We start from the raw sequence: 56,775 nt of genomic DNA on the forward strand, positions 1-56,775 counted from the left end.
TCTCGCCCGCGCACTCCCCGCCTCGCGTGTTCGGCGCCGGCCGATCCGACCGCCCGATCCGGAAGCCGGCTCCAAGGCGATCTCGCACGCCCCGCCGGAGGCGAGGCCAACAACACAGCGATCTCGCACGCCCCGCCGGAGGCGGGGCCAACAACACAGCGATCTCGCACGCCCCGCCGGAGGCGGGGCCAAAAACAGAGCGACACCACCCATCGGGGAACCCCGGATCACTCCCTTCCCACACCTTGACCTCTACCCTTGCCCGCATGGCCGCGACCCGACAGCACGGTGCCGGGCCGTCCCGGCGTGTCTCGTCCGGCGACGGCGGGCTGTTGCTGTTCCGGGTCGCCGGGGTGCCGGTGCTGCTGGCGCCGTCGTGGTGGATAGGGTCGCTGGTGGTCGTGGTGCTGTACGCGCCGCTGGTGGGGCGGCTGCTGCCGGAGGCGTCCACGCCGACGTCGTGGCTGCTGGCGGCCGCGTTCGCGGTGCTGCTGGGGCTGTCGGTGCTCGCGCACGAGCTGGGCCACTGCCTGGTCGCCCTACGGCTGGGGATTCCTGTCCGCCGGCTGCGGCTGTTCTTGCTGGGCGGGCTGTCGGAGGTCGCGCGGACGCCGCGGCGGCCAGGGCAGGAAGGGCTCGTCGCGGCGGCGGGGCCGGTGGTCTCGTTGCTGCTGGGCGGGTTCTGCGCCCTGCTGGTGCTCGCCGTGCCGCCGCACGGGGCGGTGTGGCTGCTCGTCGCCGAGTGCGCGGTCGCGAACCTCGCGGTGGGCGTGTTCAACCTGCTCCCCGGGCTGCCGCTCGACGGTGGGCGGCTCGTTCGCGCGGGCGTGTGGGCCGTGACGGGGCTACGGGCGAAGGGCACGAAAGCCGCGGTGGCCGGCGGCGCGGTCGTCGCGACCGGGCTGATCGTGTGGGCGCTGTGGGGTCTGGCGACGCAGAGCGAGGACCGCTGGTTGAGGCTCGGCGTCTGCGTGGTCACAGCGTGGTTCGTGATCCTGGGCGCCCGCGGCGAGCTCGCGGCCGAGGCCCGGCGCAGCTGGCCCGACGGGCTCGAGCTCACCGAGCTGGTGCGGCCCGTGTTGCAGCTGCCCGCCGAAAGCCCGGTGTCCGACGCGCTGGCGGCCTCCGCGGGTCGCGGAGTGGTGCTCGTGCGCGCCGACGGTGTCGCCGCCGGGCTGCTCGACGAGCAGGCGGCCGAGCAGCTCGCGGGGACGCACCCGCACGCTCCGGCGGAGCTCGCGGCCGAGCCGATCCGCGCGGAGACGGTTCTCCTGGCCTCGGAGCCGGGGGAGGAGATCGCCGAGCGCGTGCGCGAAACCCCGGCGTGGCAGTTCCTCGTGGTCGACGAAGAAGGGCGCCCCGCCGGGGTGCTGCGCCGCGAAGACCTCCGCGCCGCGCTCGTACGCGGCCGCCACGCTCACTGAGAGTGCACCCGACCGGCGGCCCGCGCGGACGACCTGCGAGGATCTGACGCCAGCGTTTCGCGGTTGAGGTGGAGGAAGAAGTTGTCGGTCAGCGGACCGTTTCGCGCAGGGGACCGGGTTCAGTTGACGGACTCGAAAGGCCGCCACTACACCCTCACGCTCGCCGAGGGCGGGGAGTACCACACCCACCGCGGCGCGCTGGCGCACGACGAGCTGATCGGGCTCCCCGAAGGGTCCGTGGTGACCTCGGCCGGCGGCAGCAACTACCTCGCGCTGCGGCCCCTGCTGCCCGACTACGTGCTCTCGATGCCCCGCGGCGCGCAGGTCATCTACCCCAAGGACGCCGCGCAGATCGTGATGTGGGGCGACATCTTCCCCGGCGCGCGCGTGCTGGAAGCCGGCGCCGGTTCGGGTGCGCTCACGTGCTCGCTGCTGCGTGCGGTCGGCTCCGAGGGCCACGTGTCGTCCTACGAGATCCGCGACGACCACGCGGAGCACGCCGAGCGCAACGTCGTGAAGTTCTTCGGCGAGAAGCCGGACAACTGGACGCTCACCGTCGCCGACCTCGCCACGCACTCCGGTGAGGTCGACCGCGTCGTGCTCGACATGCTCGCGCCGTGGGACCAGCTGCCGAACGTCGCCGCGCACCTCGTGCCCGGCGGTGTCCTCACGGTGTATGTGGCGACTGTCACACAGCTTTCTCGGGTGACGGAGTCGTTGCGGGAACAGCAGTGCTGGACCGAGCCGGAGTCGTGGGAGACGCTGATGCGCCCGTGGCACGTGGTCGGCCTCGCCGTGCGCCCCGACCACCGGATGGTGGCGCACACGGCGTTCCTGCTCACCGCCCGCCGCCTCGCCGACGGCACGGTGTCGCCGCGCGTGTCGCGCCGGCCCAGCAAGGGCAAGGGCTGAGACAGCTAGCCCGGCACGCACCACCGACCGTTTTCCCGGTGCATCGGGAACGGGGTGTCCCGGCGCCCGCCCGCGCCTTCCACGTGCACGGTGACCCCCGCCGAGTCCCCGGCGACGGTGGGCGGCCCGGCCAGGGAGACGGTGAGCGGTCCCGCCGCGTCCCACTTGGCCTGCAGGTCGGCCAGGGCCTGGGCAGTCTGCGGTCGGCACGTGAGCCGGCCGAACTCGGTGACGTCGGCCCGGCGGATCGCGTCGACGAGGGCGTTCGCGAGCACGTTCGTCGCCGCGACGTCCGCGTCGCTCGCGGACGAGGAGACCGTGGGGATGTTCGTCGGCGCCGCGGCCGCCGGCGCGGAAGGGGGAGCCGGCCCGGCCGGTGCCACCAGCACCAGCCCGAGCACCACGCCGGCCACCACCGCACCGAGCACGACGAGCCCGGCGGTGAGTCTGCCACTCACCGCCGGTGTCTCACTGCTTGTCCGCCTGGGCGTCGACGAGGCACCAGACGCCGGCCTCGCGCTTCGAGGTCATCGTCCCGTTCGCCGTTTTCGTGCCCTGCGTGGCCTTGTACCGCACGGAAGCAGTGTCGCCGGTCTCCTGTGCGGCGCCCGTGAGCTGGACGTCGGTCTTCGGGATGTCCACGGCGCCACCGTTGTAGAGGCTGCGGCACGCCAGCCCGGCCAGCGCCGTGCCGTCGCCGCTGCTGAAATCGGCAGCGGCGGCCTGGAACAGCTCCTGCGCGCTCTGCGTGCCACCCGGTGCCGGCGCGTCGGTGCCGCCGGCGGAGCCAGTCGAGGGGGTCGAGCCGCTGCTCGTGCGGGGCCGGCTCGGGACGCCGGTGTTCGGCGCGCCACCGGCCTTGCTGCTCACAGCCGGCGGCGCCGGGGGAGCGGCGGTGTCGTTTTTGTCCTTGTCGTCACCGGAAAGCCCGATCACGAGCCCGACCGCCGCACCCACCACGACCACGGCACCGACCGACACGCCGACGATCAGTCCCGTCTTCTTTTTCTTGGGAGGCTGCTCGCCGTAGCCGCCGAAGGACTGATATCCACCCGGTTGGCCGTACTGATCGCCGAAACCGCCCTGCCCGAAGGCGTCCGGCTGCCCGAGCTGCTGTGTGCCGCCCTGCTGGTACGGATCTTGCTGTGGGTACTGCTGTGTCCCGCCGCCCTGCTGATGGGGATCCTGCGGGCCGAACTGTGGGTACTGGCCAGACTGTCCGAACGGCGGGGGCTGCTGCGCCGGGTAGCCCGGCTGCTGCTGCGGACCGGACTGCGGGTACCCGCCCTGCGGCGGCCACGTGCCCGGCTGCTGCTGACCGCCGAACGGCTGCCCGCCGGGGTACCCGGGCTGCTGCTGCGGGCCGGAAGGGGGCTGACCCGGGCCCTGCTGGGGCTGTCCGTAGGGGTTCGGCTGCTGCCCGTAACCACCGCCCCCTCCGTAGCCTCCGCCCTGCTGGCCGTGACCACCGGGCTGCTGCGGCGGGTAGGTCATGTGTGGTGCCCCCTAGCGTTCCTGCGCGTGCGCCCCGGTGTCCGGGCGCGGTGAACCCCGGCGATGCTAGCCAGGCCTGCCGGGAACCGTGCGCTCAGGCCGGAACTGGACGCGGCACGGTTGGCGGTGTTGCCCTCCGGGTACCTGGAGCTTGCCCGTTTTCGCCTGGTGGAACACGGCGTGACGGCCTCCGGTGCCCGAGCACCGAATCGGCCGCTTGCGCTCCGTCGACGACCGTGCTGAGCGGGTGCAGAAATCGCGACGCGCCGATCTTGTGATGCGGAAAGGCCTTTTATTGTCGGTGATCGCCGGTACCGTGGAATGAAAAGCACTCCGAGGAGGTGCCCGATGCATCATGACCTTCCCGGAGGTCGGCGCGAGGAGGCCGACCCTTCAGAAGCAGGCGGAGCTGGGCAGACGGCGGAACAACAAGCCCGGCAGATCCGTTTTCTCGAAGAGGAAGTGGCGCTGTTGCGTCGCAAACTCACCGATTCGCCGCGGCAGAACCGAGTTCTCGAACAGCGCCTCGCCGAGGCGTCCGAACGGGTGAGCCAGCTCACCGAGCGCAACACGAAACTGGTCGAGACCCTGCGCGAGGCGCGTGGTCAGCTGCTCGCCCTCCGCGAAGAGGTCGACAGGCTGGCCCAGCCGCCGAGCGGCTACGGGGTCTTCGTCACCTCGTACGAGGACAACACGGTGGACGTCTTCACCGCGGGCCGCAAGATGCGGGTCTCGGTGTCGCCGGCCGTGGAGATCTCGTCGCTGCGCCGCGGTCAGGCGCTGCGGCTCAACGAGGCACTCACCGTCGTCGAAGGCGGCGAATTCGAGCGCACCGGTGAAGTGTGCGCACTGCGTGAGGTGCTCGCACCCGAGGCCGAGGGCGGCGTCCCCCGGGCTCTCGTGGTGGGGCACGCGGACGAAGAGCGGGTGGTCCTGCTCTCCGACCCGCTGGCCGAGCAGCCGCTCAAGCCGGGCGACTCGCTGCTCGTCGACTCGAAGGTCGGGTACGCGTACGAGCGCGTGCCGAAGGCCGAGGTCGAGGACCTGGTGCTGGAGGAGGTGCCCGACGTCCGCTACGAGGACATCGGTGGCCTGAGCAGGCAGATCGAGCAGATCCGCGACGCGGTGGAGCTGCCGTTCCTGCACGCCGATCTCTACCAGGAGTACCAGCTGCGGCCGCCGAAGGGTGTGCTGCTCTACGGCCCTCCGGGCTGCGGGAAGACGCTCATCGCCAAGGCGGTGGCCAACTCCCTGGCCAAGAAGGTCGCGCAGGCGCGGGGTGACACCGACGACGGGAAGTCCTACTTCCTGAACATCAAGGGTCCCGAGCTGCTCAACAAGTTCGTCGGTGAGACCGAGCGGTCCATCCGCCTGATCTTCCAGCGGGCTCGGGAGAAGGCCTCCGAGGGCACTCCCGTCATCGTGTTCTTCGACGAGATGGACTCCATCTTCCGCACCCGTGGCTCGGGCGTGTCCTCCGACGTGGAGACCACGATCGTGCCGCAGCTGCTGTCGGAGATCGACGGTGTGGAAGGGCTGGAGAACGTCATCGTCATCGGCGCCTCCAACCGCGAGGACATGATCGACCCGGCGATCCTGCGGCCGGGCCGGCTCGACGTGAAGATCAAGATCGAGCGTCCGGACGCCGAAGGCGCGAAGGACATCTTCTCCAAGTACCTGGCCGAAGGCCTCCCGATCCACGCCGACGACCTGGCGGAGTTCGGCGGGGACCAGAAGGCCACGTTCGACGCGATGATCCAGCACACGGTCGAGCGCATGTACGAGGAGAGCGACGACAACCGGTTCCTCGAGGTGACCTACGCCAACGGGGACAAGGAAGTCCTGTACTTCCGCGATTTCAACTCGGGCGCGATGATCCAGAACATCGTGGACCGGGCGAAGAAGTCGGCCATCAAGTCGGTGCTGGAGACCCAGCAGCCGGGCTTGCGCGTGCAGCACCTGCTCGACGCGATCGTCGACGAGTTCGCGGAGAACGAGGACCTCCCGAACACCACCAACCCGGACGACTGGGCCCGGATCTCCGGCAAGAAGGGCGAGCGGATCGTCTACATCCGCACGCTCGTCACCGGCAAGAACCAGGACTCCGGCCGGGCGATCGACACCGCCACGAACACGGGTCAGTACCTGTAAGGGTTCGTAGCGAAACGTGGGGCTACCGGTTCGCCGGTGGCCCCACGTTCTCGTCTGCGACCTTCACCCGGCGGCGGGCGAGTTTCCCGTGCGAGGCCAGAATTCCGAGCACGACGAGGAGCGCGCCGGCGGGTTCGTTCCAGTGCACCGGTTCGTTCAGCACCAGCACGCCGAGCACGACACCGACCACGGGTGTGAGGTAAGTCACCGAAGAAGCGTGGGCGGCGCCCCAGGCGGTCACCACGCGTGTGTTCCACACGTACGCGATCCCGGTTCCCAGCACACCGAGCGCGAGCATGCTGACCACCACTGCGGCAGTCAGGCGCATCGGTTGGGCCGCCGCCACGGGCGCCGCCAGGGCCAGGATCACCGTGGCGAACCCGACCTGTCCGAAGGCCACGACCACAGGATCAGCGCCCTTCGGTGACACGAACCGGCGCAGGTAGACGAAAGCCGCGCCGTAGCAGGTCGTTGCCCCCAGGCACGCCAGCTGGGCCGTGAGCTCGTGCGACAGGTCGATGCCCTGCCACACGCCGACGAGCGTCAGCACGCCCGCGAACCCGAGCAGCAGCCCGGTCACCCGCGGCGCGGTGAGGCGCTCAGCCGGTAGCGCCGCGGCGGCGAAGAGCATGGTGAGCAATGGCGTGGTGGCGTTGAAAATGCTGGCCAGTCCGGACGAGATGTACTGCTCCGCCCAGGAGAACAGCAGAAACGGCGCCGCGCAGAGCAACACCGACACCACCGCGAGGTGCCCCCACAGCGCGGGATCGCGGGGGAGGGGCCGGCGTCGTACGGCCAGCACCACCACCAGGGCGTGCGCTCCGAAGCCGACGCGCGCCAGCGCGACCTGAGCGGGGGAGAGGCCTTGCAGCCCCACCTTGATGAACAGGAAACTCGCGCCCCAGACGACCGCCAGCGCGACGAACCGCGCACCGACACCGAACCGCCCGCCCATGCTCCCCCTACTCACGATGTCGAAGCCGACCCACCAGCGAGGTCGCCGGCTCAAAGGCGATCTCGCACGCCCCGCCGGAGGCGGGGCCACCAACCCAGTCAACGGGGCAGCCACGCCGGGAGGCCAGCGGATTTCGGCCATCTCACTCGACGTTGGTGTATAACGCCCTATACTGCGCGGCGTGAGTATCGACGACACTTCGCGCCCGCGCGCGCCCATCACCGAAGCCGACGTCCTGACCTGGCTTGAGACGACGGCAGCCGCCGTCCAGGCGGGGGAGCTGAGCGCCGACGACCTCATCGACCTGCTGGGGGAGCTGCGCCGCGCCTCCGCCGCCTGCGCCGACGCCTCCGACTGGACCCTGCTCGCCGCCCGCGAACAAGGCGCCAGCCTCCGCCAGATCGCCCCGGTCTTCGGCAAGGGCTACGTCCGGGCGCCGGCCGCCCGCCTCGAAAAGCTCCACCGCCAAGCCCAGACCTCCGGGCAATGGCTCGCCATCCTCCGGCACAAACAAACTGTATAACGACCTATACGGCGGCCGATTGTCGAAAACACCATCATCGACATTCCACCGAGATAACCCCAAAAACCGCACAGACAAGGACACCCCATGGAGCGCATCGCGGTCGGGCTCGCCGCTCTCGGCCGGCCCGCGTACATCAACCTGGGCCGGGTGCTCCCGGGCACGCGCGGTGTTCCGGAGATGCGGGCCGCGACCCACGAGGTGCTCGACGCGGCTTACGCCGCCGGGGTGCGCTGGGTCGACGTCGCGCGCTCGTACGGGTTGGCCGAGGACTTCCTCGCGAGCTGGCTGGCGGAGTCCAGGCACACAGATGTGACGGTGTCGAGCAAGTGGGGCTACCGCTACGTCGGCGAATGGCGGCTCGACGCGCCGGTGCACGAGGTCAAGGAGCACTCGGCCGCGCGGTTCGCCGAGCAGTGGGCCGAGACGCGGGCGCTGCTGGGTGCGCACGTGGACCTGTACCAGGTGCATTCGCTCACTGTGGACAGTCCGCTGTTCGCCGACGGCGCGCTGATCGAGGCCCTGGCGGGGTTGTCCGATCAGGGTGTGGAAGTCGGGTTCTCCACGTCGGGGCCGAAGCAGGCCGATGCCGTGCGGCGGGCGTTCGAGCTGGAAGCGGCGGGGCGGCCGGTGTTCTCGTCGGTGCAGTCCACTTGGAACGTGCTGGAGCCGTCGGTCGGTGCGGCGCTCGCGGAAGCGCGGGCGGCGGGGAAACGGGTGCTGGTCAAGGAGACGCTGGCGAACGGGCGGCTCGTGGTGGAGGCGCCGGAGGTGCTGAACCGGATCGCGGTCGCGCACGGCGTGGGGCCGGACGCGGTCGCGGTGGCCGCGGTGCTGGCCAACGACTGGGTTTCGGCGGCGCTGGTGGGTCCGTCGAACCCGGCCCAGCTGGCGGCGAACCTGGCTGCCGCACGGGTTTCGCTGAGCGCGGCGGAGCTGGGTGAGCTGGCGGGGCTGGCGGAGGGACCGGAGGGGTACTGGCGGCACCGGTCCCACCTCGGGTGGGACTGAGGCGCTGCACTACCCTCGCTGCAGCGCGGGTCCGGAGGGTGGGCCGCGGATTTCCGGAGGGGCGGCCAGTGCGTCATCGGCAGGTGCTTGCGGTGGCTGCGGTCGCGCTGGTGGGGCTCACGACGGCGTGTGGCAACCGGCCGAACAACCTTGAGACGTACTACGACGATCCGGTGCCGGTGACCGACTCGACGTCGGCCGCGCCCGTGGTGCCCGCTGAGCATGTCGCGCCGCCGAGTTCTCCGGCGTCCGCTTCGCCCGATCCGCGGATTTCGGCTGCTGCGGAGGCAACGGCGGCGTTGCTGTCCGATGAGGACGTTGCCGAGGAAGGTGTGGCGCCCGGGCCGAAGAAGGCTTCGGGGTGCCTCGCGGGGTTGGCTCAGGGTGAGCGGCGGTCGGCGAGCTGGGTGTACCCGAGTGGTTCGGGGCTGACGCACGAGGTCACGGCGTATGTGGGCGGGTCGGGTGCGGACGTGGTGTCCGCGGCGGGCTGTGTGGGGCAGGTGCTCGCGATCGAACCGCAGCAAGGGGTTTCGGCGCAGCGGGCGTGGTGCGACGGGTCGACGTGCACGGTGTTGCTGGCGCGGGGTGAGCTGGTGTCGGCGTTGAGCGTGGTGGCGAGCACGCCGGCGCGGGCGGCGGACGCGGCGAAGCGGTTGCTGCCGAAGGTTGTGGCGAAGCTGGTGGCTCAGCCGTAGCGGCGGAACCACTCCTGGACGCCTTCGCGGCCGTCGGGGATGAAGGGGCTGTCGGGGTCGAAGGCCCAGGTGCGGAGGTCGTCGAGGGACATCCAGCGGCCTTCGGCGATTTCTTCGGGCTGGTGGCGGATGGGGCCGTCCCAGCGGACTTCGTAGGCGAAGTTGTGGCAGTGGACGGTGCCCTGGTCGTAGATCTTGGTGAACAGGGGTTCCGGTTCCACTCCGTGGACGCCGAGTTCTTCGGCGAGTTCGCGGCGGGCGCATTCGGCGGGGGTTTCGCCCGCGGCGACGACTCCTCCGGCCCAGCAGTCCCAGGTGGACGGGAAGATGTCCTTGCCGGGGGTGCGCAGGTGCACGTACACGGATCGGCCGTCGCCCGATCGGACGAGCACGACGCCGGCGGCGTGCCAGAGTCCTTCGGCGCGGACGCGGGAGCGGGGTGCCTGGCCCACGGCGTTTCCGGCTCGGTCATAGAGGGCAACGAGTTCGTCACTGCCTGGCATGGGGGCATCGTCGCACGGCCTTACCCCGTAGGGTGGAGGCATGCGTCGGATCATGGGAACCGAAGTCGAGTACGGCATCGCCGTGCCGGGGGACGCCACGGCGAACCCGGTGCTGACCTCGACTCAGGTCGTGCTCGCCTACGCGGCGGCTGCTGACATTCCGCGGGCTCGCCGGGCTCGGTGGGACTACGAGGTGGAGTCGCCGTTGCGCGACGCGCGGGGGTTCGACCTGACGGGTCCGGGCGGGCCGGGGCACGACCCGGACGTGGAGGACCTGGGAGCGGCGAACGTCATCCTGACCAACGGTGCGCGGTTGTACGTGGACCACGCGCACCCGGAGTACTCGGCGCCCGAGGTCACGAACGCGCGCGACGCGGTGATCTGGGACAAGGCCGGGGAGCGGGTGATGGAGGAGGCGGCGCTGAAGGCGGCGTCGGTGCCGGGTCAGCCGCCGTTGCAGTTGTACAAGAACAACGTGGACGGCAAGGGTGCGAGCTACGGCACGCACGAGAACTACCTGTGTTCGCGGTCGACGCCGTTCACGGCGATCATCGCGGGGCTGACGCCGTTTTTCGTGTCGCGTCAGGTGGTGACGGGTTCGGGCCGGGTCGGGGTCGGTCAGCAGAGTGAAGAGGCCGGGTTCCAGCTGTCGCAGCGGTCGGACTACATCGAGGTCGAGGTCGGCCTGGAGACGACGTTGAAGCGCGGGATCATCAACACGCGCGACGAGCCGCACGCGGACGCGGACAAGTACCGGCGGTTGCACGTGATCATCGGTGACGCGAACCTGTCGGAGTACTCGACGTATCTGAAGGTGGGTACGACGGCGCTGATCCTGGACTTGATCGAGTCGGGGATCCGGTTCGACGAGCTCAAGCTGGACGAGCCGGTGCGGGCGGTGCACAAGATCAGTCACGATCCGACGTTGAAGACGAAGGTCGAGCTGGCGAACGGGAAGAAGTTCTCGGGGCTGGACCTGCAGTTCGCCTACCACGAGATCGCGGCGGCGAACCTCGAGCGCACAGGCGCGGACGAGGCGTCGAAGGAGGTGCTGCGGGTCTGGGGCGAGGTCCTGGACGCGTTGGCGCGGGATCCTCAGGAGTGCGCGGACCGGTTGGACTGGCCGGCGAAGCTGCGGTTGCTCGAGGGGTACCGGGAGCGGGACCAGCTGGCGTGGGGTGCGCCGCGGTTGCGGCTGGTGGATCTGCAGTATTCGGATGTGCGGCTGGCGAAGGGCCTGTACAACCGGCTGGTCACGCGGGGTTCGATGAAGCGCCTGGTCACCGAAGAAGAGGTGCAGGCGGCGATCACGACTCCGCCGTCGGACACGCGGGCGTATTTCCGGGGGCGGGCGCTGGAGAAGTACGCGACGTCGATCGCGGCGGCTTCGTGGGATTCGGTGATCTTCGACGTGGGTAAGGAGTCGCTGGTGCGGATCCCGACGTTGGAGCCGTTGCGGGGCACGAAGGCGCACGTCGGGAAGCTGCTGGACGCGGCGGCGACGGCCGAGGAGCTGGTCGAGGCGATCACCGGTTCGGACTAGTCCGGGCGGGTTTTCGACCGGGGATCGGGACCGCGGCGTTGCCCCGAATGTCGGGGCCGCTGGGTAGGCTAGGAATCATCGGCCACACCGGGAGGCGATATGGCGCAGGAGAAGATCGAGAAGCACGGCGGTGGGGACTCCGACGAGGAGTTCGAGGCCACCGGAGCGGCGGGCCAGGAGCGGCGCGAGAAGCTCGGTGAGGACGTGGACACGATCCTCGACGAGATCGACGACGTGCTGGAGGAGAACGCCGAGGACTTCGTTCGCGCCTACGTGCAGAAGGGCGGCGAGTAGTCGTTCGCGGCCGGTGACCGTCGTCGGTGTTCCGGGGGCGGTCACCGGCTGGCGTGCCGTCGGGTGCGGCGGCGCGGGGGACGACATACTGCGCGGCAGGGCTTGCGAACGGCAGGCCTGCGGACTTCAGGGCTTGTGAAGGGCGGGCTTGTGAACGGCGGGCTTGTGAACGGCACAGTCGGCACGCGGCTCGCAGCGTTGTTTCTTCAGCCGATACAGATGGGAACCAAGAGCACGTATGGACAACACCTCCCCTCGGTCGGGTTTTTCGGGACCTGGCCTGCCTGCCTCGTACTTCTCGCCGGCTTCGTCGTCGTTCGCGGATTTCGTGCGGGCGCAGGCGCCTGAGCTGTTGCCGGCGCGGCGGGTGCCGTCGTCCGGGGCGGGTGAGCTGGCGGTGCCGCACGGGACGACGATCGTGGCGCTGACGTTCGCCGGGGGTGTGCTGATCGCGGGTGACCGGCGGGCGACGTCGGGGAACCTGATCGCGAGCCGGGACATCGAGAAGGTGCACGTCACGGACGAGTACTCGGCGGTGGGGATCGCGGGGACCGCGGGCCTGGCCGTGGAGATGGTCCGGTTGTACGCGGTGGAGCTGGCGCACTACGAGAAGATCGAAGGTGTGTCGCTGTCGCTGGACGGCAAGACGAACAAGCTGGCCGGGATGGTGAAGGCCAACTTGGACATGGCGATGGCGGGCTTGGCCGTCGTGCCACTGTTCGTGGGTTACGACCTGGAGGCCGAGGACGCGAAGCACGCCGGCCGGATCGTGTCGTACGACGCCGCGGGTGGGCGGTATGAGGAGAACGCCGGGTACGCGGGGGTCGGTTCGGGTTCGCTGTTCGCGAAGTCGGCGTTGAAGAAGCTGTACGACCCCGATGCGGATGTCGACGCCGCGGTGCGGGCGGCCGTGGAGGCGTTGTACGACGCCGCGGACGACGACACCGCGAGTGGTGGGCCGGACCTGGTGCGGCGTATTTTCCCGAGCGTGGTCACGATCACCGCCGAGACCGGTGCGGTGCAGTTGCCCGCCGAGCAGACGGCGGCGGTGGCGGAGGCCGTGGTGGCCGGCCGGGCCGAGCGCACGCACCACCGGCCGAGCTGATCGCCGGTGACTTTCCCGAACGCTGAACCTTCGACCGCCGGTACACCGGAGAACGTGGAGCCGACACCGTGACGATGCCGTTGTATGCCTCTCCCGAGCAGTTGATGCGGGAGCGGTCCGAGCTGGCGCGCAAGGGTATTGCGCGAGGCCGGAGCGTGGTGGTGCTGAAGTACTCCGGCGGGGTGCTGTTCGTGGCGGAGAACCCGTCGGCGACGTTGCACAAGGTGTCGGAGATCTATGACCGGATCGGGTTCGCCGCGGTGGGCCGGTACTCGGAGTTCGAGAACCTGCGGGTGGCGGGGATCCGGCACGCGGATCTGAAGGGCTACCAGTACGACCGCCGTGACGTGAGCGCGCGGGCGCTGGCGAACGCGTATGCGGCGACGTTGGGCAGCATTTTCACCGAGCAGTTGAAGCCGTTCGAGGTGGAGGTGTGTGTCGCCGAGGTCGGGGCGAGCCAGACGGAGGACCAGCTGTACCGGCTGACCTACGACGGGTCGATCTTCGACGAGTCGCCGTTCGTGGTGATGGGTGGGCAGACGGAGCCGATCAGCGCGAAGCTGAAGGACACGGTGGATCCGGAGCACGACCTGGCCACGGCGCTGGCGACGGCGATCGAGGGCCTGCGGGCCACGGTGTCGACGTCGAACGGCAACAACGGCGCGGCCGCGGAGCCGGACCCGATCAAGCTCGAGGTCGCGGTCTTGGACCGGGCGCGGCCGCGGCGCGCGTTCCGCCGGTTGACGGGTGCGGCGCTGGATGCGCTGTTGCCCGCGCCGCCGGCGAAGGACGATGCCGAGAAGCCGGCCGAGGGTGGCTCGGAGGGTGACTCCGCCCAGGAGTGAGTGGTTGCCGTGTGTCGTGTGGGCCGTCCGGGTTTCCGGGCGGCCCACACGGCGTTTCGGGCACTGGCGGGTCAGGACGCGGGTGAGGGGGTGCGGAAGTTCTGGTCGGCGAACGCCAGCAGGCAGGGCAGGGTCACGCGGGCGGTGTGCCAGGTGTGGTTGAAGCCGTGTTCGGTGTGGACGACGGCTTGCTGGCCGCGGAGCCGCAGGGCGTCGGCGATGCGGGGGGCGGTGGCCACGTCGGTGGGTGCGCCGGTGCCGGCGGCGAGGAGCACGGAGACGGGTGCGGTGAACGGCATCGCGGGCGCGTAGTGGCGCGGGGTGTCGCGGCGATGGAGGCGTGGCCGTAGAGGACGCCGATGGAGTCGTTGAGGTCGTCGTAGGGCAGGGCGATCACGAGGGTGGCGAACTCGTCGAGGTGGTGCAGGCCGGTGTTGAGGGCGGCGAACCCGCCGCCGGACATGCCGCCGAGGGCGCGGTGGCGGCGGTCGGCGATGGTCCGGTAGTGGTGGTCCACGCCGGGGGACGCCGGTTCGCGCCAGGTAGGTCTCGAGCTGGGGGTAGCCGTGGATGAGGTAGACGACGGGGAATCGGCGGGGTCGTCGTAGCCGGGCGGCAGGATCACGTAGTCGGCGGTGCGGACGTAGCCGACGTAGCTGTTCACCGCGGTCACGGCGGCGAGCAGCACCAGGACCGCAGTGACCGCGGTGTTCCAGTCCCTGCGTGAACGGGCGCGGGCAGGGTCGCCCGCACCTGGGGTGATCACGTTGGGGAGCAGGCGCTGTGGATTCGTTGAGAGCGGGTGAAACGCCGGTCAGGCACCCACGTCGGGGTTGCGGTAGATCGTGAGGGCGCTGGGGCGGGCGCGGAAGGTGAACTCGTTGCCGAGCGGCCCGACCTCGCCGTCGGTGGCCACGCGGCGGTTGCCCCCGAGCAGTTTCACGCGCAGTTCCGGCACGTCGCGCTGCTGGTAGACGTGGCTGGCGTTGAGGCTGTTGGTCACCATCGCGAGCAGGAAGCGGGCGCGGGAGTAGGGCAGGTCGGCCCGCAGGTAGCGCACGTCGAGCAGGCCGGTGTCCAGAGCGGGGCGCCGCGACGGGGCGAAACCCTTGGGGGAGTAGGTGCCGTTGCCGATGAAGATCAGCCAGACCTCGGCGGGTTCGTCGTCGAGCAGGATCGGCAGGGGTTTCGCGCGGCGCAGCACGCGGGCCAGGGCGAGCGCCGCGGAGGGCCACTTGGGGTGCTTCTGCTGCAGTTTTTCGCGCAGCCGCACCATTTCGGGGTAACCGCCGAGGCTCGCGGTGTTCACGAACCAGCGGTGCTCGGGCTCGCCGGCGCCGTGGACCTCGACCTCGCCCAGGTCGATGCCGACGGCGTTGCCTGCCTCGGTGGCCGCGTCGGCGTCGGACATGGAGCGCACGCCGACGTCGCGGGCGAAGTGGTTGAGCGTGCCCGCGGGGATGAGTGCGAGCGGCAGGCCGCGTTCGGCGGCGACGGACGCGACGGCGGCGACCGTGCCGTCACCTCCGGCCACGCCGAGCGCGCGTACGGTGCCGCCACGGGCGTCGATCTCGCTCTCGAGCTGCTCACGCAGGTCCTGGTGCGGGTCGGGGTAGAGCAGGGTCGCCTTGGGCCAGGCGTAGCGCACGTCCTCGGTCGGGTCCTGGCCGTCGACGCCGGAGTGTGGGTTGACCAGGGCCAGCATGTCCTCGCCGTCGCGCATCTCGGGCGCTTCGGCCGTGTGCGCGGTGCGGGCGGGGGTGTCGGGGTGCAGCGGCCACCAGTGGCGGGTCAGGGTGGCGACGCCGACACCGATCACCAGGCCCGTGCCGACGTCGCTGGGCCAGTGGACCCCGGTGTGCACGCGCGAGTAGGCCACGGCGCCGGCCAGCGGCGCGACGACGAGCCCGGCGCGCGGCGACTCCATCGCGACCGCCGTGGCGAACGCGGCGGCCGACGCGGAGTGTCCGGACGGGAACGACGACGAGGTCGGACGTTTGCGCAGCCGGCGGTGCTCCGGCACCTCCTGCTCGGCGGGGCGCCGGCGGGGGAACAGGGGCTTGCCGAGCAGGTTCGCCGCCGCGCTGGCGCCGGCGATCGCGACGATCCCGCGCAGCGCGCCGCGGCGGGTCGAGCCCTTTTTCACGGCCAGCACTGCGGCCACGGCCCACCACAGCCGGGATTTGTTCGCCGACTTCGAGAGCCAGCCCAGCACGTCATCGGCGCGGGTCCTCGGCAGCGCCGCACTGCGGCGGATGAGGGCCCGGTCGGTGCGGCCGACCTTGCGGAAGGGGCGCCTGAGCTGGTCGAACACCGTTGCTGACCTCGTTCCCGTCGAGGGGTGGACCGCGTCCGGCGCACATCGCCTCACGCGTGGTTTCGCACATTCGCAACGTACCGACCGCGTGTCGCCGCCCGAACGGCGCACCGCTCAAGGGGGTGCAGCGCCTACTCTGGTGGGATGCAGCGGCGGATCTTTGGCATCGAGACCGAGTACGGGGTCACGTGCACCTTCCACGGTCAGCGCAGGCTCTCGCCCGACGAGGTCGCGCGGTATCTCTTCCGGCGGGTCGTGTCGTGGGGACGCTCGTCGAACGTCTTCCTGTCCAACGGCTCCCGGCTCTACCTCGACGTGGGCTCGCACCCCGAGTACGCGACGGCGGAGTGTGACGACCTCGCGCAGCTGGTCACCCACGACAAGGCCGGCGAGCGGATCCTCGAGGACCTGCTCGTCGACGCCGAGCGCCGGCTGGCCGACGAGGGCATCGGCGGCGACATCTTCCTGTTCAAGAACAACACCGACTCCGCGGGCAACTCCTACGGCTGCCACGAGAACTACCTCGTGACCCGGGCCGGCGAGTTCTCCCGGATCGCGGACGTGCTGCTGCCGTTCCTCGTCACGCGCCAGCTGATCTGCGGCGCGGGCAAGGTTCTGCAGACCCCGCGGGGTGCCGTGTACTGCCTGTCGCAGCGCGCCGAGCACATCTGGGAGGGCGTCTCCAGTGCCACCACGCGTTCGCGCCCGATCATCAACACCCGCGACGAGCCCCACGCCGACGCCGAGCGCTACCGGCGCCTGCACGTGATCGTGGGCGACTCGAACATGGCCGAGCCCACCACGATGCTCAAGGTCGGGTCCGCGAACCTGGTGCTCGAGATGATCGAGGCCGGCGTGCAGTTCCGCGACTTCACCCTCGACAACCCGATCCGGGCGATCCGCGAGATCAGCCACGACCTCACCGGCCGCCGGCAGGTGCGGCTGGCGGGCGGGCGCGAGGCCTCCGCGCTCGACATCCAGCGCGAGTACCACGCCCGCGCCGTGCAGCACCTCAAGGAAAACGGCTCCACACCCGCCAACGAGCGGGTGGTCGAGCTGTGGGGCCGCGCCCTGGAGGCCGTCGAGCAGCAGGACTTCTCCAAGATCGACACGGAGATCGACTGGGCCATCAAGCACCGCCTGGTCGAGCGCTACCGCTCCAAGCACGACTTGGACCTGTCCAGCCCGCGGATCGCGCAGCTCGACCTCGCCTACCACGACATCCGCCGCGGCCGGGGCATCTTCGACCTGCTGCAGCGCAAGGGCCTGGTCAAGCGTGTGACCGACGACGGCGAGATCGAAGCCGCCAAGGACACCCCGCCCCAGACCACCCGCGCGAAGCTGCGCGGCGACTTCATCGCCGCCGCCCAGGCCGCCGGGCGCGATTTCACCGTCGACTGGGTCCACCTCAAGCTCAACGACCAGGCCCAGCGGACCGTGCTGTGCAAGGACCCGTTCCGCTCGGTCGACGAGCGGGTGGAGCGCCTGATCAGCTCCCTGTAACCCGCCAGGACCGCAGCCGACGATGGCCGTCCCGCACGATGCGGGACGGCCATCGGGCATTTCGGCGGATGAGGCCAACCCGGCGTCGCCGGGCCCGATCGACGGTGCTGTGCGCGCTTTCGCCGGAGAGCCACTGGCAAGGGGGCGTGCCGGGCTCGGGGCCGAAGCGCGGTCGGCGTTCCCGACAAAAGTCGCCACCCCGGTACGGCAAGATCACCGGCATGCGGGTCCTGCGTGCATTGGTGGTTCTGCTGGGTGCGGTGCTGCCGCTGATCGCCGGCGGGGTGGCGAGCGCGGCTCAGCGCCTCCCGTCGTGGCAGCCGACCCCGACCGGCGTCACGGCCCAGTTCCGCGGCCTTTCGGCCGTCAGCGCCCGCGTGGCGTGGGTCAGCGGCACCCAGGGAACTGTGCTGCGCACCACCGACGCCGGCCGCACCTGGACCGCCGTGGGCCCGCCCGGCACCGCGACGCTCGAGTTCCGCGACATCGAGGCCATCGACGCCGACCACGCCGTGGTGCTCTCCATCGGGCCCGGCACCGACTCCCGCGTCTACCGCACCGACGACGCCGGCCGGCACTGGCGCCAGACCTTCGCCAACACCGACCCGGGCGCGTTCTACGACTGCCTCGCGTTCTTCGACCCCTGGCGCGGCCTCGCCATGAGCGACCCCGTCGACGGCAGGTTCCGAGTGCAGGCCACCGCCGACGGCGGCCGCACCTGGCGCCGGATCCCCGACAGCGCGTTCCCGCCCGCCCTGCCCGGTGAGGCCGGGTTCGCCGCCAGCGGTCAGTGCGTGACCACCTCCGGCCCGTTCGACGCGTGGCTCGCCTTCGGCGGCGGCGCCCGCGCCCGCGTGCTGCACACCCGCGACGCCGGGCACCACTGGACCGTCGCCGACACGCCGCTGCCCAGCAGCGCGACCGCCGGGGTGTTCGCCCTCGCCTTCCGCACGCCGGGCCAGGGCGTCGCCATCGGTGGCGACTTCGCGAACCCCACCGCGCCCGGGCCGGCCGTCGCGCTCAGCGGCGACCGTGGCCGCACCTGGCGCACCCCGCCGCAGTACCCCGCCGGCTACCGCTCTGGCCTGGCCTGGCTCGGCGGTTCCGTGATCGCGGTCGGTCCCGGCGGCAGCGACCTCAGCCCCGACGGCGGCCGCCACTGGGCGAGCTTCGACACGGGCAGCTTCGACACCGTGGACTGCACCCCGCTCGGCGCCTGCTGGGCCGGCGGGGTCGGTGGCCGGGTTGCCCGGCTGCAGCGCTGAACCCGGCTAGAGGACCTGCCCGGTCGGGCGCACCATGATTTCGTTGACGTCCACCGTCGGCGGCTGCTCCAGCGCGTAGAGCACGGCCCGGGCGATGTCGTCGGCCGCCAGCTGCGGCTTGCGGCGCTGCTCTTCGGTGAGGATGTCGGTGTCGGTGATGCCCGGCTGCACCAGCGTCACCCGCACCCCGGTGCCCACCGCCTCCTCCCGGATGCCGGCGGCCAGCCCGCTCACCGCCCACTTCGTGGCCGAATACAAGCTCCCCTTGCGCGGATACCGGCCGGCGACCGACCCGGTCAGCACGAGATGACCGCTCGCGGCGGACAAGGCGGGCAATGTCGCGCGGGCGGTGAGGGCGGCGCCGTAGACGTTCGTCAGCACCATCTCCCGCCACTGCCCGGGCTCGGCACCGCCGTCGCCGAAGAACGACACGCCCATGCCGATCCCCGCGTTCGCGAAAGCCGCGTCGAGCCGCCCGAACCGCGCCAGCGTCGCCTCGACCGCACCCGACACCGCGTCCCAGTCGGCCACGTCAGCGGCCTGTGCCAGCGCGTTTTCCTCGCCGAACTCGGCCACGAGCGGGTCGAGGGCGTCGAGAGTGCGCGCCACGAGCGCTACCCGGAACCCCGCCCCGACGGCACGGCGGGCCGTCGCGGCCCCGATCCCTCGCGACGCTCCGGTCATCAGCAGTACACGGTCAGCCATGGTGCCAGGCTAGGCGCGCGACGCGTTCGGGGAACCTCACCATCGGGGCGTGCCCGGCGAGCTAGGGTTGTACGGGTGTCCACCGCACGCGCCGAACGGCTGGTCAACCTCGTGCTCGCCCTGCTGTCCACCCGGCAGTACCTCACCGCCGAGCGGATTCGCGGGATCGTGTCCGGGTACGCCGACGCGGCCAGCGACGAGGCCTTCTTCCGCACGTTCGAACGGGACAAAACGGAGCTGCGGGAGCTCGGCATCCCGCTGGAGACCGGCCGCAACTCCGCCTTCGACCCCGTCGAGGGCTACCGCATCGCCCGCCGCGACTACGAGCTCGGCGAAATCGACCTGGCGCCCGACGAAGCGGCCGCGGTCGGTCTCGCCGTGCGCCTGTGGGACTCGCCCGAGCTGACCGGGCAGGCCCAGGGCGCGCTCGTGAAGCTGCGCGCCGCCGGCGTCGAGGTCGACGACCAGGCACCCACCGTGATCGAACCGCGCGTGCGCGCCGAACCCGCGTTCGGGCCGCTGCTCGCCGCCGTGCAGAACGGCCAGGCCGTGCGCTTCGAGTACCGCCGCAGCGGCTCTCCGGAACGCATGATCCGCACCCTCGAACCGTGGGGTGTCGTGTCGTGGCGCGCCCGCTGGTACGTCGTCGGGCACGACCGCGACCGCGGCGCCACCCGCTGCTTCCGGCTCTCCCGCGTGACCGGCAAGGTCACCGCAATCGGCGAGCCCGGCGTGGTGACCCGGCCCGAGGGCGTGAACCTGCTGCAGCTCGTGTCCGTGACCGGCGGCGGCGAAGACCCCAGCCCCGTCACCACCGCCCGCTTGTGGGTCGCCGACGGCCGCGCCGCCGGCGTCCGCCGCCGCGGCGAGGTCGTGGGCCGCGAGAGCATCGACGGCGAGGAAGGCGACCTCATCGAAATCGGCCTGTACTTCCCCGAATCGGCCGCCGACTGGATCGCCGCGCAGGGCCCCGACGTGCTCGTGCTCGAACCCGACGTGCTCGCCAAATCCGTGCAGCACCGCCTCGAAGCCGTCCTCGCCCGCGCCGAGCAGGGGAGCACCCGATGAGCGGCTCCTCCGAACGCATGCCCCGCCTGCTCGCCCTCGTGCCCTACCTGCTCGCCCGCCCCGGCGTGCGCGTCGACGAGGCCGCCCACGACTTCGACGTCACCCCGCGCCAGCTGCGCAAGGACCTCGAGCTGCTGTGGATGTGCGGCCTGCCCGGCTACGGCCCCGGCGACCTCATCGACCTGTCTTTCGAAGGCGACACCATCGTCGTCACCCACGACGCCGGCATGAGCCGCCCCCTGCGCCTCACCGGCAGCGAGGCCACCGCCCTGCTCGTCGCACTGCGCGCGCTGGCCGACACCCCCGGCGTGGTCGACGGCGACGCCGTGCGCCGGTCCATCGCCAAGATCGAGGCCGCCGCGGGCCAGGCCCAGCCGGCCGGGGTCGTGGTCGGCGGCGGCGTGCGCGAGGGCAAACGCGCCGCGAAGACCCGCGAGGAGGTCGCGGCCGCGCTGCAGGCCGGGCGCGCCCTGCGGATCCGCTACTACACCGCGTCGAAGGACCAGATCACCGAACGCACCGTGGACCCGATGCGGCTGCTCATCGTGCAGGCCGTCGGCTACCTCGAAGCCTGGTGCCGCCGCGTCGAGGACGTGCGCCTGTTCCGCCTCGACCGCATCGACGAGCTGACCGTGCTCGACGAACCCGCCGCGCCCCCGGCTCACGCACGGCCCACCGACCTGTCCGACGGCGTGTTCTCCACCCGCCCCGACCAGCGCGAGGCCGAGCTCGTGCTCGACCCCGACGCACGCTGGGTCGCGGAGTACTACCCGTGCGAAGAGCTCGCCGAGCTCGACGGTGGCCGCCTGCGCATCCGGATGCGCTACTCGGACGAGTCCTGGATGGTCCGTCTGGTCCTCGGACTGGCCGGAGACGCGCAGGTGGAGAGCCCTGTCACACTGGCTGACGCGGTTCGACGGCGAGCGGCCGACGCCGTGGCCCGATCCCGTCACCTAACGTCAACCTACGGCCGTTAAGGTAACCCACGTGTCGTATCTGCCCACCTACGTGCTGCTCGCGGCCGGCTTGGTTGTCCTGATCGTCCTGGCAGTGCGGACGATCAGAGTCTTGCGCCAGTTCCGCCGCACCATGAGCATGGTGGCTACGAACACCCAGGACCGGACGGGACTGCTCCGCGCCCGGTCCGCAGCACTTCGCGTGGCCGTGGCGCAGCGCCGCGACACGCCGGAAACCAGTACCATCGCCAATGACTGAAGAAAGAAGGAGGCCACCGCCATGAACGCGCTCCAGCCGTGGCACATCATCATCCTCGTGCTCGTCGTGGTTCTGCTGTTCGGGGCCAAGAGGCTTCCCGACGCCGCCCGTTCCATCGGCAAGTCCATGAAGATCTTCAAGGCCGAGACCAAGGACCTCACCGGCGAGCACAAGGAGGAGGCCCAGGAGGCCGAGACCCGTCAGCTCCCGCAGGCCACCACCCCGGCCCAGGACACGCAGGTCGCCGACCTCCAGCGCCAGCTCGACGAGCTGAAGAAGCAGCAGGCCGGCGCCGAGCAGCCGCAGAAGAACGCCAGCTGAGGCCTTTCACCACCCGGTCCCCGGTCCACGGAGCGCGCTGAACACCCAGCGCGCTCCGGCGGGCTACGACGAGAACGGAACGACCAGTGGCGGAAGCCGCCGCCGGCAACGGCAACCCCAGCAAGCGCACGCGCCGCAGCCGCCGCAGGAACCCCGACGGCACGATGACCCTCATCGAGCACGTCTACGAGTTCCGGCGCCGGCTAGGGTTCGCCCTGCTGTTCATCGTCATCGGCGGCATCTTCGGCTGGATCTGGTTCGAACAGCACCTCGGCCCCATCCCTTCGCTCGGCGACATCATGACCCACCCGTACTGCGCCATCCCCGCGGAACAGCGCTTCGGCGGCAACCAGGCCGGGTGCCGGCTGCTGCAGACGCAGCCGTTCGAGGTCTTCATGGTCCGCCTGAAGATCGGTGTCGCGGCCGGTGCGGTGCTGCTCTCGCCGTTCTGGCTGTACCAGTTCTGGGCGTTCATCGCGCCCGGCCTGTACTCGAAGGAACGCAAGTACGCGCTGACCTTCGTCGGCTTCGCCTCGGTGCTGTTCGCCGCCGGCGCCGTGCTCGCCTACTTCCTCGTGCCGCACGCGCTGGCGCTGCTGGCGGGCTTCGGCCAGGACCAGTTCGTGACCGCGCTGACCGCGGACAAGTACATCTCGTTCATCCTGTCGCTGCTGCTCATCTTCGGTGTCAGTTTCGAGCTCCCGCTCATCGTGGTGATGCTCAACCTCGTCGGAGTCGTCCGCTACCAGCAGCTCAAGCGGTGGCGCCGCGGCATCCTGTTCGCACTGTTCGTGTTCGCCGCCTTCGCCACTCCGGGCTCCGACCCGTTCTCCATGCTGGGCCTGGCGGCCGCGCTGACCGTGCTGTTCGAGATCGCCATCCAGATCACCCGCTTCCACGACCGCAAACGCGACAAGCTCCGCGAGGACGAAGGCTGGGACAAGCTCGCCGACGACGAAGCCGCGCCGTTCGACTACACCCCGAGCACCATCGAGGAAGACGAACCCGCCACCACGCCGCGCAGCCACTCGACCGACGACATCACGTAACCACCGCATGGGCCTCACCGCGGCGCTCGCCGTCCACCCGGCCTCCGGCCACGGCGCCGCGGCCCGGATCGCCGACGCCGTGGCCGCCCGGCTGCGCCCCGCCGTCGAGCGCCTCGACGTCCTCACCGCCACCACCGTCGAGGAATCCCGCGCCCTCATGCGCTCCGCCCACGCCGACGGCCTCGACGTGCTCATCGTCCTCGGCGGCGACGGCGCCGCCCACCAGGGCGTGCAGTTCTGCGCCGACCACGACGTCGCCCTCGGCCTCGTGCCCTCGGGCACCGGCAACGACTTCGCCCGCGCCCTCGGCACCCCACCCGACGCGCTGGCCGCCTCAGACAAGCTCGCCGAAGCCCTGCGCACCGGCACCCGCCGCACCCTCGACCTCGGCCGCCTCGGCGAAGCGGGGGAGAGCGGCGCCTGGTTCGCCACCGTGCTGTGCTCCGGCTTCGACGCCGCCGTCAACGCCCGCGCCAACGCCCTGCGCTGGCCACCGGGACCCCGCCGCTACGACATCGCGATCCTCGCCGAGCTCGCCGCGTTCCGGCCCCGCCCCGTCACCCTCCACACCGACGCCGGCGTCCTCGAACTCGACGCCACGCTCGTCGCCGTCGGCAACACGCCCTTCTACGGCGGCGGCGTCCCCATCTGCCCCGAAGCCACCCCCGACGACGGCCTCTTCGACGTCACCGTGATCGGCGCCGCCGGCCGCCGGCAACTGCTGCGCCTGCTGCCCGGCCTGCGCACCGGCGCCCACGTGGGCCACCCCGCCGTGCGGACCTTCCGCACCGGTACCGTGCGCATCGAAGCCGCCGCGAACCCCACCTGGCCCGCCTACGCCGACGGCGAATCCCAAGGCCGGACCCCGGTCACCGCCACCTGCGTGCCCCGCGCCCTCACCGTCGTCGCTCCGTAACCACCCGGCCACCCGCGCGTCGGCACGCCGCGTGCGGACTGTCGGTGCTGTGTGGAACCCTGGGCAGGTGGCCAATAGCCCTTCCTCTTCCCCGGCCGAGGCCTACGCGGTCTCACGCCGACGCGCCAAGTACCCGCAGCTGACGCGCTTCGCCGGCGAGGTGTCGTTCGAGTTCGACGACTTCCAGGTCCGCGGCTGCGAAGCCCTCGAAGACGGTCACGGCGTGCTGGTGTGCGCACCCACCGGCGCCGGCAAGACCGTGGTCGGCGAGTTCGCCGTGCACCTTGCGCTCGCCGAAGGCCGCAAGTGCTTCTACACCACGCCCATCAAGGCGCTGTCGAACCAGAAGTACGCCGACCTCGTCGCCCGCTACGGCGGCGACGCCGTCGGCCTGCTCACCGGCGACACCTCGATCAACGGCAACGCCCAGGTGGTCGTGATGACCACCGAGGTCCTGCGCAACATGCTCTACGCCGGCAGCTCCGCCATCCCCGAGCTCGGCTACGTCGTCATGGACGAGGTCCACTACCTCGCCGACCGCTTCCGCGGCGCCGTGTGGGAGGAAGTGATCCTCCACCTGCCCGAATACGTGCGCGTCGTCGGGCTCTCGGCCACCGTGAGCAACGCCGAGGAGTTCGGCGAATGGCTCGTGGAGGTTCGCGGCGACACCACCGTCGTCGTCGACGAGCACCGGCCCGTGCCCCTGTGGCAGCACATGCTCGTCGGCAACCGCCTGATGGACCTGTTCGCCGGCCAGGACGAAAACGACCCCGGCGCCGAGCTGAGCATGAACCCGGGCCTGCTGCGCCGCGTCGAAGAACTCGGCCGCTTCGCCCCCGCGTCGATGCGCGGCAACCGCGGCGGCCGCCGCGGCGCACCCCGCCCACAGCGGTTCCGGCCGCCCTCCCGCGTCGACGTCGTCGAACGCCTCGATGCGGCCGGGCTGCTGCCGGCGATCGTGTTCATCTTCTCCCGCGCCGGCTGCGACGCCGCCGTCGCCCAGTGCGTGCGCTCCGGCCTGCGGCTCAACGGCCCCGAGCAGGTCGAGGAGATCCGTCGCATCGTCGCCGAGCGCACCGCCGACCTGCCCGAAGGCGACCTGAGCGTGCTCGGCTACTGGGAGTGGCGCGAAGCCCTCGAACGCGGGTTCGCCGGCCACCACGCCGGCCTGCTGCCCGCGTTCAAGGAGACCGTCGAGGAACTGTTCCTGCGCGGCCTCGTCAAAGCCGTCTTCGCCACCGAGACCCTCGCGCTCGGCATCAACATGCCCGCCCGCACCGTGGTGCTCGAACGGCTCGTCAAGTACAACGGCGAAGCCCACGTCGACCTCACCCCCGGCGAGTACACCCAGCTCACCGGCCGCGCCGGGCGCCGCGGCATCGACGTCGAAGGCCACGCCGTGGTCGCCTGGCAGCCCGGGGTCGACCCGAAGCAGGTCGCCGGCCTCGCCTCCACCCGCACCTACCCGCTGCGCTCCTCGTTCAGGCCCGGCTACAACATGGCGGTGAACCTCGTCGCCCAGGTCGGCGCCGACTCCGCCCGCGAACTGCTCGAACAGTCCTTCGCCCAGTTCCAGGCCGACCGGTCCGTGGTCGGCACCTCCCGGCGCATCGACCGCAACAAGGAAGCCCTCAAGGGCTACGCCGAAGCCGTCACCGGCGAGTTCGACGAGATGCTCGACTACGTCGAGCTGCGCGCCAAGATCTCCGCCCGCGAAAAGACCCTGTCGAGGCAGAACACCGCCAGCCGCCGCGCCGGCACCGCCGAATCGCTCGAGAAACTGCGCAAGGGCGACGTGATCGCCGTGCCGGCCGGCCGCCGCGCCGGCCTCGCGGTGGTCGTCGACCCGGGCCTCGACCCGATCCGCGAGCCGCGGCCCGTGGTCGTCACCGAGGACCGCTGGTCCGGGCCGCTGTCGGTCGCCGACTTCCCGGCCCCGGTCGAGGCCCTCGGCCGCATCCGCCTGCCCAAGCACATCGAGCTGCGCTCACCCAAGACCCGCCGCGACATCGCCTCGGCCCTGCGCGACTCCGGCATCTCGCTGCCCGGCCGGCAGCGCCGCCGCACCAGTCAGGGCGACGACGCCGAGCTCAACACCCTGCGCCGCGCCCTGCGCGCCCACCCCTGCCACGGCCTGGCCGAACGCGAGGCCAACCTCCGCTGGGTCGAGCGCTACCAGCGGCTGCAGGCCGAAACCGAGCAGCTCGAACGCAAGGTCGCCGCCACCACCCACTCGCTGGCCCGCGCGTTCGACCGGATCCTCGCGCTGCTCGGCGAACGCGGCTACCTCGGCCCCGGCACCGGCGAAGACCGCGTCACCGAACACGGCCACCGCCTCGCCCGCCTCTACAGCGAATCCGACCTCCTCGCCGCCGAGTGCATCCGCCACGGCGTGTGGGAAGGCCTCGGCGCGGCCGAGCTAGCCGCCGTCGTCTCCACGCTCGTGTTCGAGGCCCGCCGCGACACGGCGGGGGAGCCGCGGCTGCCCGGCGGCGCCGTGCCCAAGGCCTGGGAGGAGACCACCAAACTGTGGGTGGACCTCACCGAGGACGAACGCCGCCACCACCTCGACCGCACCCGCGAACCCGACGCCGGTTTCGCATGGCCGGTCTACCGGTGGGCCCGCGGCGAGTCCCTCGAAAAGGTCCTCACCGCCGCCGAGACCAACGGCCAGGAACTGTCCGCCGGCGACTTCGTGCGCTGGTCACGCCAGGTCATCGACCTGCTCGACCAGATCCGCGACGTCCTCGGCAAGGCCGACCCCGTCGGCGCCGCCGCCTCGGAGGCCGTGCGCGCGCTGCGCCGCGGCGTCGTCGCGGCCGGTGGGGCGTGACCGGTTGACCGAAAAGCGCGCTTCGGACCCGGGGCGTTCCCGGGCAGGTCGAGGTCACCGCACGGACAGGGTGCGCGTGGACGCGTGTGCTCGGCCGCGACGTGTGGTTGGATCGCGCTCGACACCGTGGGCAGCGGCCCCTTCCCGGGGGACCGGCGCCACAGGCGAACAAGGCGGAGGCGAAAGATGAGCACGCCGTATGGCGGCAACGACCCGCAGCAGCAGCCCCAGTACGGGCAGCAGCCGCAATACGGGCAACAGCCGGGCGGCGCCTACCCGCCGAGCGGTCCGCAGGAGCAGCCGTACAACCCGCAGCAGTACGGCCAGCAGCAACCGCAGGGCTACGACTCGCAGCCCACGCAGTGGGTCCAGCCGCAGCAACAGCAGCCGCAGTACGGCCAGCAGCCCGGCGGGTACCAGCAGCAGCCCCAGGCACCGCAGCAGCCCGCCCACGGCCAGCCCGGCCCTGGCCAGCCCGGCCCTGGACAACCCGGCCCTGGACAACCCGGCCCTGGACAACCGCAGTGGGGTCAGCAGCCGCCGCCGCAGCAGTACGGTCAGCCCTACGACCCCAACCGCCAGCAGCAGCCCCCGCAGCAGTACGGGCAGCAGCCCGGCGGCTACCCGCAGAGCGGCCCGCAGCAGCAGCCGCTGTACGGCGGCCAGCCGCAGACCGGCCCCCAGGCCCAGCAGCCCTACGGCCAGCCCGGCGGCAACCAGTACGACTACGGCCAGGCCACCGCGATCGCCCAGACCGTCGGCGACACCGGTGCCGAGCCGAAGTCGAAGCGAGGTCTGTTCATCGGCATCGGCGCGCTCGTGATCGTGGTCGTCGTGGTCGCGGTCCTCGGGTTCGTCGCCCCCGGTTTCTTCAAGACCGAGGTCTTCAACAACACCCAGATGCAGACCGACGTCGCGAAGCTGCTCACCGACACCTACAAGATCGAAGGCGTCAGCGGCGTCACCTGCCCGGCCGAGCAGAAGGTCGAAGACGGCGCGAAGTTCAACTGCACCGCGACCATCAACGGCAAGCCGCAGCAGGTCCCGATCACGGTCAAGGGCAGCGACGGCAATTACGAGGTCTCCCCGCCCGCCGCCCAGTGACCGACGCGGGCACCGTGGGTAACCAGTGGGCGACGCCGGGTAAATCGGTGGCCCACACCCCGCGGGCCACAGGATGATCCCGGCATGAGCGACCACACCGTACGGCTCCTGTCCGCCGCCGACGAGCTGCGTGAAGCCTGGAACCTCTTCCGCGGCGCGCTGCACGTGAAAGCCGGCAGCGACGAGGAGTGGGAACGGATCGGCGAGTCGCTCCAGCAGACGCGGGTGTTCGCCGCGTTCGACCCGGAGCTGATCGGCACGGTCCGCGCCGCCGAGCACGAGGTCCTCCTCCCCGGCGGCGCGCGGGTGCCGCTCGCCGCGGTGACCGGCGTCGGAGTCCGGGCCGGCCGCACCCGCCGCGGGGTGCTCAGCGCCCTGCAGACGGCGCAGCTGCACGACTTCACCGAGCGTGACGTCGTGCTCGCGTCACTGCACGCCACCGAGGGCGCGATCTACGGCCGCTACGGCTACGGCGTCGCCACCCTCAGCCGTACCCTCGTCGTCGACCGCCGCCGCGCCCAGCTTCGCCCGGAAGCGCCGGCCGGTGGCGAAGTGAGCGTGTTCGGGCTCGACCAGGCCCTGCCGCAGTGGCCCGACCTCTACGGCGCCACCGGCACCCTGCGGCCCGGCATGATCACCCGGCCCGCGCACTACTGGCCGATGAACGAGAACCAGGCCCGCCGCTCGGAAAGCCCCGTGGAGACCGCGGTGCACCGCGGCCCGGACGGCGTCGACGGCTATCTCGTCTACCACGTCGAACGCGGTGAAGGCGACCGGCAGAAGCTCACGGTGTTCGAGTTCCACTACACCAACCCCGCCGCGTTCGCGGGGCTGTGGCGGTTCCTGCTCTCGGTCGACCTCGTCGACGACATCGTCGCGATCGTGCGCCCGCTCGACGAACCCGTCGAGCTGCTCTTCACCGACCCGCGCGCGGTCAAGGTCACCGGCGTCGAGGACGAGACGTGGCTGCGGATGATCGACGTGCCCGCCGCACTCGCCGCCCGCACCTACGGCGACGCCGAACCGGTCGTGCTCGAGGTGACCGACCACCAGCTCACCACCAACGACGGCCGCTACCGCATCGGCCCGGACGGCGCCGAACGCAGCGACGCCGAGGCTGACCTGCGCCTCGACGTCGCCTCGCTCGCGATGCTCTACTTCGGAGCGTGGCGCGCCTCGGCGCTCGCCGACACCGGCCGGATCGAAGCCCTCGACGAAACCGCGGTGTCGCACGTGGACACTCTGTTCGAAACGCGCCGCGCGTCCTGGTGCGGTACTTTCTTCTGACCTTGACCAAGGGCCCGGCGACGGGCATCGGGGACAGGAGCGGGGACATGCGCGCCGTCACGGTGCTGGGCCTGTGCGGCCTCGGACTGCTGCTCACCACGAGCTGCTCGCCCCGGGCCGACCCGGCCGCGTCCGTCACCACCGTCACCGTCACGCCCACTCCCACCACGAGCGCGGGTGGCACGCCGAACAGTGCGGACGGTCCCGGCAGCTCCGGCGCGACCCCGGCGTCGGCCACTGGGCCCGGGCGCGTGTTCGACGCGAAAGCCATGGACACCGGCGTGGCCAAGATCCTCACCGACACCTACAAGATCGCCGACGTCGGCGACGTCAGCTGCCCCGACCGCCAGGGCGTCACCGACGGCTCCACGTTCCAGTGCGTCGTGGACATCGCGGGCGTCCCGAAACACGTCCCCATCACCGTCACCGGAACCGACGGCGACTACACCGTCGACCCTCCCCGGTAGACCGGCCGCCGCACGGCCACCACGTTGTGCCCTCACGAACAACCCAGCATGGTTCGTGAACGGCTAACCAGACGCCGTGCGCAGCTCGACCTCACCGGCACCTACTTCCTCACCTCCGGCGTCGCGGGCGTGGCTCCGGCCGAAGGCACCCTCGGGTTCGCGGCCCGGGCGGGCTGGGTGGTCGACTACGACCTCGGCCACCACGTGTCCCCGGCGACCGACCCCACCGTGGTGCACGGTTACCTCAAAGGCGACCCGGTCGGGACCAACGCCTACCGGCTCGACCCCCAGCTGGTGTCGCTGGCCTACCACCTCACCGCGAACACCCCGCTGGCCGACAGCGCCGAAGCCGCCGCCGACCGGGTCCACTACGCGGGGCAAGCCGGCCGTACCCCGTTCGTCACCCGCTGCGACACCGTGACCGGCGACGACTACTGGACCGGCCAAGACGCGTTCGAGACCGCGGCGTACCTCGTCGGCCAGTGGACGAACGGCACCGGGACCTACTGCACGACCCAGCAGGAAGACAACGCCACCGCGACGGTGCTGGCCCGCCACGACCGGCTCGACCACTGCCTGTCCCTGCGCACGGCCAGCGACTTCGACCAGCCCTACCCCGGCCAGAGCGCCGCCGACCGGCTGTCGACGTTCCCCGGCTTCACCATCTCCGTCGCCAACGCCTACGCAGTCGCGTCCCGGGTCGCACACCACCTCATCCCCAGCCATGACCCGTCCGGACCAGTTCTGACCGGACGCCGCGAAAACTGCGTAGCACCCGTGCGGCCGGCTTGGTTGGATCGCGACATGAGCGACTTCGTGGTACGCCCGATCACCGACGACGAGCGCCGGTCCACTTTCGACCTGCTCGCGCAAGCACTGCACGGCCCGCTACCCTCCGACGAGCTGTGGGCGAAGATGGACGGTTCCTGGGAAGCGCCCGGCAAGTTCGGGGCGTTCGCCGACGACCGGCCGATCGGGATCGCCAGCGGGTTCGCCACCACGATCGCCGTGCCCGGGGGTGCGGTGCTGCCCGCACAGGCGGTCGACGGCGTCGGTGTCCGTGCCGATTGGACGCGCCGCGGTGTCGTCACCGCGCTGATGACCGCGCAGCTCACCGATCTCGCCGAGCGCGGCACCACGCTGGCGTGCCTGCACGCGAGCGAAGCCGTGATCTACGGCCGTTTCGGCTACGGCATCGCGACCGCCGGCGCGACGGTGCGCGTGGACCGGCCGGCGCAGCTGCGCGAAGGTGCCGAAGCAGGCGGCGCGGTCCGATTGCTCGACGCCGACGAAGCCCGCGTTGCACTTCCCGCGCTCTACGAGCGCATCGGGCTGCACACGCCCGGCATGATTAGCCGCCCCGAGACGTGGTGGCCGATCGCGCTGAACCAGCGCCTCAGCCGCGAAGGCGGGTACCGCACGGCCGTCCACACCGGACCCGACGGCCAGGACGACGGCTACGCGATGTTCACCAGCGTCGACCAGCGCACCGCGGCCGACCCGGAACCCGGCCCCCTACTGGAAGTCCGCGACCTGCACGGCGCGACCCCGGAAGCGACCGCCGCGCTGTGGCGGTTCCTCTTCTCGATCGACCTCGTCACCGGCGTCACGTCGCGCTTCCGCCCCGCGGACGAGCCGTTGAGCGTGCTGCTGACCGACCCGCGCCGCGCCCGCACCCTGGAACTCGAGGACGACCTGTGGCTGCGGCTGGTCGACGTCGCCGGCGCGCTCGCCGCCCGCACCTACGGCGATGCCGAACCCGTCGTGTTCGAAGTGGACGATCGGCTCCTGCCCGCCAACCGCGGCCGCTACCGCGTGGGCCCCGACGGTGCCGAACGCACTCACGCCGAAGCGGACCTGCGCCTCGACGCCGACTCCCTCGCCATGCTCTACCTCGGCGAGTGGCGCGCGACCACCCTGGCGCAAGCCGGCCGGATCACCGCGGTGAACACCGAGGCACTGCGCCGGGCCGACACGCTGTTCGCCACCGACGCCCGGCCCTGGTGTGGCACGTTCTTCTGAGCCGCGCTCACGCCTTCGGCAGGGCCGCCACCAACCGCTCCACGGACCGGCCCAGGTTCCACCGCTCGGCGAGCTCCGCGACCCGGTCCGGATCCGCGGGGCTCGCCGGCACGGCGTCCGGCCCGGACTGCTCCACCGGCGCGTCCACCGCCACCCGCACCACCGTCGGCGCCACGGCGAGGTAGTCACCCGCATCCTTCAACCGCAACCGCATCTTCAACGGCAGCCGCGAGTCACCAGACTGCGCCGCCGCGATCAGCTCCTCCAGCGACCCGAACTGCGTGATGAGCTTCGCCGCCGTCTTCTCGCCGATCCCGGCCACCCCGGGCAGCCCGTCGGACGGGTCACCGCGCAGCGCGGCCATGTCCGCGTACCCGGGACCCGCGAACGAGGCCGGCACGCCGTAGCGCTCGGCGATCTCGGCCTGCCCCAGCACCTCGGCCTTGGCCCAGCCCTTGCCCACGTACACCACCGACGTGGGCGTCGGCGTCTCGCGCACGAGCTGGAACAGGTCCCGGTCGCCCGTGATGACCTCCACCGGCGCGTCCTGCTCCCGGGTCGCGAGCGCGCCGATCACGTCGTCGGCCTCGTACCCGGCCGCCTCGGCCGTGGCGAACCCGAACGCGGCCAGCACGTCGAGGATCACCGGAACCTGCGGCGTGAGCGTGTCGGGCACCTCCTCCACGTCGGCCTCACCCTCGCCGTGGCCCGGCACGGCGACCCGGTGCGCCTTGTAGCTCGGCAGCAGATCGGTGCGGAACTTCGGCCGCCAGTCCGCGTCCAGGCACGCCACCAGCCGCGACGGGCGCCGGTCGGTGAGGATGCGCGCCAGCGTGTCGGTGAAGCCGCGCACGGCGTTGACCGGCGTCCCGTCGGGCGCGGTCATCGAATCGGGCAGCGCGTAGTACGAGCGGAAGTACAGGCTCGCGGAATCGAGGAGAGCGAGTGGTCCGGTCACGCGCCCAGCCTGCCACGTCCACCCGCGTCGTACCCCGCCTGACGCGCCGCCCGGTTTCCGCCGTCGTGTGCCGGGTACCCGTGATGGCAACCGCGGGAAAGGGGAGCAGGAGTGCGCGTACTGGTCACCGGGGCGTCCGGTTTCGTCGGGAGCCGCGTCGCCGAGGCACTGGCCGGGCAGGGGCACGACGTGCGCGCGATGACCCGCAACCCCTCCGCCTACACCGGCGCGGGCACCGCCGTGCACGGCGACGTCGAAGATTCCCGCTCGCTCGAGAAGGCGCTGCAGGGCACCGACGCCGCCTACTACCTCGTGCACTCCCTCGAAGCCCGCGACTTCGAACGCCGCGACGCCGCCGCGGCCCGCGCGTTCGCCCTGGCCGCGCGCCGCGCCGGGACCGGCCGCATCGTCTACCTCGGCGGGCTCGGCGACGACACCGACGACCTGTCCGCCCACCTGCGCAGCCGCCGCCAGGTCGAGTTCCTGCTCGCCGGCACCGGCGTGCCCGTCACGGTGCTGCGGGCCGGCATCGTGATCGGCCACGGCGGCATCTCGTGGGAGATCACCCGCCAGCTCGTGGAACACCTGCCGGCGATGATCACACCGCGCTGGGCCGCGACGCGCGCGCAGCCGATCGCGATCGCCGACGTGGTGCGCTACCTCGTCGGCGTGCTCGACGCCCCCGCGGCGGTCGGCCGCACGTTCGAGATCGGCGGCGCCGAACAGCTGGCCTACCTGGACATGCTGAAGCGGCTGGCCCGCATCGAGGGCCGCAGCACCGTGATCGTGCCGGTGCCACTGCTCTCGCCGCGGCTGTCGTCCTACTGGCTCGCGCTGGTCACCGACGTCGACGTGGCCACCGGCCGCACCCTGGTCGACTCGATGAGCAACGAAGTCGTCGTCCGCGACGCCTCGATCCGCGACGTCGTACCGTTCGAGCCCATGGACTTCGACTCCGCCGCCCTGGCGGCACTGGCCGAACGCGCGCGGGCGGCGTGATGCGGCGGTTGCTGCTCGGCGCGGTCACCGCGGCGGGCACCGCCCTGCTGGGCCGGTCTTTGGCCACCCCACCCGGTTCGGCCCGCTTCCCGCTGCGCACCGGCGCCGTCGCCGCGACGTGGGTCGCCGGCGGGCTGGCCGCCGGACCACCGCCCCGGGGTAGCTCACGCCACCCGGTCGCGACGCCGGTGGCGGTGGGCGTCGGCGCGTTCGGCGTCTTCTACGGCTGCGCACTCGTCGCCCGCCGGATCCCGCCGTTGTCCCGCGCGATCGCCGGAGTGCTGGCCTACGCCGACCGCGGCACCGGGCCGGCCATCTACGCCACCACGCTGCTCACCGGCGCGGCCGAAGAGGTCTTCTTCCGCGGCGCCCTGCACAGCGCGGCGACCCGCGCACCGGTGGCGACCTCGACCGCGGTCTACGCACTGTCCACCGTGGCCACCCGCAACCCCGCGCTCGTGGCCGCGTCGATCGTGATGGGCACGCTGTTCGGGCTGCAACGGCGCGCGACCGGCGGCATCCAGGCACCGCTGCTGACCCACGTGGTCTGGTCCGCACTGATGCTCACCGCCCTGCCGCCACTGTTCGAAACTCCGGCCCCGCCCGGGTGACGGGCGCGGCCGTACGCCGGTACTAGGCTCAGCCGCATGTCGCGCCGATCCCTCCACACGCCCGCCCCGGACGCCGCCGCGCTCCGCGCCCGCCTCGACCGCGCAGCGAAGGCGGCCGCCGCCGCGGACACCGACGCCCTGCTCATCGCCCCCGGTTCCGACCTGCGCTACCTGCTCGGCCAGGCCGGCGGGTCGTTCGAGCGGCTCACCACGCTCGTGGTGCCCGCCGACGGCGTGCCCGCGCTCGTCGTGCCCAAGCTGGAGGCCCCCGGCTACGCCGACGTGCCCACCGACGAGCTCGGCGTCGAAATCCTCACCTGGGTCGACGGCGACGACGCCTACGGCCTCGTGGCCGACCGCCTCGGCAAGGCCCGCCGCGTCGCCGTCAGCGACTTCACCCCGGCCCTGCACGTGCTCGCCCTGCGCGCCGCCCTCGGCGACGCCGAGCAGACGCTGGCCGGACCCGTCGTGCGGGAGCTGCGGATGCGCAAGGACGCCGCCGAGATCGCCGCGCTGCGCGCCGCCGGAGCCGCGATCGACCGCGTGCACGCCCGCGTCGGCGAATGGCTGCGCGCCGGCCGCACCGAGGCCGAGGTCGGTGCCGACATCGCCGCCGCGGTCGTCGAGGAAGGCCACACGGTCGCCGACTTCGTGATCGTCGGCTCCGGCCCCAACGGCGCCAGCCCCCACCACGACGTCTCCGACCGCGTGATCGAACGCGGCGACGTGGTCGTGGTCGACATCGGCGGCCCGCTGCCCGAGGGCTACAACTCCGACTCCACCCGCACCTACGCCGTCGGCGAACCCCGCGACGCCGACGTGGCCTCGACGTATGCGGTGCTCCAGCAGGCGCAGCAGGCCGCGGTCGACGCCGTCCGCCCGGGCGCCACGGCCGAATCGATCGACGCCGCCGCGCGCGACGTGATCGACGCCGCCGGTTTCGGCGAGTTCTTCATCCACCGCACCGGCCACGGGATCGGCCTCGACGTGCACGAGGAGCCCTACATCATCGCGGGCAACACGCTGCCGCTGGAGCCGGGCATGGCGTTCAGCGTCGAGCCGGGCATCTACCAGCCGGGCCGCTGGGGCGCCCGCATCGAGGACATCGTCGTGGTCACCGAGACCGGCGTCGAGGCCGTGAACACGCGGCCGCACGAGCTCGTCGTGCTCGACGCATGACCGGCCCCCTGGAGCCGCTCGACCAGGCGATCGTGCAGGAGCTCGCCGCCGACGGCCGGCGCAGCTTCACCGACCTCGCCGAACGCGTCGGGCTCTCGGTGTCGGCCGTGCACCAGCGCGTGCGGCGCCTGGAACAACGCGGCGTGATCCTCGGCTACACCGCCCGTCTCGACGGCGAGCAGATCGGCCTCCCGCTCACCGCGCTGATCTCGCTGACCCCGAACGACCCGGCCGCCCCCGACGACTACCCGCAGCGCATCCAGCACATCACCGAGATCGAGTCCTGCTACTCGGTCGCCGGCGACGAGTCCTACATCCTGCTGGTGCGCGTCGCTTCCCCGCTCGGCCTGGAGGACCTCCTGCGCCGCATCCGGGAAGCCGCGAAGGTCTCGACCCGCACGACGGTGGTCCTGTCGACCCCGTTCGAAGGCCGGTCGCCGACGTTGTGACGCGTGGTGCTCCCTCGTGCGGCGGGGGAGCACCACGAACTCTCACACCACGACCTTTCACACCACGACCTTTCTCACCACGATCGAGCCGCACGAGGCGGCCGGCCGTTCCGGGTGCGGGCCCGCCGGCCGGTCGAGGATCCGGCCAGAGCGACGTCCGCCCAGCGCGGTCAGCGGCTCCGGTTCACCGGCCGACCTGATCACGGCCCGCCGGGAACACCGCCAGCGTGTCGAGCATCGCCCGCATCGCGCGTGGTTCACCGGCCAGGGTGACGTCGGCGAACTCGGCCTCCCTGGCCGAGGTTGGACCGGTCAGGAACCTCGCCAGCGCCTCCCGCGTGGCCGTCACCGTGACGTCGGGGTCGGTGGTCTCACCGCGGGTCAGCGTCCAGCGTGAGCCGTCGAAGGCGAGCACGAGAGCCTCGTCGACGTGGAACTGCCAGCGGGCCGGCTCGATCACGGCACCGACGTCGGCGAGCCTGATCTGCACCGCCCACAGCAGGTGTTCCGGGTGCGTCGGCTCGCCGGGACCGGGCGGGCGCGGCGCGTTGCGCAGGCCCCACAGCGCGAGCTGCTCCAGTGTCGGCACCAGGTCCTGGCCCGCCTCGGTCAGGCGGTACCAGACCTCACGCCGGCCCGGTTCGCGGTCGGCGGTCACGATGCCGTCGCGGTCCAGCTCGCGCAGCCGCCGGGTGAGCGTGGTCGGGGTGATGCCGCCGAGCACGCCCACGAGGTCGGTGAAGCGGCGCGGGCCGTGCACCAGGTCGCGCACGATCAGCAGGGTCCAGCGATCACCGAGCCGGTCCAGGCTCTGGGCGATCAGGCAGTAGTGGCCGTAGGTGCGGCTGTCCGTCTCCACATAAGATATCTTACAGATACTATCTTTGAGATACCCTGGGGAAGGCGTACTCATGACCGACATCGACACGCACTACGCGACCGGGCTGTCGCGCTCCGCCATCGAGCAGGCGCTGGTGGTGGCGGGCAAGGACCTCGACCGCCTCGTGCCCGCCGACCTGGCCACGCTCGAGGACTTCCACACCATGGGCCGCCTCGCCACCGGCGCGCTCGCCGACCTGGCGGCCGTGACCTCGGCCGACGCGGTCCTCGACGCCGGCAGCTGCATCGGCGGCACGGCCCGCTTCCTCGCCGACCGCCACGGCTGCCGCGTCAGCACCGTGGACCTGACCGCCGAGTACTGCCGCACGGCCCGGTGGCTCGACGAGCTCGTCGGCCTGCCCGGGATCGACGTCCACCACGGCGACGTCACCGACCTCCCCTTCCCCGACGCCGCGTTCACGGTGGTGTTCAGCCAGCACGTCCAGATGAACGTCGCCGACAAACCCGCGCTCTACCGGGAGGCCCACCGCGTCCTCGCGCCGGGTGGGCGGCTGGCGATCTGGGACGTGATGGTGGGTGACGGCGAGCCGCTCGACTACCCGCTGCCCTGGGCCGACGAGCCCGCCCACACCCACCTCGCCGCAGCCGAAGAGCTGCGCGAAGCCGTGGAATCGGCCGGGTTCACCGTGTCGAGCTGGACCGACCTCACCGAGACCGCCGCCGGCCTCATGCAGGCCGTGCTGGCCCAGCCGCCGAACCCGCTCGGGCTGCACATCTTCGTCCCGGATTTCGCGGCGAAAGCCGCCCACCTCACGCAGGCCCTCGCCGACGGCCGGCTGCGGGTCGTGCAGGCCGTCGCGATCGCGTGAACCATCCACGGGCCCGAGCACTGGTACGATAAAAGGTATGGCAACACGTAAGGTCACCCTCTCGCTCGACAGTGGTGCGCTCGAGTTCGCCGAACGAGCTGCGAAAGCGCACGGGATCTCGGTCTCGTCCTGGTTGTCCAAGGCGGCCCGGAGGGAGGCCGTGCGCACGGGTTACACCCCGCAACCCGCGACGCCTGCCCCCGTGGCCGAGGCGGATGAGGTGGAACGGACAGCGGCGGAAAAGGACATGCGTGCGCAGGGGTGAAGTCTGGACGTACCACCCCCCGACCGAACCCGCGCGGGAACGCACCGTGGTGCTCCTGTCGTCGGACGGGGTGAACGAGTCCGAACGGCCGTGGCTGCTCGGCACCGAACTGCTCGACCGCGACCCGCAGGACATCCTGGGTGTGGCGGTCGACGCCCGGTACTGGGTGTCCACCCTGAACCTCACGCGGCTGTACCGGCCGTGGTTCGCCGAGCGCATCGCGGAGATCGACCAGGAAGTGCAGGAACACATCGACGTCGCACTGCGGGCGGCGCTCGACCTCTAACGGCCGGCGACCTCGGGCACGGCGTGGAGCTTGCCGTCGGGGCCGGCCAGGCAGACGGCGTTGCCGCCGCGCACGGCGAGGAACTCCGAGAGACAGTCGGCGATCGCGGCGTGCCCGGCGGCGTTGGGGTGGAACGACTCCTGCAGCGCGTGCTGCGCGCGGTCGGCCTGGCCCAGATCGCTCAGGTGCAGCGTCAGGCGCGTGAACCACTCCGAAGCCGGGTTCGGCCCGCCGCTGCACGCCTCGTGGTGCTCACCCGCGCGTGCCAGGTCGAGGAACCGCGCGCCCGACTGCACGGCGGCCTGCTTGAGGCCCGCCGACAGCGTGGTGATGCCCGTCGTCGAGATCCACTGCAGATCGTCGGTGCGGAACGGGCAGCCGTTGAGGTTCTGCAGCCCCGCCGGCACGTCCGCGGCGACCGGCGTGGCGTAGGACTGCAGCACGAGCTGGTAGTCGGCGGGCACGTAACCCGCTTGGGCCAGCACCTTTTTCACGTCACCGACCGCGTTCACGACCTTCGGGACCATCGCATCCACTTTGGACTGCCAGGTCTGGCGCAGTGCGACGTTGCACGAGGGCCCGGTCGCGTTGAACCACGCCTTGAAGCACTCGGAGACCTGCGCGGAGAACTTCGGGTCGTCGTTGGCGCCGATCGCGATCACCACGGCGGCCACCCGGTGGTTCTTCACCACCGCGGCCAGCTGCTGCGCTTGCGACTGCTCACCCCACTGCTTCACACCACCCAGCGCGACCTGCTCCGCCGGCGCACCCGAGCACGCCAGGTTCACGCGCGCCGTGACCTCCGGGATGCGGACCTTCTGCACGAACGCGTCGGCCGAGCGGTGGCACCAGTCGCCGTTGCGGCCGTCGGTGTCGGGGGTGTAGCGGCCGGCGCCCTCACCGGACACGGTGCTGTCACCGATCGCGACCACCGTCAGCGGGCCCGTGCCGGGCGGACCTTTGCGCGGCAGCGGCTGCCCGGGTTTGAGCCCGGGACCGGAAAGCGCGAAGAAACCCGCCAGTGCAGCCACGCAGGCGAGGACCAGGGCCCCCCACCACCACCGGAATCGTCGCATCGCCCGGCCAGTCTAGCCAGCAGGCCCGGCTTCGGTGTCTTCCCCGGTCCGCACTGGGACATCGGTCACCACCGAGACGGGAGCGGATGCCGTGAACGGGGACGACAAGGACGGGCGACGGACGCGGGAGGCCATCAGCCGCGCCGCGTCCGGTATCCGCTCCCAGGATTCGCTCAGGCACGAGCACCGCCGGCCTGCCGATCGTCCACAATGGACTGACCGGCGGAGAACGGATTCCGGGTCGGCGCCGGCCGCCGCGTGCGGTGCACCGTGGTCACCCTGCGGGTACTTCCAGGGGCACACGGCCACCCCGCAGCTGCGCCGACTCGCTGCTGCTGGCGCTCGCCCCGGCCGGGGACCAGCGTCCGCTCGCCGACCTGCCCGAGCCGGTCCGGCTTACCGAGCTCAACGGCCCGAGCTACTGGCCCGACCACGAACCCGGCCGGTTGCGGACCGGGCTCGGCCGCTATGCGCCGCTCAGCCTCGTGCGCCTCGCCGACGTGGTGCCCGACCTCGGCATCCACTGCACCGCCGGAGCCCGCCCGAACTGCTCGAACAGGTCCTCGCCGGCGCCGACCGCCATACCCTTACCGCCGCCGCCCGCACCGCGCTCGCCCCGGCGCTGTCCACCCCGGCGACGAGGCCATCCGCACCATCGTCGAAGCCGGCTGGGCCTTCAGCCGGCCTGCCGCCCTGGGGGCATCCATCGCCGCGGCCGACCTGTACCCGGTGACCGTCCCGGGTGCCCGCCCCGTCACGACGGCAGCCTGGCGGAGGGCGGCGTTGCACGCGGTCCGCCACGCCTGAAGATGTTCTCCGTTCGGCTCCGGAGCGTCGGTGGGGTGAGTTTGTTGTCCTCGCGGGGCGGGTTGCGGTGGGCGTGCACCCCGAGGCTGGAGTGTGCTGACGGCCGCTGAGCCGTCTTCGGATCGGGGTGCGGGGAGGGGCCTGGGTGATCCGGCCCTGCCTTGGTCAGGGGCCGTTGCGTTGGTTCGGTGGTGGTCACTTGCCTTGGCGAGGTGGTGGGTTCCGGCGCCACGACCCTCGCTCGGGCCGGCCCAGTCGCCCGCCTGTCACTCCCGGTCGTCGGTGGCATCAGTCGTCGCAGTGTCCCCCGTGCGGTCGCCCCGGAGGTCTCTTTCCGTGAGCGCCGCACGCTTGTGTGCCAGCAGATCCTGCTCGGCGGCGTTCCCCGCCAGCTCCACGGCCCGGTCGTACTCCGTCACCGCCTCGGCGCGGCGGCCGGCGCGGGCGAGCAGGTCGGCGCGCACGGCGTGCAGCAGGTGGTAGCCGTCGAGGTCGAGCGCGTCGATCAGGTCCAGACCCGCGGCAGGACCCGACACCTCCGCGACGGCCACCGCCCGGTGCAGCGCGACCACCGGCGTCGGCGCGAGGGCCAGGAGGTGGTCGTACAACTGCACGATCTGGTGCCAGTCGGTGGCCGCCGCGGTGGGGGCGTCGCTGTGGACGGCGTTGATCGCGGCCTGCAGCTGGTAGGGCCCGGGGCGGTCGCGGCGCAGGCAGCGGCGGACGAGGTCCTGGCCTTCCGTCACCAGTGTGGGGTCCCAGAGCTGCCGGTCCTGGTCGGGCAGCAGGACGATCGCGCCGTCGGCCGTGGTGCGGGCGGGACGGCGGGACTCGACGAGCAGCATCAGCGCGAGCAGGCCCAGTACCTCGGGCTCGTCGGGCATCAGCTCGGCCAGCACGCGCCCCAGGCGGATCGCCTCGGCCGCGAGGTCGGGGCGGCCCAGTGCCGGACCGGCGGTGGCGGTGTGGCCCTCGGTGAAGACCAGGTACACGACGGCGAGCACGGCGTCCAGCCGGTCGGGCAGGTCGGCGTCGGCGGGGACGCGGTAGGGGATGCGCGCGTCGCGGATCTTGGCTTTGGCGCGGGAGATCCGCTGGGCCATCGTCGGCTCGGGCACAAGGAACGCGTGCGCGATCTCGCCGGTCGTGAGCCCGCCGAGCAGCCGCAGGGTGAGCGCGACGCGGGCGTGCGGGGCGAGCGCGGGGTGGCAGCAGGTGAACACGAGGCGCAGCCGTTCGTCATGCACCGGGCCCTCCTCGGCGGGTTCGGAGGCCGGTCCACGGGCAGCGTGCAGCAGCGCGGCCTGGGCGTGCCGGTCGGCGCGGGAGGCCTCGCGGCGCAGCCGGTCGACCGCCCGGTTGCGGGCGGTCGTCACGAGCCAGCCGGCGGGGCTCGGCGGCAGGCCGTCGGCCGGCCACCGGCTCGCCGCCGCCGCGAAGGCCTCCTGCACCGCTTCTTCGGCGATGTCGACGTCGCCGAACACCTTCACCAGAACCGCCACGGCCCGTCCGTACTCGGCGCGGAACACCCGGTCGAGCGCGTCCACAGTGGACACGTTCAGGCCTCGCCCTGGAACGGCCGGACCTCCACCGGCAACGTGGTGATCCCGGCGATCCGCCCGGCCCACCTCAGCGCCGCGTCGAGGTCCGGCGCCCGGACGATCGTGAAACCGCCCAGGTGTTCCTTGCCCTCGGTGAAGGGGCCGTCGGTCATCAGCACGTCGCCGTCCTTCGCGCGCACGACCGTCGCGGAGTCCGGTGCGTGCAGGCCGCCGGAGAACACCCAGGCGCCGGCCTCGCGCAGTTCGGCGTTGAGCGCGTCCAGCCGGGCGCCGATGTCCTCGAGTTCCTCGGCCGGGGGCGTGGGTCCGTCGGGCTGGTAGACGCTGAGCAAGTACTGCTTCATGGCTCGATCCTTCCTTCTTGTCACCCCTTACACGAACGGCCCGGCGCCACTTCGACAACTTGCGCGAAAACAACGGGCTTGTCGGGGGAGCGGGCGCTGGACCAATTCTGCCGCTGACCCGGGCGGTGAAATTCGCGGCGTTGTGACCCGCGACGGGGAGGCGGAGGGTGAGGGGACCGGTGGCGTCACCGGGGCGCCGCCCGACCGGCGGGAGGTGGATCGTGTTCGCTCGCAGCACGACGATCCAGCTGAAGCCGGCGTCGATGGACGACGCGGTCGCGCACGTGCGCGACACGGTCATGCCCGCGGCGCTGGCCACCGAGGGCAACGTGGGGCTGTCGATGCTCCTCGGCCGGGAGGACGGCCGCACGATCGTGACCACGGCGTGGCGCTCGGCCGAGGCCATGCGCGAGAGCGCGGCGGCCATGGAAGTGCTGCGGCAGCAGGTCGTGGAGATGTTCGGCGGGCCGCCGCAGGTGGAGGAGTGGGAGATCGCCCTGCTGCACCGCGATCACCACACCGGCGACGGCGCGGCGGTGCGGGCGACGTGGCTCAAGGTCACCCCCGACCGCATCGACGCAGTGGTGGACGTCTTCAAGATGACCGCGATGCCGGCACTTGCCGAATTCGCGGGGTTCTGCAGCGCCAGCCTGCTGGTCGACCGGGAGAGCGGCCGGTGCGTGGCCTCGATCGGCTACGACAGCGCCGAGGCGCTCGCCGGCTCCGCCGAGAAGGCGAACACGCTGCGTGCGGCCACTCTGCGGGAAGCGGGCGCCGAACGGCTCGACGTCCGCGAGTTCGAGCTCGCCATCGCGCACCTCAACGTGCCCGAGATGGCGTGAAGGAAGCCCGGGCCGGCGGTGCGCGGGGAAGAGCCCGCCGGCCCGGGCCGTTAATCACCGTCGGCCGCGAAAACGCGGAAGACGCGCGGGTGACAATTCTCCGCCGCGGTGATCCGCGGGCGACGAAGAAACGTTAGGTCTGGACATTTCCCGCGGTTACCGTGGTCCGATGGTGATGTCCCGGCGCGCGATTCTCTCCCAGGCCACCCTCGCCGCCGCGGGCGGTCTCGGGTGGGCGGCCGGCCCGGCCGCGGCCACCGGGCGTCCCCGGGTGCAAGACTCGCTGCGCGCGGCGATCCGGCGGCTGCACGAGAGCCCGCACGGCCCGCCCGCGGTTGTCGTCGCGATCAGCCGCGGCACCGGTATTTTCTCCTACACGGCCGGAGTTTCCCGGCTCGGTGCGCGCCGGGAGCCGCACCCGGGCGATCGGATGCGGGTCGCGAGCGTGGCCAAGGCGTTCAGCGGTGCGACGGCGCTCTCGCTGGTGAGCAGCGGCCGCCTCTCGCTCGACACCACGGTGGGGCGGGGTGTGCGGGGCGTGCCGCGCGAGTGGTCGGCCGTCACGCTGCGGCACTTGCTGGGGCACACGAGCGGGATTCCCGACTTCAGCGGAACCGACGCGTTCCGCGACGCGCTGATCCCGCACCTGCTCGATCCGCCGCCGCCCCGGGAATTGCTGTCGTTCGCGACCGACCCCGCACTCGAGTTCCGCCCCGGCACCCGCTACGCGTATTCGAACTCCGACAACGTCCTCGTCGCGCTGATGTGCGAGTCGGCGACCGGCCGCCGCTACGAGGACGTGCTCCGGCAACGGGTCCTGGAGCCGATGGGGCTGCGGGACACGAGCCTGCCGCGCGGCGCGGACCTGGCGGAGCCGGCCCTGCACGGCTACGGCACCACCGGGCCCGGCCGGCCCGAGGACGTCACGAGCCAGATCGCGGCGGGCTGGAGCTGGGCTTCCGGCGGTGTCGTGTCCACCCCGGCCGATCTCGTGCGGTTCATCCGCGCCTACGTCGGCGGCGCGGTGAGCGACCGGCAGGCGCGGGAAGCCCAGTTCCGGTTCCGGCCGGGCGGGTCCGAGCCGCCGGGCCCGGGCACGAACTCCGCGGGCCTGGCGCTGTTCCGCTACGACACGCGTTACGGCCGCGTCTACGGCCACACCGGCAACACCGCGGGCTACACGCAGTTCACCGCCGCCACGCCGGACGGGCGGGCCGGTGTGGCCGTGTCGATCACGGCGCAGATCACCCCGACGACCGGGCCGCAGCTGTTCGGGCAGCTGAGGGAGATCTTCGAGCTGGCCGTCGGGGTGCTGCTGGCCGGCTAAGGTGCCGATCGTTACCAATCCGACCACAGTCACGGCCGAATGGCTTCGTAGCAACGGTTACGTGCCGCGAGGGGTCGGCCTACTCTTGGTCGGATTGGTAAGGCCTGGCCGGTGCCGTCACCTCGGTGAGCCCGGTCAACGCCGCCGGCAACGCGCCTCGGTGCAGCACGCCGAGGCGCTGGGTCGCGCGGGTGAGCGCGACGTACAGCTCGGCGGCGCCACGCGGTCCGTCGTCGAGGATGCGGTCCGGGTCCACGACCAGCACGGCGTCGAACTCCAGGCCCTTCGTCTCCGACGCCGGCAGCGCGCCGGGCACGTCCGGTGGTCCGATCACGACGCTCGTGCCCGCCTGGCCCGCTTCCTCGTGCACGAACTCCTCGACCGCGCCGGCCAGCTCGGCCTCGGTGACGCGCCGGGACCACGGCTGGACGCCGTTGGCGCGGACCGACTCCGGCGGCCGGATCCCCGGCGCGAACCCGGCCAGCACCGCAGCCGCGACACTCATGATCTCCGCCGGCGTGCGGTAGTTCACCGTGAGCGACCGGTACACCCAGCGGTCGCTCACGTAGCGGTGCAGCATCGCGTCCCACGACGTCGCCCCGGCCGCCGACCGCCGCTGGGCGAGGTCGCCGACCACGGTGAACGAGCGGCCCGGGCAGCGCCGCATCAGCACCCGCCAGTCCATTTCGGACAGCTCCTGCGCCTCGTCGACCACCACGTGCCGGTAGGTCCAGTCCCGGTCCGCGGTGGCGCGCTCGACGAGGTCGCGGGTGTCGCGTTCGGTGAACCGCTCGGCCAGGTCCTCGCCGTAGAGCAGATCCTTGGCGAGCAGGCCGACGTCGTCGTTGAGGTCCTCGCGCGCGATGAGCGTGTCGAGCACGTTGGCGGCGTAGGCGGCCTGGGCGGTGCGTTCCCGTTCGGCCGCGCGTTCGGCCCGCTCCTCGGCGGCCGTGTCGCGGCCCAGCAGGTCGACGAGCTCGTCGAGCAGTGGCACGTCCGACACCGTCCACGCTTCGCCGTCTTCGCGCAGCAGCGTCTCGGGCGCACCGGCCGCGCGCAGCCGTTCGGGCGACTCGTACAGCGCCGCGAGCAGGCCTTTCGGCGTGAGGATCGGCCAGAGCTCGTCGATCGCCGCCGTGAACCGCGTGTTGGTGGCGAGGTCTTCGACGAGTGTGCGCTTGAGGTCGGCGCGTTCCTCGGTGTCGTCGCGGCCAAGCCAGCCCCGGCCGATGCGGCTGATGGCCCGCTCGGTGAGCACGTAGGTCACGATCTCGGTGAACACGGCGCGCGCCTCGTTGTGCGGCAGCCCGCTCGCGCGGGCCTCCTCGACGGCCCACTGCGCGGTCTCGGCGTCGATGCGCACAGTGACGTCACCGACCGTGATCGGCACCGGCTCCTCGGGTGTGCGCTGCCGATCGGCGATCGCGGCCGCGAGCACGTCGAGGATCTTCAGCCTGCCCTTCAGGCGCGCCACCTCCGGCACGTCCTCGGCGGTCACGTGCAGGCCGGGCACGAAGCCGCCGGTGGTCGTGAACACCACGTCGGTCTCGCCCAGCGACGGCAGCACCCGCCCGATGTGGTGCAGGAACGCCGGGTTGGGCCCCACCACGAGGGCGCCGTGGCGTTCCATCCGCTCGCGCTGCGTGTAGAGCAGGTAGGCGACGCGGTGCAGCGCCACCACGGTCTTGCCGGTGCCCGGCCCGCCTTCGATCACCAGCACACCCGGGTGGTCGAGCCGGATGATCTCGTCCTGCTCCGCCTGGATCGTCGCGACGATGTCGCGCATCCCCTCGCCGCGCGGTGCGTTCACGGCCGCCAGCAGTGCCGCGTCGGCGTCGCTGTGCTCGCCCGTGGTGGGCCGGCCGAGCACCTCGTCGGTGAACTCGGTGACCGCGCGCCCGCGCGTGTGGAACTGCCGCCGCCGGCGCACGCCTTCCGCGTTCGCCCCGGTGGCCGTGTAGAACGGGCGCGCGGCGGGTGCCCGCCAGTCCAGCAGCACCGGCCGGTACTCGTCGTCCTCGTCGAACAGCCCGATGCGCCCGATGTAGGACACGTCGCCCGCGAGCGTGTCCAGGCGACCGAAGCACAGTCCGTTGTCCACCACGTCCAGCCGCTTCACCTCCCTGCCCAGCGCCCGTACCCGCACGTCGCGCTCCATCGGCGTGCCGCTGTTTTCCCCCAGCGCCGCCTCGAACTCACCCTTCAGCCGCGCCCGTTCGCCGTCGAGCCGCCCGTACAACCCGGCGACGTACGCGCGTTCGGAACGCAGTTCCCGTTCGTACCCCTCAGCTGACACAGATCCCCTTCACCGTTCTCGCCGCCCCTGGGTTTTCGCAGGTCGCGGCTTCGGAACGGTGATTGTGCGGCATCACCGGGGTCTTGCCACAAGCCCCCGGGTGCGTTATACGTTGATAGTGGCGGGGGAGCGTGTTCCCGTTCCGCTCTTTCCCACCAACCTCCGTTTCGTGTTCAGACGGTGTTCGCACGCGCGGCGACACCGCTTCTCCTCGCGCTGCTCGGGTGGGTTTGTCACACCCATTCCGGTGATCGCGTGGCCTCCCGACACGCCGGTCGCCGGCGAACCCAGGAGGACGGATGCGCAGATATGCGGCGCTGGCGGCTGCCGTGGTGGCCTCGGCGGCACTGGTGACCACGACCCCGGCGGAGGCGGCACCCGCGGGCTCGGGCACCCCGATCGTGATCACCGAACAGGGCTTCGACCAGATCGACATCCTCGACGCGACCGACGCCGCCTTCGGCGCCGCGAAGACCCTGTGGACGTGGAAACCGACGGCCGCCAACGGTTTCGGCGACCTGACCACCGCGTGGGGCCTGCCCGACGAGGCCCAGCTGCGCCACCTCGGCACCCAGCAGTACCTGCTGACCACCGACTCCTACGGCCTGGCCGCCGTCGTGCCCTACCCGCAGGGCACCGGCTCCTACTGGGCCACGAACGTCGGCGCCGCCAACAACCCCCACAGCGCCGAACTCCTGCCCGACGGCAACGTCGCGGTCACCGCCAGCAACGGTGGCTTCGTCCGCGTCTACACCGCCTCCCAGGGCCCCCGCTCGGCGACCTACGCCCAGTTCGACCTCCCCGGCGCCCACGGCGTCTACTACGACCCCACCACGCGCCTGCTCTGGGCCGCCGGCAACGGCGACCTCGTGGGCCTGGAGATCGGCGGCACCCCGGCCGCGCCTTCGCTTCGGCAGGTCGTCGACACACCCTTGCCGGCCGGCCCGACGTCGTACGGCCACGACGTCTACCCCGTGCGCGGCAACACCGACCGCCTGTGGGTGACGACCGTCGCGGGCGTCTTCCAGTACTCCCTCTCGGCCCACACCTTCGGCAAGGATTTCAAGGGCCAGGCGACCATCGACCGCCCGGATGTGAAGAGCATCGGCGACGACCCGCTCACCGGGCAGGTCGTGACGTCGGCGATCCAGCCGGGCAACGCCTGCCCGTGGTGCACCGACACGGTGGACCTGTACCGGCCGCGGCACTCGCTGGAGTTGCACGGGGGGCAGATCTACAAGGCGCGGTGGTGGCTGGACCCGCGCGCGTGATCCGGTGAGCCCCACGGCGTGACCACGACGGCGGGTGGCGGGCATCGCGAGAACCCGCGTCGCCCGCCTCCCGCCGTCGACGACCTCAGGAGCCCTGTTCGGCCCACCACGTCCGCCCGCTCTCCGGCAACGTCGAGATCGGGTCGTAGTACGGGTACCGCCGCTGCAACGCCTCCGGGTCCGCGTGCTCGATCCCGGTCCGGTAGTTCTTCGTCCAGTACGAGATGCCCAGGTCACGGTCGTACTCGGCCAGCTGGTGCACCCAGCGCTTCCCGACGTAGGGCACGTCGCAGACGATGCGGGGGGTGGCGTAGCCCGGGAGGTAGCCCATGATGGCGTGCTGCAGGTCCTGCGCCTCCCACACGGCCACGCGCCAGTGCTCGGCGTTCGGGATCATGTCGCACATGTAGAAGTAGTACGGCAGGATGTTCGCCTCGCCTTGCAGGGCGAAGCAGAGGTCCAGCAGGGCGGCGGGGGTGGCGTTGACGCCGCGCATGAGCACGCCCTGGTTGCGCACGTCGCGCACGCCGACTTCGAGCGCGGTGCGCGCGGCTTCCGCCACCAGGGGAGTGACGGACTGGGCGTGGTTCACGTGGGTGTGGATCGCGAGGTTGACGCCGCGGCGCTGGGCGGTCACGGCGACGCGTTCGAGGCCCTCGACGACCTTGGGCTGCAGCCAGTGCTGCGGCAGCGCCGCGAGGGCCTTCGTGGCGAGGCGCACGTCGCGGACGGTCTCGATGTCCATGAGGCGCATGAGGAACGTCTCGAGCTGCGGCCAGGGCACGTTGGCGACGTCGCCGCCGGAGACCACGACGTCGCGGACGCCCGGGGTGAGCTTGAGGTAGTCGATCATCGCGTCCTGGCGGTCGACCGGCTTGAGCGACAGCTTGTGCTTCTCGACCTGCTCGGTCGAGTTGCCGACCAGGTCCATGCGCGTGCAGTGCCCGCAGTACTGGGGGCACGTCGAGATCATCTCGGCGAGCACCTTCGTCGGGTAGCGGTGCGTGAGGCCCTCGACGACCCACATCTCCGCCTCGTGCAGCGAGTCGCGTTCGGAGTGCGGGTGGCTGGGCCAGGCGGGGTCACGGTCGCTGCGCACGGGCAGCATGTAGCGGCGGACCGGGTCGGCGTAGAACGCCTCGGTGACCTTCACCGGGTCGCTGCCGGCGGACGCGGCCATGGTGTTGAGCATCTGCGGTGGCAGCAGCATCGACATCGTGGCCATTTCCCGCTGGTCGGCGAGCAGGTCCTCGTAGAACCGCTCCTCCAGCAGGTCACCCATCAGCGCACGCAGCTGCTTGACGTTGCGGACGCAGTGCACCCGCTGCCACTGCGCGTCGCGCCACTCGGCCTCGGTCACGTCGTGCCAGCCGGGGAAGCGGCGCCAGTCCGGTTCCACGAGCTCGGTGCGGGCGTACTCGTACGGCTGGTCGTGGGCGGTGGGCGGCACAGGTTCCTGGATCGCAGTCATCTGTACTCCAGTCATTCATGCATCAAGAAAGGGGGAACGCGTAAAAATATCCTGTCACAACGTTCCCACGACGTAAATCTTCTTGCACGATGACGGTGCGTGTCGCAGCGGCTCGGGGCCGCTGCGACACGTGCGGGCTCAGGCCGCCGGACGGATGTTGTGGTTCACGCGGAACAGGTTGCCCGGGTCGTAGACCTGCTTCACCGCAGCGAGCCGGTCGTAGCGCTCCGCCCCGTAGATCGCGCGCACCGCGGCCGCCGAGGAGCCCTCGTCGGCTGAGAGGAAGTTCGGTGACTGCCGCTCGGTCGCCCACGGCGCCAGTGCACCGACCACGTCGTCGAGCGCCGCCCGCAGCTCCCCGGCCCGCTCGGGGCCGCCGACGCCGAGCGCGGACACCACGAACGGCACCCCGCGCACCGGCACCGAGTTGGGTGCGGCCGGCTCGCGGTCGAGCGCGCCGCCGAGCGCCCGCAGCTCCACGCCCAGCAGCGGGCAGTCCGAGCCCGGCCCGGTGCGCTCGACGAGGGCGTCGATCGTCTCGGCCGCGACCTCGCGCAGGCCGACGGTGCGGTGGTAGCAGGGCAACGGATCGGTCGGGTCGAGGTGGATGTCACCGATCTCGGTGAACGGCTTCTCCGCCACGAGGTCCAGCAGTACCGGAGCGACGTCGCGCAGCGGGGCGAGGAGCCGTTCGGCCTCGGCGGGGATGCCCAGGTGGGCGAAGCGCAGGTGGACCACGAACGCGCCGCGCAGCACCTCCGGCAGCTCGGGCGCCGGCGGCAGCCGCTGCACCACCACCGAGGTTGTGGCCTCCTCCGGCAGCAGCGGCACCCACTGGCGCCACGCGTGCAGCACTGCGGCCAGGTCCTCGCCGGCGTAGTAGAGGCCGCCGCCGTAGAACCGGGTCACGGGGAACAGGTCGAACTCCATGGCCGTGACCACGCCGAAGTTGCCCTTGCCGCCCCGCAGCGCCCAGAACAGGTCACGCTCGGACTCGGCCGTCACGGTGCGGAGCGTGCCGTCGGCGGTGACCACCTCGATGAGGCGCACGTGGTCGGCGGCGTAGCCGCGGGAGCGCCCGATCACGGGGCTCAGGCCACCGCCGAGGGTGTAGCCGACGACCCCGATGCCCGGCGCGGACCCGGCCAGCGGCGCGAGCCCGTACTCGGCGGCCTCGTCCACGACCTGCTGCCAGCGGGCCCCCGCCTCGACCCGAGCGATGCGCCGCTTCGGGTCCACGCTCACGCCGGTCATCCGGCTCGTGGTGATCAGCACCGCGTCCCGCGCCGGCTCCACGACCTGGTGAGCCGTGGCCTTGATCGCTACGGGCAGTGATCGGCGGCGGGCGAACCGGACAGCGTTCTGCACGTCGGCGGCCGAGATCGCGGCGACGACGAGCGCGGGTTCGAGCGGGATGGTGAAGTTGAAGGCGGCGCACTCGGCGGCGTACCCGGGCTCACCGGGCAGCAGCACCCGGCCCTCGGTCACGGCCACGAGATCGGTGATGTCTTCCGCCTGGATGAGCCCGTTCACCGGGCCGGCGACGACCTGACGCATCGAAGTCCCCTGTCTCCCCGCGCGGCCGGTCGCCCGCACCGCGCGTCCCCTTCGGCGGCCACCGGCGGCGCCGCCCCCTCACGGAGCAAGCACGTGCCGACCCGCTCCACCCGTTCAGGTGACCTGGCTCACAGGGTCTCGCCGGCCATCACGGAGAGTGAGAAACGTCGACCCCGTCCGGTCGCGGCGCGGGGCGCGGGGGAGACTTGACACCGTGACGAACGACAGCACCACGCTCCTGCTCGGCGGCAGGATCTACACCCCTTCTTCGCCCGACGCGACGGCGCTGGCCGTCTCCGGCGGCACCGTGGTCTGGGTCGGCCAGGACGCTCCCGCCCGCGCCTTGCACCCCGACGCGACGGTGGTCGACCTCGACGGCGCGTTCGTCGCCCCCGCGTTCGTCGACACCCATGTGCACGCCACCGCCACGGGCCTGCACCTGACCGGCCTCGACCTCACGCGCGTGCGCAGCGCCGGCGAGCTGCTGGCCGCCGTGCGCACCGCCGTCGCCGCCGACCCGGGCCAGGCGCTGCTCGCGCACGGCTGGGACGAGTCGACCTGGGCCGATCCGCGCCTGCCCAGCCGCGCCGAGCTCGACGACGCCGTCGGCGCGACACCGGTCTACCTCAGCCGCGTCGACGTGCACTCCGCGCTGGTGTCGACCGAGCTCGTCCACTTCGCCCCGGCCGCCCGCGAAAGCGAGGGCTGGTCCGCCGACGGGCCGCTGACCCGCGACGCCCACCACCGCGTCCGCGCCGCCGCGCGCAACGCGATCACGCCGCGGCAGCGCGCCGCCGCGCAGCGCGCGTTCCTCACCGAAGCCGCCGCGTGCGGGATCACCGCCGTCCACGAGTGCGGCGGCCCGGACATCGCCGGCCACGACGACTTCGCCGAGCTGCTGACGCTCGCCGCCGAACCGGGCCTGCCCGAGGTCGTCGGCTACTGGGGCCAGCTCGGCGGTCTCGACACCGCCCGTGCCCTCGGCGCCCACGGCGTGGCGGGGGACCTGTTCGTCGATGGCGCGCTCGGCTCCCACACCGCCGCACTGACCAGCCCCTACACCGACGAACCGGGCACGTCCGGCGCCCTCTACGCCGACGCCGCCGGCCTCGCCGAGCACCTGACGGCGTGCACCGAGGCCGGGCTGCAGGCCGGCTTCCACGTGATCGGCGACGCGGCTGTCGCGGAGGTCGTCGAAGCCTTCCGCCTGGCCGAGAAGGAGGTGGGCCGGCGCGCGCTCGCCGCCCGCCACCACCGGCTCGAGCACTTGGAGATGGTCACCGCCGACCAGGCCCGCGTCCTCGCCGGCTGGGGTGTGATCGCCTCCGCGCAGCCGCTGTTCGACCACGCCTGGGGCGGCCCCGCCGGCATGTACGCCGAGCGGCTCGGCGCGGAGCGCGCGGCCGGCCTCAACCCCTTCGCCACGCTCGCCGCGGAAGGGGTCGTGCTCGCGTTCGGGTCCGACTCCCCGGTGACCGCGCTCGACCCGTGGGGCGCCGTGCGCGCCGCCGTGCACCACCACACCCCGGCCGCCCGTCTGTCGGCCCGCGCCGCGTTCACCGCCCACACCCGCGCAGGCCACCGCGCCGCGGGGATCAACGACGGCGTCACCGGCACCCTCGTGCCCGGCGCCCCGGCGCACTACGCGATCTGGGACGCGAGCGACCTCGTCGTCGCCACGGCCGACTCCCGGGTGCAGCGCTGGTCCACCGATCCGCGTTCCGGCGTGCCGCCGCTGCCGCGCCTCGAACCGGGCACGGCGGCACCGGAGTGCCTGCGGACGGTCCGCGGCGGCACGGTCATCTACGACCAGTTCACCTCCGCCTCCTAGAGTTCGGGGTGTGGCAGTGACTGTCGCGGAGCCCGAACCGGGCGCACCGCAAGAAACGACCTCGAAGCGGCGCCGCCGGCCGCGGTTCTCCCGCGCGTGGCTGATGCGGCTCGTGGCCGCCGGCGCGACGGGCTACCTGTACTACCTCAGCTTCGCCCCGAGACCGCTGTGGTGGCTCGCGCCGATCGCCTTCGCCGGGTTCGCGCTCGTCCTTCGTGGACGGACGCTGCGCGGCGCGTTCGGGTACGGCTTCGTCTACGGTGTCGTGTTCTTCCTCGCGCTCCTGGTGTGGCTGCAGGACTTCCTCGGCCGGGAATTCGGGCCGTGGCCCTGGGTGGGCCTGTCGTGCGCGCTGTCGCTCTACTTCGGACTCGCCGGGGTGCTGATCCGGATCGTGTCCCGGCTGCCGTTGGCGCCGCTGTGGGGGGCGCTGGTGTTCGTCGCGCTCGAGACGCCCCGGGCGTGGTTCCCGCTCGGCGGCTTCCCGTGGGGCCGGGTCGCCTTCAGCCAGCCCGAGGGCGCCTACCTGTCGCTGGCGTCGGTCGGCGGCGCGCCGCTCGTCGGGTTCGCCGTGGTGCTCAGCGGGTTCGGGCTCGCCGCGCTGGTCGCGCGCTGGTGGCGGGAACGCCGGCTGCGCGACCGCCGGCTCATCGTGCCCCTGGTGCTCACGCTGGCGCCGGTCGTCGCCGGGCTCGCCGTGTGGCCCACGATCGGCACCGAAGCGCAGGACGGCTCGCTCACCGTCGCCGCGGTGCAGGGCAACGCGCCTGACATCGGCATCGCCCTCGAGGGCGCGCGCGGCGTGCTGCGCCAGAACCACCTGGAGGAGAGCGCGAAGCTGCTCGCGCAGATCCAGGCGGGCAAGGTCGCCAAACCCGACCTGCTCGTGTGGCCCGAGACCGCCACCGCGCTCGACGGCGACGACCCGGCCGTGGACCAGATGGTGAACTCCTACGGCGTGCCCGCCATCATCGGCGCGCTCTACCGCCTGCCCGACGGCTCCGCCCAGAACTCCGCGCTCGTGTGGGACCCGAACACCGGGCAGGGCCAGCGCTACGCCAAACAGGACCTCGTGCCCTTCGGCGAGTACGTGCCCGCCCGCGACATCGCGAAGCTGGTCACCCCGTTCGTCGACGACACCCTCGACATGCGCCCGGGCGACGGCAGCAACGCCGCCCTGTCGGTCGCGGGCACCAAGATCGGCGTGTTCATCTGCTACGAGACCGCGTTCGACGGCCCCGCCCGCAAGGCGACCGACGACGGCGGCGAACTGCTCGTGGTTCCCACCAACAACGCGTGGTACGGGCCGGGGGAGATGAGCTACCAGCAGCTGGCGATGTCGCGGCTGCGCGCGGTCGAGCACGGGCGCGCGGTCGTGGTCTCCGCGACCTCCGGCGTGAGCGCCCTGGTGGCCCCCGACGGGACGATCACCGGCTCGACCAGCCTTTTCACCGCAGACGCCCTGGTCGGCCGCGTGCCGCTGCGGACGGAGACTACGCTGTCGGATCGACTCGGTGCGTGGACGGAGTACGGACTGCTGGCACTGGCGATCGCCGGTGTCGCCGGCGGGTTCGTACTCCGTTTTCGCACCCGGCGCACCCGCGCCGGCACGACAGCAGGGGACGCGGCGGGCTGAACCGCCGGATTCGGAGGAGACGGATGGCGCAGGCGCCGCGGGGGGCCGAAGGTATCGAGCCGGTGCTGGTGGTGATCCCGACCTACAACGAGCGGGAGAACCTGGCCCCGGTTCTGGACCGGCTCCACAAGGCACTCCCGGACGTCCACGTGCTCGTCGTCGACGACGGGAGCCCGGACGGCACGGGTGAGCTCGCCGACGAGCGGGCCGCCGACGACGAGCGTGTCCACGTGCTCCACCGCACGGAGAAGGCCGGCCTCGGCAAGGCCTACATCGCCGGGTTCCGGTGGGGCCTGGCCCAGGGCTACGCGACCTTCGTCGAGATGGACGCCGACGGCTCGCACGCCCCGGAGGACCTGCCCCGTATCCTCGACGCCGTCGCGGACACCGACCTGTCCATCGGCTCCCGGTACGTGCCGGGCGGCAGCACGGTCAACTGGCCGCTGAGCCGTCAGCTGCTCTCACGCGGCGCGAACCTCTACTCGCGCATCGCTCTGGGCCTGAAGGTCTCGGACATGACCGCCGGCTTCCGCGCGTACCGCCGGCCGGTGCTGGAGAAGCTCGAGCTCGACGAGATCGCCTCGCACGGCTACTGCTTCCAGATCGACCTCACCCGCCGCACCGCCGACGCGGGCTTCGACATCGTCGAGGTCCCCATCACCTTCACCGACCGCGAGATCGGCCAGTCGAAGATGAGCGGCGACATCATGCGCGAGGCGTTCTTCCGCGTCGCGGAGTGGGGCGTGAAGCGGCGGCTGGAGCAGGTCAAGCGACTGCTCGGCCGGCACTGAACTTCGGCCGGCACTGAATTTCGGCCGGCACCGAACCGCTGAGCCCGACCCGTCGGCGTGCTCGTCAGCCGAGGGCGGGACACCACACCGCTCGCCGTGCCGTGGGCGTGCAGCTTCCCGGTCGGGTCCTCCGGCCGCGACTCTTCGGCCGTGGCCATGGCGCGGCCGAGGTGGCGTGGACGAACCGGCCTTGACCGATCGGGTGTACTTTCGCACCCTTTCGGCGGTGTCCGGACATACGAAAGGCCCCCGTGGAGGGAGGTCACGGGGGCCGATCGGTCGGGGGTTGGGAGCCAGCTACTGGCCGAGACTCACGCGGACCGGCTGGTCCGGCGTCCCTTGAGCTCGGCGAGACGTTCGTTCAGCAGGTCCTCGAGCTCGGGAATGGAGCGGCGCTCCAGAAGCATGTCCCAGTGCGTCCTGGGGGGCTTGGTCTTCTTCTGCTCGGGCTGCCCGCCGTCGACGATCTCGCTCTCGCTGCCGTGCAGGCGGCATTCCCAGACGGTCGGGATCTCGGCGTCGTCTGAGAACGGCACCTCGAACTCGTGGTTCTTGGGGCACGCGTAGCGCACGGTGCGGCGCGGGGCGAGGTCGTGATTGCGGTCGGTCTCGTAGCTGACCGCTCCCAGCCGGCTTCCACGGAGAACACGGTCGGCCATGATGGGGTCCTTTCAGTCAGCTCCGGGTGGAGCCAGGGTGATGCTCACCCTATGCAACGATCGCGGCGTCCGGGGGATTCCCCGGTAACCATGTCGTTGCTCACGATGAGCTGTGTCACCCTTCGGCATCAGCTTCCTCTACTGGGAGAGGTTTCGCGCCCTGGCGTGACGCAGACACCGCCTTCCAAGTGCGGATATCCCCCAGTTGGGCTACTGACGCACGGTTCACGACAACCGTAACTGACCGTGGTGGGCGGTCACGGGGCCCAGGTCACCCAACCGGAAGTGTCGGCGGCACAATACCTGATAACGCACCGTAGTTAGTTCGGCACTGGAATGCGCCGAAGCTGAAGACTCAACTACGGACTGTTCGGTATCTGCCACCACAACGGTGTCACCCTCGCGGAGTATTTCGTCGTCCCGCACCCGTGCGTTGAAGCGGCCGGGCAGCCCGCACCAGCACAGCACCTCGACCTGGATCGGCTGCAGCTCGTCGGCCACCTCGAACAGCCTGCTCGCGCCGGGGAACAGGCGGCTGCGGAAATCGGTCGCGATGCCGAAGCAGTACGCGTCGATGCCGGCGTCGTCGGCCAGCTCCGCGAGCTGGTCGACCTGCGCGGGGGAGAGGAACTGCGCTTCGTCGACGATGATGTAGTCCACGTGCTGCCCCTCGGCCCACCGCGCCCGCACCAGGTCCCGCACGTCGGTGTCCGTACCCACCTCGGTCGCGCGGCGCGTGATCCCGATCCGGCTGCTGATCTGCGGCGCACCCGACCGGTCGTGGCGCACCAGCACGAGCCCACGCCGGCCCTGGCGCGCGTGGTTGTGGTCGATCTGCAGGGCGAGTGTCGACTTCCCGCAGTCCATCGGGCCGTAGCAGAACTTCAGGCGGCCACCCCGGGCGCGCGCGGCGGGGACCGGGGACAGCGCGTCGGTGGGATCGTCGGGAAGGGCTTCGTCGAGGGCAGTCACGACGATCGACCCTATCCGGCCCGGCGGGCCGGCCTCACAGCACGGCGGGCGGACGGTTCCCCGCCGCGACGATCGCCTTGCGCACCGGCACGAGCAGCACGAACACGAACCCGAGCACGAAGAAGATCACCAGCGCCACGATCGCCAGCCGGAACGACCCCGTCGCCTGCCCGACGCCGGCGAACACCAGCGGCCCCAGCCACGACGTGCCCTTCTCGCCCACGACGTAGAGCGAGTAGTACTGCGCGTCCTTCCCGACCGGGATCATCTGGCTGAACAGCGACCGCGCCAGCGCGTTCGTGCCGCCCAGGACCAGCCCGATCCCCACCGCGACCGCGTAGAACTGC

The 56,775-nt window shown here is 71.8% G+C and carries 54 protein-coding genes (1 of these 54 only partly in view); 36 read left to right on the forward strand and 18 right to left on the reverse strand.

Annotated elements, in window-relative coordinates:
- Positions 1-266: 266 nt before the first annotated feature.
- Positions 267-1,424, forward strand: a complete 1,158-nt coding sequence (locus tag ACWEOE_RS20475) for a M50 family metallopeptidase (protein WP_452011324.1) — start codon at positions 267-269, stop codon at positions 1,422-1,424.
- 81 nt (positions 1,425-1,505) lie between these two features.
- Positions 1,506-2,336 carry a tRNA (adenine-N1)-methyltransferase gene (locus ACWEOE_RS20480; RefSeq protein ID WP_452011327.1) on the forward strand — a complete coding sequence of 277 codons (831 nt, stop codon included), beginning with the start codon at positions 1,506-1,508 and terminating at the stop codon, positions 2,334-2,336.
- A gap of 5 nt (positions 2,337-2,341) precedes the next feature.
- Here ACWEOE_RS20480 and ACWEOE_RS20485 read toward each other — a convergent pair whose 3' ends face one another.
- Both ACWEOE_RS20485 and ACWEOE_RS20490 read right to left on the reverse strand, forming a co-directional pair.
- A complete protein-coding gene (locus ACWEOE_RS20485) occupies positions 2,342-2,794 on the reverse strand; it encodes a hypothetical protein (RefSeq protein WP_452011329.1) in 453 nt (150 codons plus the stop codon).
- Positions 2,795-2,804: 10 nt separating this feature from the next.
- The gene (locus ACWEOE_RS20490) at positions 2,805-3,830 is read right to left on the reverse strand and encodes a hypothetical protein (RefSeq protein WP_452011331.1); all 1,026 of its coding nucleotides are present in this window, start codon (positions 3,828-3,830) and stop codon (positions 2,805-2,807) included.
- A 348-nt stretch (positions 3,831-4,178) separates the two neighbouring features.
- On the opposite strand from ACWEOE_RS20490, the gene arc reads away from it, so the two are divergent.
- Positions 4,179-5,981, forward strand: a complete 1,803-nt coding sequence (arc, locus tag ACWEOE_RS20495) for a proteasome ATPase (protein WP_452011334.1) — start codon at positions 4,179-4,181, stop codon at positions 5,979-5,981.
- A 22-nt stretch (positions 5,982-6,003) separates the two neighbouring features.
- Here arc and ACWEOE_RS20500 read toward each other — a convergent pair whose 3' ends face one another.
- A complete protein-coding gene (locus ACWEOE_RS20500; RefSeq protein ID WP_452011336.1) occupies positions 6,004-6,936 on the reverse strand; it encodes a DMT family transporter in 933 nt (310 codons plus the stop codon).
- 187 nt (positions 6,937-7,123) lie between these two features.
- On the opposite strand from ACWEOE_RS20500, the gene ACWEOE_RS20505 reads away from it, so the two are divergent.
- The 3 genes from ACWEOE_RS20505 (at position 7,124) to ACWEOE_RS20515 (ending at position 9,168) form a co-directional block, all read left to right on the forward strand.
- Positions 7,124-7,459, forward strand: coding sequence for a hypothetical protein (locus ACWEOE_RS20505; RefSeq protein ID WP_452011703.1), 336 nt, complete (start codon positions 7,124-7,126; stop codon positions 7,457-7,459).
- An 87-nt stretch (positions 7,460-7,546) separates the two neighbouring features.
- Positions 7,547-8,470, forward strand: a complete 924-nt coding sequence (locus ACWEOE_RS20510; protein WP_452011338.1) for an aldo/keto reductase — start codon at positions 7,547-7,549, stop codon at positions 8,468-8,470.
- A 68-nt stretch (positions 8,471-8,538) separates the two neighbouring features.
- Entirely contained in the window at positions 8,539-9,168 is a 630-nt protein-coding gene (locus ACWEOE_RS20515) for a hypothetical protein (RefSeq protein WP_452011340.1), read from the forward strand.
- On the opposite strand, the gene ACWEOE_RS20520 is transcribed toward ACWEOE_RS20515, so the two are convergent.
- A complete protein-coding gene (locus ACWEOE_RS20520) occupies positions 9,159-9,671 on the reverse strand; it encodes an NUDIX hydrolase (protein ID WP_452011342.1) in 513 nt (170 codons plus the stop codon). The two genes, ACWEOE_RS20515 and ACWEOE_RS20520, sit on opposite strands and share 10 nt — an antisense overlap.
- Before the next feature lie 40 nt (positions 9,672-9,711).
- Between ACWEOE_RS20520 and dop the strand changes: the two genes are divergently transcribed.
- The 4 genes from dop to prcA all read left to right on the forward strand — a co-directional run bounded on the left by dop (position 9,712) and on the right by prcA (position 13,458).
- Entirely contained in the window at positions 9,712-11,214 is a 1,503-nt protein-coding gene (dop, locus tag ACWEOE_RS20525; protein ID WP_360601539.1) for a depupylase/deamidase Dop, read from the forward strand.
- 99 nt (positions 11,215-11,313) lie between these two features.
- Entirely contained in the window at positions 11,314-11,508 is a 195-nt protein-coding gene (locus ACWEOE_RS20530) for a ubiquitin-like protein Pup (RefSeq protein WP_220240779.1), read from the forward strand.
- Positions 11,509-11,746: 238 nt separating this feature from the next.
- The gene (gene prcB, locus ACWEOE_RS20535) at positions 11,747-12,613 is read left to right on the forward strand and encodes a proteasome subunit beta (RefSeq protein ID WP_452011346.1); all 867 of its coding nucleotides are present in this window, start codon (positions 11,747-11,749) and stop codon (positions 12,611-12,613) included.
- Between the two features lie 68 nt (positions 12,614-12,681).
- Positions 12,682-13,458 carry a proteasome subunit alpha gene (prcA, locus tag ACWEOE_RS20540; protein WP_452011349.1) on the forward strand — a complete coding sequence of 259 codons (777 nt, stop codon included), beginning with the start codon at positions 12,682-12,684 and terminating at the stop codon, positions 13,456-13,458.
- Positions 13,459-13,529: 71 nt separating this feature from the next.
- Here prcA and ACWEOE_RS20545 read toward each other — a convergent pair whose 3' ends face one another.
- Both ACWEOE_RS20545 and ACWEOE_RS20550 read right to left on the reverse strand, forming a co-directional pair.
- Positions 13,530-13,757, reverse strand: a complete 228-nt coding sequence (locus ACWEOE_RS20545) for a hypothetical protein (RefSeq protein ID WP_452011351.1) — start codon at positions 13,755-13,757, stop codon at positions 13,530-13,532.
- Between the two features lie 515 nt (positions 13,758-14,272).
- Entirely contained in the window at positions 14,273-15,772 is a 1,500-nt protein-coding gene (locus tag ACWEOE_RS20550) for a phosphatase PAP2 family protein (RefSeq protein WP_452011354.1), read from the reverse strand.
- Positions 15,773-15,919: 147 nt separating this feature from the next.
- On the opposite strand from ACWEOE_RS20550, the gene pafA reads away from it, so the two are divergent.
- Positions 15,920-17,278, forward strand: coding sequence for a Pup--protein ligase (pafA, locus tag ACWEOE_RS20555; protein ID WP_452011357.1), 1,359 nt, complete (start codon positions 15,920-15,922; stop codon positions 17,276-17,278).
- A gap of 221 nt (positions 17,279-17,499) precedes the next feature.
- Positions 17,500-18,543 (forward strand): oxidoreductase, encoded by a 1,044-nt coding sequence (locus ACWEOE_RS20560; protein ID WP_452011359.1) that lies wholly within the window; start codon positions 17,500-17,502, stop codon positions 18,541-18,543.
- Positions 18,544-18,549: 6 nt separating this feature from the next.
- Here the strand turns inward: ACWEOE_RS20560 and ACWEOE_RS20565 are convergent, their stop codons facing one another.
- Complete coding sequence (locus ACWEOE_RS20565) at positions 18,550-19,248, reverse strand: SDR family oxidoreductase (RefSeq protein WP_452011361.1); 699 nt, start codon at positions 19,246-19,248, stop codon at positions 18,550-18,552.
- Between the two features lie 75 nt (positions 19,249-19,323).
- Here ACWEOE_RS20565 and ACWEOE_RS20570 point away from each other — a divergent pair, with 75 nt between their 5' ends.
- From ACWEOE_RS20570 to ACWEOE_RS20620, 11 genes are all read left to right on the forward strand, one after another.
- Complete coding sequence (locus ACWEOE_RS20570) at positions 19,324-20,316, forward strand: helix-turn-helix transcriptional regulator (protein WP_452011364.1); 993 nt, start codon at positions 19,324-19,326, stop codon at positions 20,314-20,316.
- Positions 20,313-21,293, forward strand: coding sequence for a helix-turn-helix transcriptional regulator (locus ACWEOE_RS20575; RefSeq protein ID WP_452011367.1), 981 nt, complete (start codon positions 20,313-20,315; stop codon positions 21,291-21,293). Before ACWEOE_RS20570 ends, ACWEOE_RS20575 begins: the two co-directional genes overlap by 4 nt.
- A 10-nt stretch (positions 21,294-21,303) precedes the next feature.
- Positions 21,304-21,531, forward strand: a complete 228-nt coding sequence (locus ACWEOE_RS20580; RefSeq protein WP_452011370.1) for a bacteriophage holin — start codon at positions 21,304-21,306, stop codon at positions 21,529-21,531.
- A gap of 21 nt (positions 21,532-21,552) precedes the next feature.
- The gene (tatA, locus tag ACWEOE_RS20585) at positions 21,553-21,852 is read left to right on the forward strand and encodes a Sec-independent protein translocase subunit TatA (RefSeq protein WP_452011372.1); all 300 of its coding nucleotides are present in this window, start codon (positions 21,553-21,555) and stop codon (positions 21,850-21,852) included.
- Between the two features lie 86 nt (positions 21,853-21,938).
- Positions 21,939-22,901, forward strand: coding sequence for a twin-arginine translocase subunit TatC (tatC, locus tag ACWEOE_RS20590; protein WP_452011375.1), 963 nt, complete (start codon positions 21,939-21,941; stop codon positions 22,899-22,901).
- A 7-nt stretch (positions 22,902-22,908) separates the two neighbouring features.
- Positions 22,909-23,817, forward strand: a complete 909-nt coding sequence (locus tag ACWEOE_RS20595; RefSeq protein WP_452011378.1) for a diacylglycerol/lipid kinase family protein — start codon at positions 22,909-22,911, stop codon at positions 23,815-23,817.
- A gap of 67 nt (positions 23,818-23,884) precedes the next feature.
- Positions 23,885-26,650, forward strand: coding sequence for a DEAD/DEAH box helicase (locus ACWEOE_RS20600; protein WP_452011380.1), 2,766 nt, complete (start codon positions 23,885-23,887; stop codon positions 26,648-26,650).
- Positions 26,651-26,836: 186 nt separating this feature from the next.
- Positions 26,837-27,754, forward strand: a complete 918-nt coding sequence (locus tag ACWEOE_RS20605; RefSeq protein WP_452011382.1) for a DUF4333 domain-containing protein — start codon at positions 26,837-26,839, stop codon at positions 27,752-27,754.
- Positions 27,755-27,838: 84 nt separating this feature from the next.
- Positions 27,839-29,041 carry a GNAT family N-acetyltransferase gene (locus tag ACWEOE_RS20610; protein WP_452011384.1) on the forward strand — a complete coding sequence of 401 codons (1,203 nt, stop codon included), beginning with the start codon at positions 27,839-27,841 and terminating at the stop codon, positions 29,039-29,041.
- A gap of 47 nt (positions 29,042-29,088) precedes the next feature.
- On the forward strand, positions 29,089-29,508 hold the full coding sequence (locus ACWEOE_RS20615; protein ID WP_452011387.1) for a DUF4333 domain-containing protein: 420 nt from the start codon (positions 29,089-29,091) through the stop codon (positions 29,506-29,508).
- 48 nt (positions 29,509-29,556) lie between these two features.
- Positions 29,557-31,530 carry a GNAT family N-acetyltransferase gene (locus tag ACWEOE_RS20620; RefSeq protein WP_452011390.1) on the forward strand — a complete coding sequence of 658 codons (1,974 nt, stop codon included), beginning with the start codon at positions 29,557-29,559 and terminating at the stop codon, positions 31,528-31,530.
- A gap of 7 nt (positions 31,531-31,537) precedes the next feature.
- On the opposite strand, the gene ACWEOE_RS20625 is transcribed toward ACWEOE_RS20620, so the two are convergent.
- On the reverse strand, positions 31,538-32,488 hold the full coding sequence (locus tag ACWEOE_RS20625) for a 5'-3' exonuclease (protein ID WP_452011392.1): 951 nt from the start codon (positions 32,486-32,488) through the stop codon (positions 31,538-31,540).
- Positions 32,489-32,599: 111 nt separating this feature from the next.
- Between ACWEOE_RS20625 and ACWEOE_RS20630 the strand changes: the two genes are divergently transcribed.
- Genes ACWEOE_RS20630 through ACWEOE_RS20645 form a run of 4 tightly spaced genes read left to right on the forward strand, consistent with a single transcriptional unit; the run spans position 32,600 to position 35,726 of the window.
- Positions 32,600-33,487 carry an NAD(P)H-binding protein gene (locus ACWEOE_RS20630; protein ID WP_452011394.1) on the forward strand — a complete coding sequence of 296 codons (888 nt, stop codon included), beginning with the start codon at positions 32,600-32,602 and terminating at the stop codon, positions 33,485-33,487.
- Positions 33,487-34,098: a CPBP family glutamic-type intramembrane protease gene (locus ACWEOE_RS20635; protein ID WP_452011396.1), complete on the forward strand. Its 612-nt coding sequence runs from the start codon at positions 33,487-33,489 to the stop codon at positions 34,096-34,098. Before ACWEOE_RS20630 ends, ACWEOE_RS20635 begins: the two co-directional genes overlap by 1 nt.
- Before the next feature lie 36 nt (positions 34,099-34,134).
- Positions 34,135-35,277 carry a M24 family metallopeptidase gene (locus tag ACWEOE_RS20640; RefSeq protein WP_452011399.1) on the forward strand — a complete coding sequence of 381 codons (1,143 nt, stop codon included), beginning with the start codon at positions 34,135-34,137 and terminating at the stop codon, positions 35,275-35,277.
- A complete protein-coding gene (locus ACWEOE_RS20645; protein WP_452011402.1) occupies positions 35,274-35,726 on the forward strand; it encodes an Lrp/AsnC family transcriptional regulator in 453 nt (150 codons plus the stop codon). Before ACWEOE_RS20640 ends, ACWEOE_RS20645 begins: the two co-directional genes overlap by 4 nt.
- Before the next feature lie 184 nt (positions 35,727-35,910).
- On the opposite strand, the gene ACWEOE_RS20650 is transcribed toward ACWEOE_RS20645, so the two are convergent.
- Positions 35,911-36,585, reverse strand: a complete 675-nt coding sequence (locus ACWEOE_RS20650; RefSeq protein WP_452011404.1) for a winged helix-turn-helix transcriptional regulator — start codon at positions 36,583-36,585, stop codon at positions 35,911-35,913.
- Between the two features lie 52 nt (positions 36,586-36,637).
- Between ACWEOE_RS20650 and ACWEOE_RS20655 the strand changes: the two genes are divergently transcribed.
- From ACWEOE_RS20655 to ACWEOE_RS20665, 3 genes are read left to right on the forward strand one after another with little or no spacing between them, the layout of a single operon-like run.
- Entirely contained in the window at positions 36,638-37,435 is a 798-nt protein-coding gene (locus ACWEOE_RS20655; protein WP_452011406.1) for a class I SAM-dependent methyltransferase, read from the forward strand.
- Between the two features lie 37 nt (positions 37,436-37,472).
- A complete protein-coding gene (locus ACWEOE_RS20660) occupies positions 37,473-37,700 on the forward strand; it encodes a hypothetical protein (protein ID WP_452011409.1) in 228 nt (75 codons plus the stop codon).
- Entirely contained in the window at positions 37,687-37,986 is a 300-nt protein-coding gene (locus ACWEOE_RS20665; RefSeq protein WP_326835852.1) for a hypothetical protein, read from the forward strand. The genes ACWEOE_RS20660 and ACWEOE_RS20665 overlap by 14 nt, the downstream gene beginning before the upstream one ends.
- On the opposite strand, the gene ACWEOE_RS20670 is transcribed toward ACWEOE_RS20665, so the two are convergent.
- The 3 genes from ACWEOE_RS20670 to ACWEOE_RS20680 all read right to left on the reverse strand — a co-directional run bounded on the left by ACWEOE_RS20670 (position 37,983) and on the right by ACWEOE_RS20680 (position 41,775).
- Positions 37,983-39,062 (reverse strand): GDSL-type esterase/lipase family protein, encoded by a 1,080-nt coding sequence (locus ACWEOE_RS20670; protein ID WP_452011412.1) that lies wholly within the window; start codon positions 39,060-39,062, stop codon positions 37,983-37,985. The two genes, ACWEOE_RS20665 and ACWEOE_RS20670, sit on opposite strands and share 4 nt — an antisense overlap.
- A 1,073-nt stretch (positions 39,063-40,135) precedes the next feature.
- A complete protein-coding gene (locus ACWEOE_RS20675) occupies positions 40,136-41,425 on the reverse strand; it encodes an RNA polymerase sigma factor (RefSeq protein ID WP_452011414.1) in 1,290 nt (429 codons plus the stop codon).
- A 2-nt stretch (positions 41,426-41,427) separates the two neighbouring features.
- Entirely contained in the window at positions 41,428-41,775 is a 348-nt protein-coding gene (locus ACWEOE_RS20680; RefSeq protein WP_452011417.1) for a YciI family protein, read from the reverse strand.
- Between the two features lie 221 nt (positions 41,776-41,996).
- Between ACWEOE_RS20680 and ACWEOE_RS20685 the strand changes: the two genes are divergently transcribed.
- Positions 41,997-42,617, forward strand: a complete 621-nt coding sequence (locus tag ACWEOE_RS20685) for a hypothetical protein (RefSeq protein ID WP_452011419.1) — start codon at positions 41,997-41,999, stop codon at positions 42,615-42,617.
- Positions 42,618-42,786: 169 nt separating this feature from the next.
- The gene (locus ACWEOE_RS20690) at positions 42,787-43,944 is read left to right on the forward strand and encodes a serine hydrolase domain-containing protein (protein WP_452011421.1); all 1,158 of its coding nucleotides are present in this window, start codon (positions 42,787-42,789) and stop codon (positions 43,942-43,944) included.
- A 79-nt stretch (positions 43,945-44,023) separates the two neighbouring features.
- Here the strand turns inward: ACWEOE_RS20690 and helR are convergent, their stop codons facing one another.
- Positions 44,024-46,240 carry an RNA polymerase recycling motor ATPase HelR gene (helR, locus tag ACWEOE_RS20695; RefSeq protein ID WP_452011424.1) on the reverse strand — a complete coding sequence of 739 codons (2,217 nt, stop codon included), beginning with the start codon at positions 46,238-46,240 and terminating at the stop codon, positions 44,024-44,026.
- A 299-nt stretch (positions 46,241-46,539) separates the two neighbouring features.
- Between helR and ACWEOE_RS20700 the strand changes: the two genes are divergently transcribed.
- Positions 46,540-47,511, forward strand: coding sequence for a DUF6528 family protein (locus ACWEOE_RS20700; protein WP_452011427.1), 972 nt, complete (start codon positions 46,540-46,542; stop codon positions 47,509-47,511).
- A gap of 85 nt (positions 47,512-47,596) precedes the next feature.
- Here the strand turns inward: ACWEOE_RS20700 and ACWEOE_RS20705 are convergent, their stop codons facing one another.
- Positions 47,597-48,982 carry a KamA family radical SAM protein gene (locus ACWEOE_RS20705; protein ID WP_452011429.1) on the reverse strand — a complete coding sequence of 462 codons (1,386 nt, stop codon included), beginning with the start codon at positions 48,980-48,982 and terminating at the stop codon, positions 47,597-47,599.
- A gap of 138 nt (positions 48,983-49,120) precedes the next feature.
- Positions 49,121-50,539, reverse strand: coding sequence for an FAD-binding oxidoreductase (locus ACWEOE_RS20710; protein WP_452011431.1), 1,419 nt, complete (start codon positions 50,537-50,539; stop codon positions 49,121-49,123).
- A gap of 214 nt (positions 50,540-50,753) precedes the next feature.
- On the opposite strand from ACWEOE_RS20710, the gene ACWEOE_RS20715 reads away from it, so the two are divergent.
- Genes ACWEOE_RS20715 through ACWEOE_RS20725 form a run of 3 tightly spaced genes read left to right on the forward strand, consistent with a single transcriptional unit; the run spans position 50,754 to position 54,797 of the window.
- Entirely contained in the window at positions 50,754-52,370 is a 1,617-nt protein-coding gene (locus ACWEOE_RS20715; RefSeq protein WP_452011434.1) for an amidohydrolase, read from the forward strand.
- A 10-nt stretch (positions 52,371-52,380) separates the two neighbouring features.
- On the forward strand, positions 52,381-54,006 hold the full coding sequence (lnt, locus tag ACWEOE_RS20720; protein WP_452011437.1) for an apolipoprotein N-acyltransferase: 1,626 nt from the start codon (positions 52,381-52,383) through the stop codon (positions 54,004-54,006).
- 23 nt (positions 54,007-54,029) lie between these two features.
- On the forward strand, positions 54,030-54,797 hold the full coding sequence (locus tag ACWEOE_RS20725) for a polyprenol monophosphomannose synthase (RefSeq protein ID WP_452011438.1): 768 nt from the start codon (positions 54,030-54,032) through the stop codon (positions 54,795-54,797).
- 311 nt (positions 54,798-55,108) lie between these two features.
- On the opposite strand, the gene ACWEOE_RS20730 is transcribed toward ACWEOE_RS20725, so the two are convergent.
- The 3 genes from ACWEOE_RS20730 to ACWEOE_RS20740 all read right to left on the reverse strand — a co-directional run.
- Positions 55,109-55,456 (reverse strand): RNA polymerase-binding protein RbpA, encoded by a 348-nt coding sequence (locus tag ACWEOE_RS20730; RefSeq protein WP_091613651.1) that lies wholly within the window; start codon positions 55,454-55,456, stop codon positions 55,109-55,111.
- 225 nt (positions 55,457-55,681) lie between these two features.
- A complete protein-coding gene (locus ACWEOE_RS20735) occupies positions 55,682-56,428 on the reverse strand; it encodes a thymidine kinase (RefSeq protein WP_452011440.1) in 747 nt (248 codons plus the stop codon).
- A 34-nt stretch (positions 56,429-56,462) separates the two neighbouring features.
- On the reverse strand, positions 56,463-56,775 hold the final stretch of the coding sequence (locus tag ACWEOE_RS20740; protein ID WP_452011442.1) for an MFS transporter. 1,088 nt of this gene lie beyond the right edge of the window; 313 of the gene's 1,401 nt are visible here — the last part of the coding sequence; the start codon falls outside the window, past its right edge — the gene reads right to left on this strand; it ends in the stop codon at positions 56,463-56,465.

The sequence above is a fragment of the Amycolatopsis sp. NPDC004368 genome (assembly GCF_053602515.1).

Coding starts and splice junctions, on each gene's coding strand:
- ACWEOE_RS20725 (WP_452011438.1), top strand. CDS start 54,030: ATGGCGCAGGCGCCGCGGGGGGCCGAAGGTATCGAGCCGGTGCTGGTG.
- ACWEOE_RS20620 (WP_452011390.1), top strand. CDS start 29,557: ATGGTTCGTGAACGGCTAACCAGACGCCGTGCGCAGCTCGACCTCACC.
- ACWEOE_RS20635 (WP_452011396.1), top strand. CDS start 33,487: ATGCGGCGGTTGCTGCTCGGCGCGGTCACCGCGGCGGGCACCGCCCTG.
- arc (WP_452011334.1), top strand. CDS start 4,179: ATGCATCATGACCTTCCCGGAGGTCGGCGCGAGGAGGCCGACCCTTCA.
- ACWEOE_RS20510 (WP_452011338.1), top strand. CDS start 7,547: ATGGAGCGCATCGCGGTCGGGCTCGCCGCTCTCGGCCGGCCCGCGTAC.
- ACWEOE_RS20605 (WP_452011382.1), top strand. CDS start 26,837: ATGAGCACGCCGTATGGCGGCAACGACCCGCAGCAGCAGCCCCAGTAC.
- ACWEOE_RS20680 (WP_452011417.1), bottom strand. CDS start 41,775: ATGAAGCAGTACTTGCTCAGCGTCTACCAGCCCGACGGACCCACGCCC.
- ACWEOE_RS20560 (WP_452011359.1), top strand. CDS start 17,500: ATGCGGGTCCTGCGTGCATTGGTGGTTCTGCTGGGTGCGGTGCTGCCG.
- ACWEOE_RS20545 (WP_452011351.1), bottom strand. CDS start 13,757: ATGCCGTTCACCGCACCCGTCTCCGTGCTCCTCGCCGCCGGCACCGGC.
- tatA (WP_452011372.1), top strand. CDS start 21,553: ATGAACGCGCTCCAGCCGTGGCACATCATCATCCTCGTGCTCGTCGTG.
- ACWEOE_RS20640 (WP_452011399.1), top strand. CDS start 34,135: ATGTCGCGCCGATCCCTCCACACGCCCGCCCCGGACGCCGCCGCGCTC.
- ACWEOE_RS20700 (WP_452011427.1), top strand. CDS start 46,540: ATGCGCAGATATGCGGCGCTGGCGGCTGCCGTGGTGGCCTCGGCGGCA.
- ACWEOE_RS20520 (WP_452011342.1), bottom strand. CDS start 9,671: ATGCCAGGCAGTGACGAACTCGTTGCCCTCTATGACCGAGCCGGAAAC.
- ACWEOE_RS20655 (WP_452011406.1), top strand. CDS start 36,638: ATGACCGACATCGACACGCACTACGCGACCGGGCTGTCGCGCTCCGCC.
- ACWEOE_RS20490 (WP_452011331.1), bottom strand. CDS start 3,830: ATGACCTACCCGCCGCAGCAGCCCGGTGGTCACGGCCAGCAGGGCGGA.
- ACWEOE_RS20615 (WP_452011387.1), top strand. CDS start 29,089: ATGCGCGCCGTCACGGTGCTGGGCCTGTGCGGCCTCGGACTGCTGCTC.
- ACWEOE_RS20730 (WP_091613651.1), bottom strand. CDS start 55,456: ATGGCCGACCGTGTTCTCCGTGGAAGCCGGCTGGGAGCGGTCAGCTAC.
- dop (WP_360601539.1), top strand. CDS start 9,712: ATGCGTCGGATCATGGGAACCGAAGTCGAGTACGGCATCGCCGTGCCG.
- ACWEOE_RS20530 (WP_220240779.1), top strand. CDS start 11,314: ATGGCGCAGGAGAAGATCGAGAAGCACGGCGGTGGGGACTCCGACGAG.
- ACWEOE_RS20595 (WP_452011378.1), top strand. CDS start 22,909: ATGGGCCTCACCGCGGCGCTCGCCGTCCACCCGGCCTCCGGCCACGGC.
- pafA (WP_452011357.1), top strand. CDS start 15,920: ATGCAGCGGCGGATCTTTGGCATCGAGACCGAGTACGGGGTCACGTGC.
- ACWEOE_RS20565 (WP_452011361.1), bottom strand. CDS start 19,248: ATGGCTGACCGTGTACTGCTGATGACCGGAGCGTCGCGAGGGATCGGG.
- ACWEOE_RS20500 (WP_452011336.1), bottom strand. CDS start 6,936: ATGGGCGGGCGGTTCGGTGTCGGTGCGCGGTTCGTCGCGCTGGCGGTC.
- ACWEOE_RS20575 (WP_452011367.1), top strand. CDS start 20,313: ATGAGCGGCTCCTCCGAACGCATGCCCCGCCTGCTCGCCCTCGTGCCC.
- ACWEOE_RS20690 (WP_452011421.1), top strand. CDS start 42,787: ATGGTGATGTCCCGGCGCGCGATTCTCTCCCAGGCCACCCTCGCCGCC.
- ACWEOE_RS20660 (WP_452011409.1), top strand. CDS start 37,473: ATGGCAACACGTAAGGTCACCCTCTCGCTCGACAGTGGTGCGCTCGAG.
- ACWEOE_RS20645 (WP_452011402.1), top strand. CDS start 35,274: ATGACCGGCCCCCTGGAGCCGCTCGACCAGGCGATCGTGCAGGAGCTC.
- prcB (WP_452011346.1), top strand. CDS start 11,747: ATGGACAACACCTCCCCTCGGTCGGGTTTTTCGGGACCTGGCCTGCCT.
- ACWEOE_RS20610 (WP_452011384.1), top strand. CDS start 27,839: ATGAGCGACCACACCGTACGGCTCCTGTCCGCCGCCGACGAGCTGCGT.
- ACWEOE_RS20475 (WP_452011324.1), top strand. CDS start 267: ATGGCCGCGACCCGACAGCACGGTGCCGGGCCGTCCCGGCGTGTCTCG.
- ACWEOE_RS20710 (WP_452011431.1), bottom strand. CDS start 50,539: ATGCGTCAGGTCGTCGCCGGCCCGGTGAACGGGCTCATCCAGGCGGAA.
- ACWEOE_RS20705 (WP_452011429.1), bottom strand. CDS start 48,982: ATGACTGCGATCCAGGAACCTGTGCCGCCCACCGCCCACGACCAGCCG.
- ACWEOE_RS20670 (WP_452011412.1), bottom strand. CDS start 39,062: ATGCGACGATTCCGGTGGTGGTGGGGGGCCCTGGTCCTCGCCTGCGTG.